A 53,446-nucleotide genomic window follows, 5' to 3' on the forward strand; every position below is an offset into this window, starting at 1 on the left:
ACATCATCAATGATGGCGAGGATACGATTGAAGGCATAGTACGGCTATTCAAAAAGTCAGCACCAGACTGGATGCTCAAAGATCTTGTCGAAGAAGTTGATGATTTTATCTCCGCATATGGTAACGGTGTCGAAGAGGAGTTCAGGAGACGATACGGGTTTGATTTTTCGCCTGAACTTTGGGAAACCACTGCTCATGAATTCCTGATGACAGTACGTCAGATCTCGTCAGAACCATGAGGTTTTCAGGAGTACATTTCCTGATGAGAAAAAATAATTGGTACACGTTTAGGTACACGGAAGAAAACTGAATTAAACAAAAAACCTTTAAAACAATAAGTTGGGATATTTATTCAGACTCCGCCAGCCCACCAAAATTCTTCAAAGATGATTACCAGAGTCATATGTAGAAGTCTTGAAAGCCCGCACGGCGCAAGCCTGGCGGGCTTTTTTGTGTCTATATCCTTCCGAGACGATCTGCCTGAACCCTGTGATAATTTGTAGAGTCAGCAGGCAAATCGAACCCTCAGGTTAACCTGAGAATGATGAAATTATCCCGTGCAGCTAAGGGCTTAATAGTTCTTTCTATCGGGGTATCAGTGTATGAAATATACACGTCAGACAATAAAGCTTCAGAAACCGGAAGGCAGGTTGCTATTAACGGAGCAGGTATTGCGGGCGGTTGGGCTGGCGGTGCTATTGCTGGTTTAATGTGTGAGCCTGGCGCCCCCGTGTGCGTGCTATTAGGCGGATTTGTCGGCGGTGCTTTAGCGGCATGGGAAATGGGCAACTGGTGGAAATAGAGATGGAAGAAGTTACGACACTATCGTTATCGGAAGTAAATAAAGCAACAGATACCGCCCAGGCCCGGTCTGAAGTGCTGCTAGACGGCAGATTAACAGGGATTACCATTCCCGGAAAAGTGCTTGAAGCTGCGATAAAAGTCGATGCGCGTCGCTATCTTTTATTCGTGACGGATGACGTCATCTTTGAAGAAATGCTGACGATCCTGCTGTTGGATCTTTCTCAAGGCCTAGTAGAAGAACTGACTATCGGGGGCGCTTATACTTCAGGTCACTTTGAAGATTTGAAGGTTTCGCCCCGCTCTGCAAGCTTCAGCTTTATTGGCGATACTACATGGACAGTAAAAGTATCGAAATCCCCCACGCTTAAACTGCCGTTTTCCGATCCTCGCGGCGTAAGCCGCCCAGCAGGATTAAGGAAATACATTGATATCTCCGCTAACCCAGCTCCGACCAGGGCTGACGGTAGCCGATAAGCCAGCCTACCTCCTTTTTACTTTATCGCCAGAACAGGCGATAACGCGGTGAGACGAAACGGCATTGGTATATCAGTCAAAGTTGAACTAATAAAAATCAAATAAAAACAATAAATTGTCTAGAAAACTCAGATTCCGCCAGCCCAAAATGCTTGAAAGATGATTACCAGAGTCATCTGTAGAAGTCCTGAAAGCCCGCACGACGCAAGCCTGGCGGGCTTTTTTATGTCTTCAATTTTTCCTGCGAAGTCGGAAGTTAACTAGCTAAAACCGAACCTTTGAGACACATGGTTAACCGCCCCGTCCAGCTGCGACACAATTTTTTAGCATCCATACAAAAACAAGGATTGCTTTCAAAAACACGTCATCATGTTCATTTGTCTTCTGATAAAGCCACTGCTATTCAGGTTGGCCAACGACATGGCAGGCCAGTAGTGCTAAAAATAAATGCCCTGCCAATGTATGAACAGGGCTTTAAATTCTATCAGGCTGATAATGGTGTCTGGTTAACAGAGCAAGTACCTTATCAGTTTATTCAGGAATAATGACTACTAATCATCAGCCAGATCTGCTTTATGGCGGACTGACTCGAGGCGAGCCATTTTCAGCCATTCATCAAAGTTATCTGTATAACCTCTGTCTTCCCAACCAGCAGATGCAAAGGCATGAACATAATATACTTTTGGATCAGTTGATGTGTCTTCGCCATCGAAACATACGATATCATCCGAATAACGCCAATTAGCAAAAGGTATAAGTTTACGCTTTGGATATAATTTTCTGATCTTCTCACACCAAAAATCAACATAATTTTGTGCACAACAAAACAACCACCATGGCTCTATATCATCCAGTTTGTCATTTGAGACATAATCAATAAAGCTATTAGGCAATGAAAAGCCTGGATATAAATAATTTTCATACATATAGGATCTATCAATCATTTATTTACCCTTTCCTGTTATTCTTAGGGAATCGTATGATCCATGTTGAGCATGGGCAACTGTTCATCCAACCGCTAGCTGGGTGACTGGTAAAAAACCCGGTTTTTTAAGTCGGGATTTTTTGAGGTTAATCTGGATTAGAAGGTGGACATTTGCGGGATTTACGTTCATCTATTTTTGCAAAAAGCCATGATCTAAAAGCTGCGGCTGTTCCTGCAATGACACTTGCTATCAAAACATATTTAATATCTAACTTTTCAATATCAACCCTATGACTAATTATTAGCTGTACAGCTATCAGCGCCAAAGAGAAAAAAAATAAGCAGCAAACAACCATATATATAATACTTACCAGCAATAGCCATATTGCAGTCTTATTTTTTCTTATCATTTTTCTTAACCTCATCCTTAACAACGTTACTTATAAACTCTCCACCTACTGCACCAATAATATCACCAACAGGAGCTGAACCTGCACCTAATATAGGGTCAAATACAGGCGTCGCAACTATACCAACCGTTGTACCAAATACCCATCCTGAACCAGTGCCTGCTAAAGAGCTTTTATCCAACCCATCATTAAATATGGATGCACCTACGGCAATCGCAGCATTCTGCCAAACATCCCGGCCCGGAGCCAACATTCCACTAATACCTGCGGAGACACTACCCTTATAATCCCAAGTTTTGTTTTCATTACCCGACTTGTTCAAATCAAACCATTGATAAGTGCCGTTAGCGATTTCCGCTATTACTCCACCACTCAATACTTTACCAACCGATGCGGCTGGACCTAAATACATGGATCCTGCGATCAATACGCCATCCTTATATCCATCTACGATAGCCTTGGTGATATTTGCACTGTCAGGTAATTCACCCGTAACCAGCTTATCAGAAGCATACTTAATCTCTTCTGGTGTTGCCGGATTCAGCACTTTGCCCGTTTCATCAGTAAGATTCGTATTATTCACTAGCGATCCTTGGGCCTGAACATTATTCCAGAAGCCGGTGCCGAACCCGTCCAGACCACTCAACGAGTTATTCTCAACCGCATTCTTCCCGGCCTGCGCCCCGGCCACCGCACCCGCCAGCGCTGCCGCCAGCGTCCCCAGCGTGCTTATCGTCTGGCGCTGCTCCTCCGTCAGGTCCTCGCGTTTCACCCCCGGATACATCTGCTGCGCGATATACTCGCCCATCGCCGCGCCAGACGCACCCGCGACCGCGCTGTTGCCCGCCGCGTAGGCCGTCACCGCGCCCACCACCGCGTGGGCCATCAGGTTCGCCTGGACGTTCACCACGTCATGGCCGTTCGCGTCCTTCGTGGTGGTCATGTCGTGAATAACTTCCGCCAGGTAAGGCGCTGCCGCCCCGCTGACCGCCTGTGCCAGGTTGCCGCCCGCCAGACCCTGCACCGCCGCCGTCGCCGCCTGAATGCCCTGCTGGATGGTGCTGCCGGTGCCTAACCCGCTCGCGTTAAACGCCTCGTTATAGAAGGTCTGATAGACCTGGCCGCTGATGTCGCCCGCCTTCGGCTCTTTGTCCGGTTGTGCCGCCCGCCATTCGGCTTCCGCCGCTTTCAGCTGGTCCGGCGTAACACTCTTCATCCGCTCGTTTGCGGCTTTTGTCGCCGCTATCTGCCCCTGGGTTCTGAAAATATCCGCCGCCTGGTTCCCTATCTCTCCTATCAGCTGCGCCTCCTGCAGCCGGTTCTATTCCCTCTCCTTATCAAAGATTGCTTTAATTAAGAAGATTTTTTGATACGTTGCCAGTATCGAAGAACTCTCTAAATATTCTGACTACAAGATCAAAGTCTTTTGTAAGCTGACTTGCTGGCCAGTAATCCCCAAGGATTAGTATTTTTTCATCTGGTTGCGTTAGATCAATAATCGACATAACCTCATCATCTTCATTCATGAACGTAACCAGATAAAAATCTTTCTCCATTCTTACCTGAATTTCTGTAATCAAGTAATCTTCGTCGTCTAATTTATCGACTGTTACACTGCCATTAGATAAACGAAGATCATCTAGTAAATTAGCAATGTCATCCCAACAATTAGATTTCTTGGAGCCCCCTTTTTGTGCTATAGACCATGAAAGAAGTAACTTATTCATCATTAGCTCCTTTTACACGGAAGCCTTTTGTCCCTGCTTGCCAATATAAAGTTCTGCCTGTAGTCTCCTCAAAGAGGGTTAACGACTTAAGCCCTGATTTTTCAGCCATAATTTTTATGTCACTCATACAATATGAACAAACCTTCTCACCGCTTACGGACATAAGCATATCTTTACCCTTAGTCATTCCCTTTTCGTATGCTTGCTGGATTACACCTACTTCAGCATGAGCAGTTCCCATATTTCCATTAGGCAGGTTTTTATCTGGTCGCTTGTCTATCCTGGCTTGTACAACATCGTTAATCAGCGTTGGTTTATTAAAATCTGCCAACTGTGAAGGTCGTGCGCTCTGATTGGTATCTGAGAACTTAACCCCATCGACATAACCTTTCGCAACTACCTTAAGATTAGCATCAACAATTTTGCTGAGTTGTTTTGCTGCTGCCGAGCCCAATACTGGCGTCACCGAAGCAACAATGATATCCATTCCCTGCTTCGTTTCGGCGTAACTCTGTGCGGTCTGGCGATCAACACCCAGCACATCCATTGCATATTGCGTCAGTGCATCCTTCACCTGCTGTTGATTCTGTGCATCAACGCTGGTGATATTCAGCAGGTTCACTATCTGCCCGTAGGCATCCGGGTACATGTCACTGACTTTGTTATTGTAGTTACCGGTTTCATATTCACTTTTGGCCGAGTAAGCCTCAAGCCTTGCTGCGGCGCATCCCGCACTGGCAGCCTTTCCGTTGCCACAGGCATCTATCACCTTCTGGTCACGGCTGATACTTTTCTCCAGCAGGTCGTTTATCTTTTGCTGTGCCTTCTCGCGCTCTGCCGGATCGTTGCTTTTAAGTTTCTGTTTCGCTACCTCAAGTTCTGTCTTTTCGTTTACATGCAGCCAGTTATTCTCAACCGCATTCTTACCGGCCTGCGCACCCGCCACCGCACCCGCCGTACTGTCCCCGGTTACCCCGCCCGCCAGCGCTGCCGCCAGCGTACCCAGCGTGCTTATCGTCTGGCGCTGATCTTCCGTCAGGTCCTCGCGTTTCACCCCCGGATACATCTGCTGCGCGATATATTCGCCCATCGCCGCGCCCGAGGCACCTGCGACCGCGCTGTTGCCCGCCGCGTAGGCCGTCACCGCGCCCACCACGGCGTGAGCCATCAGATTCGCCTGGACGTTCACCACGTCATGGCCGTTTGCGTCCTTCGTGGTGGTCATGTCGTGAATGACTTCCGCCAGGTAAGGCGCTGCCGACCAGCTGGAAGCCTGCGACTGGTAGCCGGCCGCCGGTCCCTGCAACGCCGCCGTGGCCGCCTGAATACCCTGCTGGATGGCGCTGCCGGTTCCCCACTGCTGCTGGGCCGCCTTATAGCTGTCCGTTGCCGTCAGCTTCTCGTTATATCTTTCCCACTCCTCTTTTGAGGCACCTTTGGCGGGCTCTTTGATATCGTGCGAGGCCAGCTCCGCCTTACCGGCATTCGTGGCCCGTATCTGCCCCTCCGTCCGGGCAATATCCGCCGCCTGGTTCCCAATCTCCCCTATCAGCTGCGCCTCCTGCAGCCGGTTTTGTTCTTTTTCCTTGTCGAATATCGGGGAGAGCGTCTGGTTCGCGTGCTCAACGTCCCGGCTCAGCCCGCTCACGTCCTGGGCCTGGCTGGCCTGGTCGCGGATAACTATCGCGCCCTCGCTCACCGCCGCCTTCGTGGTCGAGCTGTCGCTGCCGCTGTGGTTCGCCCCCACCAGCAGCCCGTTCGCCATGTTCCCGGCAAACTGGCCGGCAATGCTTCCGCCGGTGCTGATGCCCGCGCTCTGGTGCTCTACCTTGTAATCCGCCCGGTTCTCGATGTCGCTGAACCCGAGCGTGCCCGTCTCCAGCCGGTTTTTATCCGCCGCGGCGGTGGAGCCGATAACCGCCCCGTCCAGCCGGGTGTGCGCCCCGACGCTGACGTCAAAGCCGCCCTTGCCCACTAAGCGACTGATAATACGGACTGGGGCTAAGTGACAGGCGAAGAAACCCGCCAGATAAGGGCGGGATTTTTATATCAGGCAGGAATTTTAGCCAGTAAACTGTTTACCTTTTCTGTATCTTCGGGATGCAGTTTTAAATACCTTTCACACGCCAGACGCACATAGTGGTAGCAGGTTTCTTCACTGACAATGACACTATCGGCTTCAGAAGGTGGATAACCAACAGCAAATTCCACACCTTCAAAGTGTTCACTTTCGTCATAGCTGTTCATATCGGGAAAATTGCAATAAGCCCCATCTTTATTTAAAGCACCTCCATTAGAAAATAATTCAAGAGTCTCTATAAAATCACCATCTTCATACATTCTGTCAAAATATGACACAACAATTAAATTGAATCCGTCATCCACATCTTTCTGAGTAAATAATTCTTTTTTCACAACTCACCTCAATTAGGATGGAAATTACGTACTCTTCCAGTCGTTTTATCCACATATATTCTAAAATTAACACCATCTACACTTACATTTGTTTGACCACTCTTACTGGCCATTGCATCATTAAAGCCTTTTGCAGCAGCCTGCTGCCCAAGCTCCAATATTTTCTGATCTGTAAATATTTTAGGATCATAGATAGTTTTTGTTTCCGGTGTTGCTTTGTAATCCCCGGTAAGGTTTCCAGCCCTATTTTTAGTCGGTATAAGATATTTCACTTCTGTAATACCTTTTGTTCCTGTAGGAGTTTCACTGACAATTTTCACATTGTATTCTTTGGCCGCATCATAAAATGCATTGGCATTGTGCCCACCTGAGATACCATTTTTCTGTGTAAATCCATCAACTGTTGCCAGATGCTTTGGCTGATCGATTCTGAAATTAATTCCAGATGGATAGACAACAACTTTTTCAGCCAGCGTACTGAGTTTACTAACAGCCGCAGCACCTAATACGGGTGTCATCGATGCCGCTACCGTCTTCATCCCGTCGTATGTTTCAACATAATTCTGAGCTGTTATCTTATCAATACCAAACTGCACCATGGCGTAGTTCACCATCGCATCCTTCACCTGCTGCTGATTTTGTGCATCGACGCTGGTGATATTCAGCAGGTTCACTATCTGCCCGTAGGCATCCGGGTACATGTCACTGACTTTGTTATTGTAGTTACCGGTTTCATATTCACTTTTGGCCGAGTAAGCCTCAAGCCTTGCTGCGGCGCATCCCGCACTGGCAGCCTTTCCGTTGCCACAGGCATCTATCACCTTCTGGTCACGGCTGATACTTTTCTCCAGCAGGTCGTTTATCTTTTGCTGTGCCTTCTCGCGCTCTGCCGGATCGTTGCTTTTAAGTTTCTGTTTCGCTACCTCAAGTTCTGTCTTTTCGTTTACATGCAGCCAGTTATTCTCAACCGCATTCTTACCGGCCTGCGCACCCGCCACCGCACCCGCCGTACTGTCCCCGGTTACCCCGCCCGCCAGCGCTGCCGCCAGCGTACCCAGCGTGCTTATCGTCTGGCGCTGATCTTCCGTCAGGTCCTCGCGTTTCACCCCCGGATACATCTGCTGCGCGATATATTCGCCCATCGCCGCGCCCGAGGCACCTGCGACCGCGCTGTTGCCCGCCGCGTAGGCCGTCACCGCGCCCACCACGGCGTGAGCCATCAGATTCGCCTGGACGTTCACCACGTCATGGCCGTTTGCGTCCTTCGTGGTGGTCATGTCGTGAATGACTTCCGCCAGGTAAGGCGCTGCCGCCCCGCTGGCCGCCTGCGCCAGGTTGCCGCCCGCCAGGCCCTGCACCGCCGCCGTGGCCGCCTGAATACCCTGCTGGATGGCGCTGCCGGTTCCCCACTGCTGCTGGGCCGCCTTATAGCTGTCCGTTGCCGTCAGCTTCTCGTTATATCTTTCCCACTCCTCTTTTGAGGCACCTTTGGCGGGCTCTTTGATATCGTGCGAGGCCAGCTCCGCCTTACCGGCATTCGTGGCCCGTATCTGCCCCTCCGTCCGGGCAATATCCGCCGCCTGGTTCCCAATCTCCCCTATCAGCTGCGCCTCCTGCAGCCGGTTTTGTTCTTTTTCCTTGTCGAATATCGGGGAGAGCGTCTGGTTCGCGTGCTCAACGTCCCGGCTCAGCCCGCTCACGTCCTGGGCCTGGCTGGCCTGGTCGCGGATAACTATCGCGCCCTCGCTCACCGCCGCCTTCGTGGTCGAGCTGTCGCTGCCGCTGTGGTTCGCCCCCACCAGCAGCCCGTTCGCCATGTTCCCGGCAAACTGGCCGGCAATGCTTCCGCCGGTGCTGATGCCCGCGCTCTGGTGCTCTACCTTGTAATCCGCCCGGTTCTCGATGTCGCTGAACCCGAGCGTGCCCGTCTCCAGCCGGTTTTTATCCGCCGCGGCGGTGGAGCCGATAACCGCCCCGTCCAGCTGTGTGTGCTCCCCGACGGTGACGTCAAAGCCCCCCTTGCCCGCAAAGATGCCGGTCTGCTCCTCCACGCTCTGCCAGTTGCTGTGCATTTTGTCCCGCGAGGCGCTCAGGCTCGCCGAGCCGGTCATGGAGCCGATGTTAAAGCTGCCCCCCGCGCTGACGCTCTGCTGCTTCGAGTCGTAGCGGTCGCTGTCCTGCTCGCTCGCCAGCGTCAGGTTGCGGCCCACGTCCGCCTTCACCCTCTCCCCGCTTACCTGCGCGCCCTGAAGCGTGGTGTCGCGCCCGCTCACCATCGTCACCTGGTTCCCCGCGCTCACCTGGGTCTCCGTATGGGTGACGCCGCTGCCCTGCTCGCTGCCCTTGCTCTTGTTGACGCTGGCGGAAATATTGAAGCCCCAGCCGCCCTGGCCGACCCCGACGCCCACGCCAAGGGTGCCGCCGTGGCTCTCGTTTTTGCCCTCCAGCGACGAGGTGTTCTCCGCCGAAAGCAGGCTGAGGTCCCGGTTCGCCGACAGCAGCACGTCCCTGCCGGCCTGCAGCTGGCTGCCCTGCACCCTCAGGTCGCCGTCGGCCCCTTTCACCCCGCTGCCCCGCGCCACCACGCTCAGGTTATCTCCCGCCGTCAGGCTGCTGCCCTGGGCGGTGCGCTGCTCACTGTTCTGGGTCGAGGTGGAGGACTGGCTGCCGTAAGAGAGGCTGATGCCGATGGTGTTGCTGTTCTGTGGGCTGTTGCCCTGCGCCGCCGCCAGGCGCGCGGCCTGCACCGCCTCCACGCCGTTGAGCGCGGCTTTGGTGGCCTGCAGCGCCGCCAGCCGTCCGCTGTCGGCGGACTTCGCCTCCTGCACCGTCTGCGTCGCCGTATTCAGCGCGCTGCCCACCGTACCGGAGAGCGCCAGCGTCAGGCCGGAGGTTTTCTGCTCCACCCTGCGCGTCTGGCTGCTCTGGTTCTCCGCCGCGGTGATGCTTACCTCCCGGCCGTCCAGCGTCAGGTTTTTACCGGCGATAAGCTCGGAGCCGGTAACGTCAAGGCGGTTGCCCGCCTCCAGCGCCACGTTGCCATTAACGCTGCCGACGGTGCTGCCCTGGTTAGTCAGATCCTGCCCCGTCTCGGTGGTTTTCAGGCTCTGCGAGCCGATGCTGAAACCGATGCCGCCGGTGCCTGACAGCCCGCTTTTTTTCTCCTGCGACAGATGCTGCTCGCTGTTGCGCTCCGTGGCGCCCAGGATGCTGAGATCGTTGCCCGCCTGCAGGACGACGTCATTGGTGCCCGTAACCTGGCTCCCCTGCACGCGCAGGTCGTTGCCCGCCGCGACCGTGACGCTGTCGCCGCTCAGCGCGCTGCCCTGCGCCGTCTGCTGCGAAATCTGATCGCGCGTTTTGAGGGTGCTTTTCGACAGCCAGCCGCTGCTGCCGGTCGCCTTGTAGCGCTCATCCAGATCCTTAGTGTTCTCGCCGTTGAGAAGCGTCACGTCGTGGCCGGCGGTAAGCGCCAGCGCGTCGTCCGCTGAGAGGGTGGCGGCGCTGGCGTTCAGATCGTTGCCCGCCAGCAGGCTAACATCGCCTTTGCCCACCACTTCGCTACCGACCTGCTGCGTGTTGCCCTGTTTCAGGCTGTTGTCTGCGTCCCAGACGATATCGTCGCGGCTTGCGGTAGTGACGGTGTTAAGACTGAGGTCGCGGCCCGCATGGATCACCGTCTGGCTCTCTTCGCCGCTGTTGACCACCTGTGCCGCCGTCAGGTTGATATCGCGCCCGGCCTGCAGGATCAGCCTGCCGTCGTCGCCCTGCACGTACATGCCCGCCACGCTGTCAACGCTGGTGCGCGCAAAGCTGTTATCGCCGTTCTGGCTCTCGACGCTGCGCGTAGTGCTGACGGCGTTGATATCCCGACCGGCGTTTGCCAGTAGCGCGTCGGTGCCCTGGATCGCGCCGCCGATGTTATTAATATCAGTGCGGGCGTTGAGATCCACGCTCGCGCCTTTAATGGTGCCCGCCAGGTTAGTGATGTTGTCGGCGCTCAGCTTCACTACTTCGCGTCCGGCCAGGGTGCCGCTGTTAAACAGCCCGCCGCCCAGGTTCAGGTTGAGGTTGCGGCCCGCAATCAGCGCGCCGCTGCCGTCCACATCGCCCGGCTGCACGCGCGCGTAAACCTGCGGCACCAGTACCGTCTGGCTGGAGCCGTCCGGCAGGCTGACCTGCGCGTTGACAAGCCAGACGATATCCTCGGTCAGCAGCGCCATCTGCTCTGGCGTCAGCGCCACGCCGAGCGTCAGGTTGTACTGCTTGCCAAAGGCGATGCCGTTGTTCATCAGCGCCTTATACTGCTCTTCGTCGTTGCTGTATCCCTCCAGATAGCGCTGGCCCGTCAGGTTGATTACCTGCTCACGGATCAGGCGCTGCTCGTAGAAACCGTCGCCGAGGCGCTTCAGGACGCTATCGCTGTTCTGCGTCAGCGCGTCCTGCATATAGTCGCTGCTCAGCCACTGCTTCTCCTGGGTGAAGCGCGGATCGGTCTCTACCAGATATTTGCCGTCGGGCGACGGGTTGGTCTTAAACAGGCTGTTATCCGGCAGGCGCGTATCCGGCCCGACGATGCGCACCACGCGCGCCGCTTCTCCCTGCTGCGGCGTAACGCTGCTGGCGACCTCGAAGCGCTGGCCCGGCTTGAGCGCGGCGGTGGCAATGCCTGGCAGCGCGCCGGTATCGACCTTCTGCAGGTCAGGCGAAAGCGTGCTGCCCGCCACGGCGGCGCTGACGCTGCCGGTATGGCCGATAACCGCGTTGGTTCCCTGCGCGCTCTGCGGCGCAATCGTGACCGGGCTGCCGCTGATGTCGCCGTGATCGACCAGCTCGCTCGGCTTCAGCGCAATCGTCTCAATCACATCCGGCGGCGTATAGGCCGAGGTTTTTTTGCCCTGACTGTCACCGCCTTTATGGCGGATGCGGTAGTAGCGGGTGGACTTACCAACGTCGGTCGTGATGCGCTGGCCCGCCACCTCGACGTTATCCAGCTCGCCCGCGTTCATCGTCAGCGTATTGCCCGCTACCATCTGGCTTTTATCGTTGAACACCTTATCGGCGTTCACCGTCATATTGCCGCCCGCGATGATCTTAGCCGGATCGCTTTCGGCAATCTGGGTCTCCTGCACCGTACGGGTGTAGTCATACTGGGTGAAGCGGTCGTGGTTGCTGCCGGTTTTGCCCGGCGTGTTGAGGTTGCGCAGCGAGTCAGCGGAGTTGCGATCGACAAAGACGCCTTCTTCACCCGCTTTCCAGCGCACCGTATCACCCGACTGCTGATACTCAGTGATCGCCTCCGTGGAAACGGTCGCCAGTTCGGTGCTGAAGTGATCGTTGACGTTATTGATCTGTCCGGCGGTAAGGAGCATATCGCCCGCCGACTCAATGGTCGCGCTATGGTTGTTGATGGTATCGGCCTTGCCGGTCGCCAGCCCGTCGGCGTTCAGTTCGCCGCCCAGCGCCATATCCCCAGCGCTGTAGATCAGGCCGTGATCGCGGTTGTTCAGCGTCTGGACGCCGATATCGACCCGCTCGCGTCCGGCCAGCGTGGCGGCGGTGCCGTTTTCCGCCAGGTTATTGAAGACCCCAGCCTGCACGCCCACCGTATCGCCGTAGATACGGCCGCTGCCGATATTGGTTAAGGTGCCTGCCTTCAGCAGCGTCTGTTTGCCGTCGATCAGGCCGTAGTTGGTTAGCTGGCCGTTCAGCGTCAGCCAGTCCTGCCCGGCGTTGATTTCGCCGCTGGCGGCGTTCAGCAGATTACTGGCGCGCAGATCCAGCTTGCCGCCCGCCAGCAGCTTGCCGCTGTTGGTGACGTCGCCTGGCGTGGTGAAGTTAAAGTTGCCGTTGGCGATCATCTCGCCGCTGTTGTTCAGGCTCTGCTGGCTGACCAGAGTGATATCGCCGAGGGAAAGCAGCTGACCGTCGCCGCCGATGCGATCGGCGCGGATCGCCAGCGATCGGCCCGCTTTGACGACGCCCGCGCTGTTGGTCAGCGTCAGGCCGTCGCCCTGAAGCGATAACGCCTCTCCGGCGCTTATCTGCCCGCTGCTGTTGTCGAGCGGGCCGGTGCTGTTGATGGTCAGTTGCTTATCGGCCAGCAGCGCGCCGCGCTGGTTAGCCAGGCTGCCGCTGTTGATCTCGATATTCGCCGCTTCGATGCCCTGCTGCGCGCCCTGGGTGTCCTGATTGTTCAGCTGCAGCGCGTTAAGTACGGCGTTCGCGCCGCTGCGGATAAGCCCGGCGGCGTTATCTATCGCACCCTGCGCGCTCGACAGCAGCAGATCGCCGATGCTCTGGATCTGCCCGCCGCGGTTATCCAGATGCGTGGCATTGAGGCTGGCCGCCTGTTCGCTGACCACGCGCCCGCCATTGCGGTTATCCAGCTCGCCGCTTTGCAGCGTAAGGTCGCCCTTCGCGCCCAGCGTACCGGCCTGATTGTTGAGATCGCCGCTTTGCAGGCGCAGATCGCCCAGGCTGTAGAGCGTGCCGTTTTCGTTGTTGATGCCCTGACCGTTGCTGTCAACAAGCACGCTACCGCCCTGCAGCAGGCCTGCCCGGTTATTGAGTGCGGATTGTGTGGCGAGGCGGAGCTGGTTTTGCGCTACCAGCGTACCAGCCGCATTATTTAACCCGCCTGCATCCAGCTGCAAGGCTTTTCCGCTCAGGGCCAGACCCTGCGCGTTATCCATTTTCTCTGCGGCGATAACCATATCGCCCTGGCTGGTCAGGCCGCCTTTGTCGCCGCTGTTTTGGTTGAGCAGCGTGTCCACGCCGATATCGAGGCGATCGCCGCTCTGGATCAGGCCACCGTCGCTGTTGTTCAGCGTGCCGCCGCGCAGCGTCAGTGCCTGCTGCGCCGCCACCTGCCCGTCGCGGTTATCCAGCACGCCGAAATCCAGCTGGCCCGTCTCGCCGCTCGCCAGCGTGCCCTGGCCGTTGAGCAGCTCTCCGGCGGTCACGCGCAGCGCCTTGCCCGCGCCGATAACGCCGCTCTGGTTATCCAGCAACTGTGTCGCGCTCAGGGTCAGTCCCTGGCCCGCTTTAATCGTCCCGCTCTGGTTGTTGATAGTCTCCGCAGCGGCGGAAAGTCCCGCCTGTGGGGCCAGGGTGCCGTGTTGATTCGCCAGCTCCGCGCCCTGGAAAAGAAGCTCGCCCTGGCTGGCGATAAAGCCCTGCTGGTTGTCGGTCGCGCCTGCGTTAAGGGTAAGCGCGCCCAGACTGCTGATGCCGCCCTTGCTGCCGCTGTCGCGGTTGCTCAGCGCAAAGCCGTGGGTGTCGATGCTGGCATCGCCGCCCGACTGCAGCAGGCCCGCGTCATTGGTCAGCGCGCCGTCGCTGCTGATCTGCAGGCGCTGCTTGCCCACCAGCGTGCCGCCGCTGTTATTGAGCCCCTGGGTGGTCAGCTGCGTATCGCCGCCGCCCGCCAGCATCCCCTGGCGGTTATCCAGTTCGCCGCTGCGCAGCGTCAGCGCGCCGGAGCTGAGTATGCCGCCGCTGTCGCCGCTCAGCTGGTTGCTCAGGCGCGCGCCGTGTGTATCGAGCAGCAGATCGCCACCTGCCTGCAGCAGTCCGCCGTCGTTATTTAGCGCGCCGCTGTCGCTGCGCAGCGCGCCAGTGGCGGCGATAACGCCGTTCTGGTTATCCAGCGCGTTCTGGCCCAGCGCCAGCGTAAGGTTATTGCCGAGCAGCTTGCCGCCCTGATTCTCCAGCCCGGCGGCATTGAGGGTAAAGTCCTGCTGCGCTTCAAGGCGTCCAGCCTGATTCGCCAGCGCCTGCTGCGTCGTAATGCTGCCGCTGCCCGTCGCCGCCGTCACCTTGCCCTGGCTGTTGTCCAGCCGCTCGGCGTTTAGCGTGACGTTGCGGCTCGCCGCCACTTCGCCCTGGCGGTTATCCACCGCGCCGCTAACCTGCGCCGTCAGGCTGCCCTGCTGCGCAGCAACGAGGGTGCCGGAGCGGTTATTGAGCGCTGCCGCACTGAGATCGATATCGCCGTTGGCCGTCAGCTGGCCACCTTCATTGTCGAGCGCGCCGCGCGTATGCAAACGCATCGCGCCGCTGCCGCTCTGCACTATCTGGCCCTGGCGGTTCGACAGGCTGTCGGCGTCAGCATCGATCTGCTGAGCGGAAGTGGTACCGTTATCGAGGTTAAGCTCGCCGCCGCGCAGGCTGAGCTGGCCGTTCGAGATCAGCCTGCCGCCGCTGCCCTGCAGGCTGCGTGCGTTAACCGCCAGCGTGCCGCTGCCGGCATGGGTAATCTCGCCGGACTGATTATCCAGGGTGTCGGCGCTAAGGGTCAGGTTGCTGCTGTTGGTCGCAATACGCCCGCCGCGGTTATTCAGGTCGCCCTGCAGCGTCAGCGAGAGATCGTCGCCGCCGGTTTGCGTGATCTGGCCCTGCTGGCTGGAGAGATCGTGAGCGTGCAAATCGAGCTTATTCGCCGTCAGCGTGCCGCCGTCGTTATCCAGCCGTTTGCCGGTGCTGGCGCTGAGCTGCTGCTGCGCGGCGATAGCGCCGTTGCGCGTAACCAGATCGCTGTCGCGGGCGTCGAGGGTGATATTTTTCCCCTGCGTCCGGCTGCCGCTGAGATCCAACCCCTGCCCGCGCGCGGCCAGGTTGCCGCCCGCCAGGTTCTGCCCCTGCGCGGTCAGCTTGCCTGAGGTAGCGAGCGTCAGATCGCCTGAGTCACCGATCTTGCCGTCGCTCTGCACGCCAGCGGCGAGGATGCTCTCTTTGGTGCTGTTCAGGCTGGCTGCCTGAAGCGCGACGTTATTGCGTGCGGCAACAGAGCCACTGTTCGCTACCTCCGCCGCGCTGGAGATCGTGGCGTTGCCGCCGGAGAAGATCGCGCCGCTGTTGCTGACGCCCTCGCTGGCGGCAACCTGCAGATCGCCGCTGCTCTGTATGCTGCCGCTGTTCTCAATGCGGCCGTCGGCGCTGATCACGACGGTGCCCGCCTGCGCGCCGATGCTGCCGGCGTTGCACACGCCGACGCCCGCTTCGGTGCCGATCAAGCGAATTTTCCCGGCATACATGCCGCCAAGGCTGGAGACATCGAGCGCCATCTGCGGGCGCGAGGCGGGATCGTCGCTCTGTTTCGTTACCTGCTGATGCGCCGCGTCCACCTGGTTACGGCCGGTAGTCACCTTCAGGTCGTTAGCCCAGACGCTGGCGTTGATTTTTACCGAGCGGGCAATAATGTCGGTGTAGTCCTGGCGCGAGCTGTCCATCCCTGCGCCTTCGACCGCCACCTCTCCGCGCTCGACGTTAAAGCCGGTGAGGTTGCCGTTATTCATCTGCGCCTGGCCTGTGGTCAGCGTGGCGCGGTTGGCGTTGATAAAACCGCAGCCGTTGCAGGTGATGCCGGACGGGTTGGCGATCACCACCTCCGCTTTTTGTCCTGCCACCTCCACAAAACCGTTCAGGCGGCTGGGATCGCGCGAGTTGACCTCGTTGAGGATCACTTTGGCTTCGCCTCTGGCGAGCCAGGGGTTGCCGCTCACCATGCCGCCCAGTTCGGTCTGCACGTTTTTATGCGAGTTGTTCAGGATGGCGCCCTGCTGCCCGACATCGAACTGGCTGTAGCTGTTGCGCGAAACGCCGCCTGCGGAGGGGGTCTGGATATTGATCTGCGGCGTGCCGTTAGCGCTGTTGATAATGGTCGGCTGCTGTCCGCCAGGCGCCTGCGCGTCCGCCACGATCGCGGCGCTGGCGGGCTGTATCACACCCATCGCCAGCCAGAGGCTAAAACTCAGCGCCCCGACTTTGCCGATCAGGCGGCTCAGGGTATGGCCTACGCCGGAGGAGCGGGAACTGCCCGCGCGGCCCGAACGGGCAATATCGGCCACTACCATCAGCATGCCGCGCGCTTTGTTGAAAATGATTCGGTACAGGTTTCTGTTCATCTAATGTCCTTATCAGATTTGTGGCAGCTCCACGGCGAGCGGATGCTGCTGCTGCCAGCGTTTTGCCGCCTCATGGCTGACGCTGCCGCCATGAAAGTTAAACACGCGCTTGCCGCGCTGCTCTCCGCGATGATCCAGCGCCCGCCAGCAGGCGTGAGGAAAGAGGTCGCGGCGCACCAGACGGCTCATCGCCAGCGTATGGCCGAAGGGCGCGATCCAGTCGCAGCACCACATGCGATCGCCGCTGTTCCAGTCTTCAGGCGGAAAATGGATGGCGGGCAGCGTGAGATAGCGCGCTTCCGCCTCCCTGTTCAGCCAGGCCCAGCTAAAGAAAAACACCGGCTGGCCCGCCTCCGCCACCAGAACGTACTGCTGCTGTTTGATAATCGGCAGCAGCAGCGTCGGCAGCGCATGCAGCGGCGCGTCGCGGTGCAGCGGCGAATGCATCCACAGCCAGACGGCGGCACCCAGCACCTCCGCCTCGCTCTCTTCGCCACCGAGGATCAGCGGCGATTTAATCTCATATTGTCCTGCGCGCATGTCGGCCCTCAGTAGCTCCAGTTAAGGTTGAAGCCGAGCGTGACGTTGCTGGTGCGCAGGCCATCCGGTCTGGAGAACGGCGTGCCGATAAACAGGTCATAGCCGGTGTTGAACGCCTGCCCGCGCAGCCCCGCCACGCCGCCTGCCAGATGCTGGCCGGTTAACAGTTCGCTGCCAGCGCCGCCGACTTCGCCGTAATCCGCGCCCAGGTAGAACTCCTGCGCGGGCAGCGGCGTGCTCCAGGCGATATCGTTGCGCACATACCAGCCGCGGCTGGCGTTAAGGGTGCGCTCGCCGTCGAAGCCGCGCACCGTCCAGCGGTTGCCGATAGCGAACTGCTCCTGCGGCGTGAGCGGCGTGTTGCTCATCTGGCGCAGATACTGCAGGTTGTAACGAAAGTGCTGATCGCCAAGCGTAAACGGCAGATTGAACTGCGCATTAAGCTGCACGATTTTGCTCAGCGCCGTCGCCTCGCCGAAATACTCCTCCGGCGCAGGCTGCGCGCCAAACCAGCGCGTGCCCCGTTGATAACTGATGCCCGCGTCCAGCGTGGCCTGCTGAATATAGTGGCGATGCTGCAGACCGATACGCCAGGCAGCGGTCTGTCGCCGCTGCACCTGCACCTCGGTGTCGTTGATGTAGTTGCGGCTTTCGCGCGTCAGTACGTCGTAGGTAAAGGAGGTTTTCTGCGTGCCGCTGCGGTGCAGCACGCGGCTGAGCTGGAAATCGAGGCTTTTGCTTTTGCCGCTGTAGCGATAATCCTGATTACGCCCGGCCACCGTCTGGTGATAGTCGTAATCGCTGCCCGTCGCGGAGAACATCCAGTAGCCGAACGGCACTGAATAGTGGCCGGTGAGGTTTTTGCTGCCCTTGCCGCCCTGGCCCTGCAGGTCGTGCGTCGCCGACAGATACAAGAGATCGCTCAGCGCAAAAGGGTTGTCGAGCGAAAGCGTCACGCCGCCCAGATAGCGGCCGGTGCTGCGGGTGCCGGAGTCATCCAGCGAGACGCCGACGCGCCACATCTTTTTCTGCTGCCAGCGCACCTGGATGTCGCTCTCGCCAGGCTGTTCGCCGGGAACCACCGACATATCCGCCTGCACAGTCGGCAGGCGCTGCAGATTTTCCAGCCCCTGTTCAATATCCCGCAAATCAAGCAGGTTGCCCGCATGAGCAGGAAAGGCGCTGTAGAGCCAGAGATAGTGGCCGCTTTCCGGCGTCAGTTTCGCCTCGCGCACGTAGCCCGGCACGATCACCAGACGCAGCACGCCGCTGTTGAGATCCTGCGACGGTGCCAGCACGCGCGTGGTGACATAGCCGTGATCCACCAGCCGGTTTTGCAGCGTGCTCATCAGCAGGTTGATGCCTTTCGCCCCCAGGCAGCGCCCCTGCGCCTGGCTGGCGATGCGGTTAAGCGGCAGCCAGCGGGGCAGCGCCTGCTGCCCCTGCAGCTCGACGCGCGCGATGGTGAAACAGGGACGTTCAGCGGGAAAATTGATGCTGCCGAAGCTGGAAGACGGCGGCGAAAGACGCACATCGGGCGCTTTCGGTTCCATCTGGCGCTCCAGCGCCTGCTGGCGCTGTTGCTGGAGGCGTAGCTGGTCGTTTCCGTCAGGCAGCGCCTCTGCGGCGGTGGCCTGTGCGGTAAAAAACGCGCCGTTCAGCAGAGCAATGGAGAAAAGAATACATTTATGCTGGAAAACCATCAGACAATCCCTGTCACGTAAAGTAATCGTAAATTATGTTAACTCAGGTAAAACTGGCTGCGTATTATCCATAATTTATTGTTAGCGACAACTTTCGTTTGCTGATTTTTTAGCCTGAATGTTTAAGGGATTTTAGGGGTTTTTGTAATAAAAACGGAGCGGTGAGCGCGGATACAGGGGAGTTTGCAGAGGAAAAATTTAAGACCATTCTTAACCACAGAAACGGGCTAAAAAATGGAAAAGCGGCGAGTCGCCTCGCCGCCGATGATTTAGCGTACTATGACCGTCAGTAATATCAGCGCAATGGCGATAACAGCCACGCCGATAAACGCCCGGTCGAGCCTTACTCTTCTCATTGCCGCCCTCCTAGAACCACTGACCGAAGCGGCGGATATAGATCCGTTTCATTCCCTGAGCCACCAGGCAGTAGCCGAACAGCGTCGCCAACAGCCAGGGGAAATAGGCAAGCGGCAGCGGCGCCAGTCCCACCATCGCGCCGAGCGGCGAGAACGGGATGCCGATGCCGAGCGCCATAATGCCGAACGTGGTTAACAGTACCGGCAGCGCCGCGCGGCTCTGAATAAAGGGGATTTTCTGCGTGCGCAGCATATGCACCACCAGCGTCTGCGACAGCAACCCTTCAACAAACCAGCCGGACTGAAACAGCGACTGCGCGCCCGCATGATTCGCGCCGAAGACGTGCCACATCAGCGCAAAGGTGGTGATATCAAACAGCGACGAGGTTGGCCCCATCCACAGCATAAAGCGCCGGATATTGCTGGCGTCCCATTTGCGCGGCTTGCGCAGGAACTCCGCATCCATCTTGTCCCAGGGCAGCGCCAGCTGGGAGATGTCATACATCAGGTTCTGCAGCAGCAGCTGAATCGACAGCATCGGCAGAAACGGAATAAAGGCGCTGGCGATCAGTACGGAAAAGACGTTGCCGTAGTTTGAGCTGGCGGTCATGTTCAGGTACTTGATGATATTGCCGAAGGTTTCGCGCCCTTTCAGCACGCCCTCTTCCAGCACGCGCAGATCTTTCTCCAGCAGGATAATATCGGAGGACTCTTTGGCGATATCCGCCGCGCTGTCGACCGAAATCCCGACGTCGGCATCGCGCAGCGCCGGGGCGTCGTTAATGCCGTCGCCGAGGAAGCCTACCGTATGGCCGTTCTGCTGAAACAGACGTACCAGCCGCGCTTTCTGCGGCGGCGTCAGCCTGGCGAACAGGCTGCTCCGCTCTGCGGCCTGCGCCAGCTCGCCGTCGCTCATCGCCTCGATCTCATCGCCGGTCAGCATCGCGCTGGCGTCCAGTCCCACCTCCTGGCAGATACGCGCCGTGACCACCGGGTTGTCACCGGTCAGCACTTTGACCGCCACGCCGTTGTCGCGCAGCGCCTGAATCGCCTGGCCAGCGCTCGCTTTTGGCGGATCGAGGAAAGTCAGCATCCCTTCCAGCGTCAGCTCGCGCTCATCTGCCTGCGCCAGCGGCGGCGCGATGTCGCCTGCGCGCGTTGCCACCAGCAGCACGCGGAAGCCCTGCTGGTTATACTCTTCAGCCAGCGCCTGCAGCATTGCCCGGCGGTCGTCACAGAGCGGGACGCACTCGCCGTAAAGGCGAATCGTCGTCGACACGGCAAGCATCTCTTCGACAGCGCCTTTACAGACCAGCAGCGACTCGCCCTGCTGCAGATCTTCCAGCAGCACCGACAGTCGACGCCGCGCAAAATCAAAAGGCAGTTCATCCTGTTTGTGGTAGCGGCTGCGCTGCGTCTCGCTGACCTGCATCGCGCCTGCGCGCATCACCGCGCGATCCATCGGATTTTTGCTTCCCGTCTGGCTGTTGCTGTTCAGCCAGCCAAGCAGCAGCACGCGCGCATCCTCATCGCCAGCGCAGTTAAGCGCGTGCGACAGCTGGATCTCATCCTGCGTCAGCGTGCCGGTTTTATCGGTGCAGAGCAGATCCATCGCGCCGAGGTTCTGAATCGCGTTCAGGCGCTTAACGATAACTTTGCGCCGCGCCATCGCCATCGCCCCTTTCGCCAGATTAGAGCTGACGATCATCGGCAGCATCTCTGGCGTCAGCCCCACGGCGACGGCCAGCGCAAACAGCGTGGCGTCGGTCCAGTCTCCTTTGCTGAAGCCATTAATAAACAGCACCACCGGCACCATAATCAGCATAAAACGGATCAGCAGCATACTGACGCTGTTGACGCCGCGATCGAAAGCAGTCTGGGCGCGGCTGCCGACCAGCGACTTCGCCAGCGATCCGAACCAGGTCAGGCTGCCGGTCGCGACGACAACGGCGCACGCGCTGCCGCTGGATACGCTGGCGCCCATCAGGCAGATGTTATCCAGCTCCAGCAGGCTCTTGCCGCTCGCTGGCGCGCTGCTGTTTTTTACCGCCACGTCGGCGCTGAGGTCCACTTTCTCAACCGGCAGCGACTCGCCGGTCAGCACAGCCTGGCTGACGGAAAGATCGCGCGAGCTGATAAGGCGTACATCGGCAGGCACCAGATCCCCCGCGCTGAGCAGAACGATATCGCCGGGCACCAGCTCGCGCATGGCGACCTCCTGCGGCGCGCCGTCGCGCATCGCGGTCGCGGTCGTGCGGACCAGCGACTTCAGCGCCTGCGCGGCGCGGTTGGTGCGAAACTCCTGCCAGAAACGCAGCAGGGCGCTCAGCGTTACCATGGTGCAGATAATAGTGACGCCGGTGAGATCGCCCTTATCGCCCGCGCGCAGCGGCAGCCAGTAGTCGGTGAAAAAACTCACCAGCGCCAGCGCCAGCAGCACGTAGATAAAGGGGTTATGAAACGCCATCAGCAGCTGCAACAGCGCGGGCGGCGCTTTTTCCTGCGCCACTTCGTTTGGGCCGAACTGCGCCAGGCGGCGCTCCGCCTCCTGCTGGCTCAGGCCTGCGGTCTGGCTATGCAAGCTGGCCAGCGTCGCCTCAACGGAGCGGCTCGCTTCCTGCTCGATTAAATATTTTTTTTCGCCGTTTCGCGCAGCGCCGCGGCTATTTTTCGCCAGCGTTTGGCTTTCCAGTTTTAATTCAGACATAGTGAATTCTCCCTGCAACAGGCAAAGCAATCCCGACATGCGAAAATACGCATGCGTAAAAAGTTAAATATTAAAAAGGATGCGTAGCGTGAGGGCCGAATAAGCCGCAGGCGTAAGCGTCTCGCCGCGTATGGATAGCGACGCGGCGAAAAAGCGCAGGCGCAGGGCGCAGCCAGTCAGCTACGCGCAGCGAGGAGGAGGAAACAGAGCGTGCGAAAAAAGCAGCATAGCGATCGCCTCGTAATGAATAATGTTATTCAGGAAGCAATCGTTATTTAACAGGATTGCTGCCCGCCGGGTGGCAAGCAGCATGGAAATTCAGCTTGCCAGTATTAGTGAAAATATCGAATGACTGTCCAAGTGAATTCTCCAGTAGAAAGTTGCCGCCATTATAAGCGCGTCGCGTTAAGGGTAAAGATTAAAATAACCCTAAATAGCCTTTGTTGAGGTTCTGTTTCTCTATACTTAGTTCACACGGGTTTTCACCGCTTATAACCATAGCGCAAGCCTTATAACTTTAAGGCATAAGGTTAGCCCATAATAGACTATTCTTCCTTTAAGCCCTTCCGTACACTCGCGTTACTACTTTATAAGGCAAGGAATTACCATGAAAAAAACTGTCGCTTCCCTGTTGGCGATGTCGCTGACAGCCGCCTTTGCCGCGCATGCCGTCACGCCGAAAGATACGCTGGTTATCGCTCAGTCCATTGATGACGCCGACAGCTTCGATCCCGCTAAAGGCTTTGAGCTGACCAGCGTGCAGGCCTTTACCAATATTTATCAGCGTCTGGTTCAGTCCGATCCGCAAAATCCGACAGATCTGAAACCGACGCTCGCCGCCAGCTGGCAGCCGGGCAGCGACAACCGCAGCCTGACCTTTGAACTGCGCAAAGACGCCCGCTTCGCCAGCGGCAACCCGCTGCGCCCGGAAGATGTCATCTTCTCGCTGGGCCGCGTGGTGAAGCTTAACCTCGATCCCTCTTTTATTCTGACGCAGCTCGGCTGGACCAAAGAGAACGTTGACGGCTTTCTGAAGAAGGTCGACGACAACCACGTTCAGATTAGCTGGACCGCCAACGTCAGCCCGACCTACGTACTGAGCCTGCTGTCAGCGCCGGTCTCCTCTGTCGTGGATGAAAAAACCGTGAAGGCGAATGAGAAAAACGGTGACCTGGGCAACGGCTGGCTGGCGACCAACTCGGCGGGCAGCGGCCCCTATCAGATCCGCAAAGTGGTGCTGCACCAGGTGGTGCTGCTGACCGCTAATCCCACTTCGCCTGCGGGCGCGCCGAAGCTGAAAAACGTACTGATTAAAAACGTGCCGGAACCGGCGGCGCGCCGCCTGCTGCTAGAGCAGGGCGACGCGGATATCGCGCGTAACCTCGGCGCCGATCAGATCGCCGCGCTGCAAGGCAAAGCGGGCGTGAAAACCGAAGCGATTCCGATGGCATCGCTCTACTATATTCAGTTCAACGTGGGCGCCAACGATACCCTGAAAAACCCGGCGCTGTGGGAAGCGGCGCGCTACCTGTTCGACTACAAAGGCATCGCCAGCGAGCTGCTGAAAGGCCAGTTCGACGTGCACCAGACCTTCCTGCCGAAGGGCTTCCTCGGCGCGGTCAACGACACGCCTTACAGCTACGATCCTGAGAAGGCGAAAGCGATTCTGCAGAAAGCGGGCCTGACCAACGTCAGCTTCAATCTCTCTACCAGCAACCAGCCGCCCTATCTCGATATCGCGCAGGCGCTGCAGGGCAGCTTCGCCAAAGGCGGCGTGAAGATTAACGTGCAGCCGGGTCTGAGTTCGGAAGTCTCCACCAGCGTGAAGGCGCATAAGTATCAGGCGACGCTGAACGCCTGGGGCGCGGACTATTTCGATCCCAACACCAACGCCGCCTCTTTCGCCTATAACCCGGAAGATGGCAGCAAAACCATTGCTTACCGTTCAGACTGGCATATCCCTGAGCTGAATAAGCAGGTGCTGGCGGCGACGGCGGAAAGCAATCCGCAGAAGCGCGTGGCGCTCTATGAGGCGATGCAGAAATCGGTGCTGAAAAGCTCGCCGTACGTTATCGGCCTGCAGGCGCGCAACCTGATCGCAATGCGCGACAACCTGAAAGGCTACGTGCAGGGCATCAACCCTGACATGGTTTACTACTCGCAGGTCAGCAAATAATGGCGCAGTCAGCCTCCGATGCCGGGTTCGCCCGGCATATCTGGCCGCGCCTGTCGCGGTTCGTCACCAGCCTGCTGTCGCTGCTGGTGACGCTGCTCGGGCTGCTGGCCTTTACCTTTATGTTGTCCCACCTTTCGCCAGTGGATCCGGTACAGCAGATCGCTGGCGATCACGCCAGTGAAGCGACCTACGCGCAGGTGCGTCACGAGCTGGGGCTGGATCAGCCGGTGCTGGTGCAGTTCTGGCGCTACCTGGAGCACCTGGCCCGCGGCGACCTTGGCCTTTCCCGTCTCACTAATCAGCCGGTAGCAAACGATCTGATGCAGACCTTTCCGGCGACGATTGAGCTGGCGACCTGCGCCATGCTATTCGCCGCCCTGTTCGGCATTAGCCTGGCGCTGCTCGCCGCCTGGAAGCCGGGCAGCCTGCTCGACAATGTGGCGCGCTTTATCTCCCTGCTCGGCTATTCGGTGCCGGTATTCTGGCTCGGCCTGCTCGGGCTGCTGCTGTTTTACGCCGTACTGCACTGGTCGGCCGGGCCTGGACGACTCGATGACCTCTATGTCTATACGCTGGAGCCGAAAACCGGCTTCGTGCTGATCGACAGCTGGCTCTCCGGCGACCGCGAGATGTTCCGCAACGCTATCGCTCATCTCTGGCTGCCGGTGGTGATCCTCGGCCTGCTGGCGATGGCGGGCATTACCCGTCTGCTGCGCGCCGCGCTGCTGGAAGAGAGCAGCAAAGAGTATGTGACGCTGGCGCGCGCCAAGGGTGCCGGTCGCGGCCGCATTCTGCTGCGCCATATTTTTCCCAACGTGCTGGGCACGCTGGTGACGGTCATCGCCCTCTCCTACGCCACGCTGCTGGAAGGCTCGGTGCTGACCGAGACCGTTTTCGCCTGGCCGGGCGTCGGGCGCTATATGACCAATGCGCTCTTCTCGGCCGATGTACCGGCCATCCTCGGCTCCACGCTGCTGATCGGCGCCTGCTTTATACTGCTTAACGCCCTGGCGGACGCCTTAACCTGGTTAACCGATCCGAGAACCCGATGACGCAACAACTCTCTGAACTCGAAACCGTACGGCCGCGCCGCCGTCGCCGTCGCGTCACCTCGCTGACCATCGGCCTGACGCTGGTGGCGATCCTGGTGCTGACCGCCCTGCTCGCGCCGCTGCTGGCGCCTTTCGATCCCAATATGCAGACGATTTCGGCGCGCCTGCTGCCGCCGTCGGCGCAGCACTGGTTCGGCACCGACGGCTTCGGCCGCGATCTGCTCTCGCGCGTCATTTACGGCGCGCGGCCGACCCTGCTGCTGGTGTCGCTGATCCTGGTGCTGACCATTCCGGTCGGCCTGCTGGTCGGCATTACCGCGGGCTATCTCGGCGGCTGGACGGAGCGCGTGCTGATGCGTATTACCGATATCTTTCTCTCGCTGCCTAATCTGGTTATCGCGCTGGCGCTGGTGGCGATGCTCGGCCCAGGCCTGATGAACGGCGCGCTGGCGCTGGCGCTCACCAGCTGGCCGCCCTTCGCCCGCCAGGCGCGCGCCGAAACGCTGGCGCTGCGCCGCAGCGACTATCTGGCCGCCGCGCGTATGCAGGGCATCACCGGGCTGCGCCTGATGTTCGGCCATATTCTGCCGCTCTGCCTGCCGACCGCCGTGGTGCGCGCCGCGCTCAGCCTCGGCGGCATTATTCTTTCCGCCGCCGGCCTCGGCTTCCTCGGCATGGGCGTACAGCCGCCGACCGCCGAATGGGGCTCGATGGTCGCGGAAGGCAGCAAAGTGATTTTCGACCAGTGGTGGGTCGCCGCCGCGCCGGGCGCGGCGATTCTGTTCGGCAGCCTGGCTTTTAACCTGACAGGCGACGGCCTGCGCGACCGACTGGATACCCGCCATGCCAAATGATCTGTTACTTCACGCCGAATCGCTGAGCATCCGCAGCGACGACGCGCTGCTGGTGGACAACATCAGCTTTCGCATTGGCCGCGAGCGCGTGGCGCTGGTGGGCGAATCGGGCTCCGGCAAGTCGCTGACCGCGCGTGCGCTAATGGGACTGCTCTCGCCCGCGCTGCATCTTCACGCGCAGAAGCTTGAGGTGGCTGGCCACGACGCGCAGCGCCTGAGCGAAAAAGCCTGGAGCGCGCTGCGCGGCGATACGGTGGCGATGGTAATGCAGGACCCGAAATATGCCCTTAACCCGACGCGCACCATCGGCTGGCAGGTGGAGGAGCCGCTGCTGCTGCACCGCCGTCTGAGCCGCAGCGAGCGGAAAGAGAAAGTGTGCGAGATGCTCGACGCCGTGGGCCTGCCGCAGCCGCGCCAGCTGATGCAGCGCTATCCACATCAGCTCTCCGGCGGCATGGGCCAGCGCGTGATGCTGGCGATCGCGCTGATCGCCGATCCCGCCTTTTTAATCGCCGACGAGCCGACCTCGGCGCTCGATCACGCCATGCGCGATCAGGTGCTGGCGTTGATCCGCCGTCTGGTCGAGGCGCGCAATATGGGTCTGCTGCTGATCAGCCACGATCTGCAGCAGGTCTCTGAACACTGCGAGCGCGTGATGGTGATGTACAAGGGCCGCGTGCTCGATACCCTGCCCGCCGCCGATCTGCCGCGCGCCACCCATCCCTATACGCGCACGCTCTGGTCATGCCGTCCGAGCAAAGCGACACACGGCGAGGCGCTGCCGGTGCTGGACCGCGCCGCGCTGGAGGCGAATCATGATTAATCTTCAGCAGCTCAGCGTCTCACATAAGCAGGGCTATGAACTCCGCACCGTGGTGCATGAGGTCGATCTGCAGGTCAACGCCGGCGAGTGCTTCGGCCTGGTCGGCCCGTCCGGCTGCGGCAAATCGTCGCTGCTGTGGGTGATGGCCGGGCTGAACCCGCACTGGCAGGGAAAAATGGCGCTGGCGGGCTGCGACGTCGCGCCGGGCAAGCCCTTTACCGGCCAGCTGCGCCGCGATGTGCAGATGGTATTTCAGGATCCCTACGCCTCGCTGCATCCGCGCCATCGCCTGCGTCGCACCCTGGCGGAGCCGCTGAAGCTGCTGCGCCGCGACAATATCGACGATCGTATTAATCAGGGTTTCCGTCACGTCGGGCTGGATCCGGCGCTGGCGGAGCGCTATCCGCATCAGCTTTCGGGCGGTCAGCGCCAGCGCGTGGCGATCGTGCGTGCGCTGCTGCTGGAGCCGAAGATCCTGCTGCTGGATGAGCCGACCTCGGCGCTGGATATGTCGGTGCAGGCGGAGATCCTCAATCTGCTGAACGATCTCAAGCGCGACGACGGCCTGACGATGGTGCTGGTCAGCCACGATCCCGACGTGATTGACCACATGTGCGATCGCGCCGCACGCATGGCGCAGGGCCGCATCGTCGAGCAGATCACCGCCTGACGGATCGCGCGAGCTGGCGCGCCTTGTGCGCTATACTCGCGCGAAATCTGTCAACAAAGAGGTCACCATGACGATTAAGCTACGCCCGCTGGAGCGGGAAGATCTGCACTTCGTACACCAGCTGGATAACAACGCCAGCGTAATGCGCTACTGGTTTGAAGAGCCCTATGAGGCGTTTGTTGAACTCTCCGATCTCTATAACAAGCATATTCACGATCAGAGCGAGCGCCGCTTCGTCGTAGAGCACGACGGTCAGAAAGCGGGGCTGGTAGAGCTGGTGGAGATCAATCATGTCCACCGCCGCGCCGAGTTTCAGATCATCATCGATCCGGCGCATCAGGGCAAAGGGCTGGCGAGCCAGGCGGCGAAGCTGGCGATGGAGTACGGTTTCTCCGTACTGAATCTCTACAAGCTCTATCTGATTGTCGATCAGGAGAATGAGAAAGCGATCCACATCTACAGCAAGCTGGGATTTGAAACGGAAGGCGTGCTGAAGCACGAATTTTTTATCAACGGCGAGTATCGCAATACCATCCGCATGTGCATTTTCCAGCACCAGTTCCTGGAAAGGTTCCGCTCAGGCGGCGCGATGGTGAAGCCCACCGCGCAGTAATCGCCCTCAGCTACGCGCGCCAACCGGATTGAGGTAGGGGCGCGGATGTTCCGGCTGGAGGTTGTACATGCCGCCGTTAAAGGGATCGACCAGCAGCCAGCCGGGAAAGCCGCCCAGCGGAATATTGCCGAGCAGATACCAGAGGTTGGCTTTGCCTTCAATCGGCAGCGTAACCGGCACGTAGCCCGGACTCTCCAGCATCACCTGATAGTGCTTCTTGCCGAAATAGCGGCCGGTCGACTTCGCCAGCTCGACGGTTTGCGGCGTGTAGCCCTCTGCCACCGGGCGTCCATCCTCATCCTGTACGGTAAAGCGCGCGCCCTGCGGCAGAGAGTCGATACGCACCGCCTGGGTCGGTGAGCCGACAATCGAGGCGCAGCCGCTAAGCAGCAGCGCGGCGGCAAGGATAAGAAGTCGCTGTTTCATAAGTGGATCCGCTAAAGAGTCTGAAAGGGCAGTGTAAACCGCCCTTGCGCCGTTAATCGCCTTAGCATCGACTGTTTTCTGCGCTTTATTGCGGTTGACACCGCTGCGCAATCGCCGCGATATCCTGCGGCGTGGTGCGGCAGCAGCCGCCGATCAGCCTTGCGCCAGCGGCGCGCCACTCGGCCAGCCGGTCATGCAGCGTGCAGCCCGACGGCGCGGAATGCCAGGTTTTCGTCGTCGCATCGTACTGCTCACCAGAGTTGGGATAGACCACCAGCGGTTTGCTGGTCAGCCTCTGCAATGCCGTCAGCGCAGGCGTCACCTGCTCCAGCGCAACGCAGTTGATGCCCAACGCCACAATCTGCGGCTGCGCCTGCACGAAAGCGGCGACCTCGCGCAGCGGCGTGCCGTCGCTGATGTGCTGCGCATCGCGCAGCGTAAAGGAGAACCACGCCTGCGCGCCGGGGAATTCCGTCAGCAGCGCGGCCAGCGCCTGCGCTTCGGCAAAAGAAGGCAGCGTTTCGCACGCCAGCAGATCCGCCCCTGCCGCCAGCAGCGCCTGTACGCGCGGACGGTGGAACGCCTTCATCTCTTCGTCCGGCAGCGCGTAGTCGCCGCGATATTCCGCGCCGTTGGCAAGAAAGGCGCCGTATGGCCCGACCGATCCCGCCACCAGCAGCGTGGCCCGGCTGCCGCTGGCAGCGCGGTAGTCGTCGCGCGCGCGCCGCGCCAGCTCAACGCTGCGGGCGATAAGCTGAAGCGACTGCGCCTCATCCAGCCCGCGCGCGGCGAAGCCCTGCGGCGTCGCCTGATAGCTGGCGGTAATGGCAACGCGCGCGCCGGCGGCGAAATAGTCGCGGTGTACCTGGTAGATCAGCTCAGGATTTTCCATTAACACCTTCGCGGACCAGAGCGCGTCCGCCAGATTGCAGCCGCGCGCCTCCAGCTCGGTCGCCAGCGCGCCGTCCAGGATAAGAATGTCACTTTCAGCCAGCGCCTGCGCCACGGAATTATGCTGCATTTCTGGCCTCCTCAGCCTGCGATTTTTTATGAGTCACAGCGTAAACTCCATAGCAGAGCAGCACAAAGGGAATGCCGCACCAGAGCGCGATGCGCTGCGAGGGATCAAACGCCAGCCCGACGCACGCCAGCAGGCAAAGGGCAAAGCCCAGGATCGGCGTCAGCGGATAGAGCGGCGCGCGGTAGGTTAGCTCGCTCAGCGCCCTGCCCTGCGCCAGATGGCGGCGGCGGAACATATAGTGCGAGGCGCAGATGCTGAGCCAGACCACCACCACCGCAAAGCCGGAGATGGCCGACAGCGCGACAAATACCGTATCCGGCGCGATAACGCTGGAGAGCAGCGCCAGCACGCCGCCCAGCATACTGACGGTGATCGCCAGCTGCGGCACACCGCGCTTATTGACGCGGGCGAAGCAGCGCGGCAGCGTCTTCTCGTTCGCCAGTGACCAGAGCATACGCCCTGACGCGTAGAGCCCGGAGTTAGCCGCGGAGAGGATCGCCGTGAGGATAACGAAATTCACGATATCCGCCGCATAAGGAAGGCCGATCTTTTCAAACACCAGCACAAAGGGGCTTTTGACGATGCCCGCCTGATCCATCGGGATCAGCGCCGCCAGCACCAGCACCGTACCGACAAAGAAGATGATCAGCCGCGCTACCGTGGTGCGGATCGCCAGCGGCAGCACTTTTTGCGGGTTTTCCGTTTCGCCCGCGGCGATGCCGATAAGCTCAGTGCCGGAAAAGGCGAAGTTCACCGCCACCATGGTCATGATAATCGGCAGCACGCCGTGGGGCAGCCAGCCGTGTTGGGTAAGGTTGCTCAGACCCGGCGCGGCGCTGCCATCTTTCAGCGGGATAAAGCCGAACATCGCCGCCGCGCCCAGCACGATAAAGGCGATGATGGTGACGACTTTGACAAGCGAGAACCAGAACTCCCCTTCGGCGAAGAAGCGCGTGGAGATAATATTCAGCAGGTAGATGGCGACGCAAAACAGCAGACACCAGATCCACACCGGCACCTGCGGAAACCAGTACTGCATGCAGAAGCCTGCGGCGGTAAAGCTGGAGCCGAGCGCCACCGTCCAGGTCAGCCAGTAGAGCCAGGCGACGGTGTAGCCGGTAGCGGGGCTGAGATAGCGTGCCGCATAGACGTGGAACGCGCCGGTTTCCGGCATCGCCACCGACAGCTCCCCCAGGCAGACCATCACCAGCCACACCACCAGCGCGCCAATCAGGTAGGCGAGCAGCGTGCCCGCCGCACCGGTGGTGGAAATGATATAGCCGGTATTAAAAAACAGCCCGGTGCCGATTACGCCGCCCAGCGATAACATCACCAGATGGCGCGTTTTCATGGTGCGCTTAAAGTGTTCCCGTGACGGGTTTTCCTGCTCGCTCATCTTTTATCCGTATGGACGTCTAAACATCTATATGGCAGGGTTATACGCGTCGGCGGCAGGAAATGCAACGTGATAAAAGATAAGGATTTGATAAAAAACAGCGCTGTGCCCCGCGCTGACGGGGCTGGTCGCTATTAGCCGAAAACGCTTTGCAGGTAGCGTTCCAGGGCGATACGTGAACTGAAACCGTGGGGAATGCCGTAGTGCTCCTGCGACTCGCCCGCCAGATAGAGTGGAAACTGCGTGTAGTGATCGCAGGTTTTCATCTCTGACGCCGGTTCGGCAAACGGCTGACTCTTCTCTTTTAACGTGGGGTGGATCACCAGCGCAGTGCGTCCCATACGGGCTTCGCGGTTAACATAGACATAGCTGTCGCCACGGCGGTAGCCGTAGGCTTTTGGCGTGACTTCGTCAACTTCAAATCCCGCCTTTTCCAGAACGCGCGCTACCTCATCGGGTCGTAAATACATGCTCTTTCCTCTCCTCTTTCAAGCCTCGCAACCTTACAACAGCACGCCGCCGTGCGGCTTTCGGAATTTCCCTAAACCCCCGTCCTGCCGATGCGTTTATCCGCGTATCGTCTACACTCAGTATTACTTTCAAAATCAAAGGGAGCGAAAAAATGTTTAATCGAACCACAAAAAACGATGACATTGATGTTAACCAGGATGTAAACGAGCTCGCTGATTCGCTGGAAGCGCTGCTGAAATCCTACGGCAGCGAGGCAAAAGATGAAGTGGATTCTGCGCGCAGCCAGGCGCAGGCGCTGCTGAAGCAGACGCGCGCGAAGCTGAATGGCGGTCATAACCGCGTTTCCCAGGCAGCACGCGACGCGAGCTACCAGGTTGACGCCTACGTGCATGATAAACCCTGGCACGGCGTGGGCATCGGCGCCGCAGTAGGCCTGGTGTTAGGCGCGCTGCTGGTTGGCCGCCGTTAATCTCCATCAAAATACGTAAGCCTCGCGTAAGCGGGGCTTTTTTTCGCCTTTTTTCTGCCCCGCCATCTTTACAAATTTTTTTACGCTGCGCCGAACCGCATGTCGCCTGGCTTTAGCCACTCCTTGCCGCTTTATTGTTCAGATATCTATATATGGTGCGCTTGAATTTAAACACCACTATATCTAGTATTCTCTCTATAAACCAGACACAAGATGTGAGCGGCGACGAAGCCTGAAATGCGGGCGTCCGCTTACGTATCACAGATACCTTGTCCATGACAGAAGGGAAATACGAATCATGCGCATTATTATTTACACAAAAGATAACTGTGTCCAGTGCAGCGCCACCAAAAACGCTATGGATCGTCATGGCATCGACTATCAGCTGATCAATCTCGACGCGCAGCCTGACGCCGTTGACGGCCTGAAATCGCTCGGTTACCGCCAGGTGCCGGTGGTGATGGCGGATGGCGAGCACTGGAGCGGCTTCCGCCCGGACAAAATCGCCGGTCTGCGCCAGCTTGCGGCGGCAGGAGAGTAGCGCCATGTTTCCACTGGTCTATTTTTCCAGCCAGTCGGAAAACACCCACCGGTTTATTGCCCGTCTGGGGCTGCCGGCGCGCCGCATTCCTCTCGACCTCTCCGCGCGTCTGCAGCACCACCAGCCCTATATCCTGGTGGTGCCGAGCTATGGCGGCGGCGGCAGTCGCGGCGCGGTCCCCAGACAGGTTATTCACTTTCTTAATGATGAATCGAACCGGCGCGGCATTCGCGGCGTGATCGCAGCGGGCAACCGCAATTTCGGCGAGGCTTACTGCCTGGCCGGCGACATTATCGCGCAAAAATGCCAGGTTCCTGTGCTCTACCGCTTTGAGCTGATGGGAACGCCGGAAGACATCGCCACGGTTAAAGCGGGAGTAACCCAATTTTGGCAACAACAGACACCCTCAATGGCGTAACGCTCGACTATCATGCGCTGAACGCCATACTGAACCTCTATGATGCCGATGGCCGCATCCAGTTCAGCAAAGACCGCGAAGCGACGCGCCAGTTCTTTCTGCAGCATGTCGCCCCTAATACGCTCTCTTTCGCCAGCGCGGCGGAGCGTCTGCGCTACCTGGTCGCGGAAGGCTATTACGAAGCGGACGTGCTGAACCAGTACGACTTCGACTTCCTGTGCCGTTTCCACGACGAGGCGGCGGCCTGGGGCTTTGAATTCAAGACGTTTCTCGGCGCGTGGAAGTTCTACACCAGCTATACGCTGAAAAGCTTCGACGGCAAACGCTATCTGGAAACCTTCGAGCAGCGCGCCTGCATGGTGGCGCTGACCCTGGCGCAGGGCAGCGAGACGCTGGCGCGATCCCTGCTGGAAGAGATGCTGAGCGGCCGCTTCCAGCCTGCGACGCCCACCTTCCTCAACTGCGGAAAACAGCAGCGCGGCGAGCTGGTCTCCTGTTTCCTGCTGCGCATCGAAGACAATATGGAATCGATCGGCCGCGCGGTGAATTCAGCGCTGCAGCTCTCCAAGCGCGGCGGCGGCGTGGCCTTTCTGCTCTCCAACCTGCGGGAAAACGGCGCGCCGATTAAGCGTATCGAGAACCAGTCGTCGGGCGTTATTCCGGTGATGAAGATGCTGGAGGACGCCTTCTCCTACGCCAACCAGCTTGGCGCGCGTCAGGGTGCGGGCGCAGTCTGGCTCAATGCGCATCATCCCGATATCCTGCGCTTTCTCGATACCAAGCGGGAAAACGCCGACGAGAAGATCCGCATTAAAACGCTCTCGCTCGGCGTCGTCATCCCCGATATTACCTTTCAGCTGGCGAAGGAGAATCGCCAGATGGCGCTCTTTTCGCCCTACGACGTCGAACGAATTTACGGCCAGGCGTTTGGCGATATCAGCATCAGCGAGAAGTATGACGAGATGGTGGCGGACGACCGCATCCGTAAAAGCTGGATCCAGCCGCGCGACTTCTTCCAGACGCTGGCGGAGATCCAGTTCGAGTCCGGCTATCCCTACATCATGTATGAGGACAGCGTTAACCGCAGCAACCCGATCGCCGGTCGTATCAATATGAGCAACCTCTGCTCGGAAATTTTGCAGGTCAACAGCCCCAGCGAGTTCAATGAGGATCTGAGCTATCGCCGCGTCGGCAAAGATATCTCCTGCAACCTCGGCTCGCTGAATATCGCGCACGCCATGGACTCGCGCGACCTGGCGCGTACCGTAGAGGTCGCGGTGCGCGCGCTGACGGCGGTTTCCGATATGAGCCATATCGGCTCGGTGCCGTCGGTGGCAGAGGGCAACCAGCGTTCGCACGCCATCGGCCTGGGGCAGATGAACCTGCACGGCTATCTGGCGCGCGAGGGAATGGCCTACGGTTCGCCGGAAGCGCTCGACTTCACCAACCTCTATTTCTACTGCGTCACCTTCTATGCGCTGCGCACCTCTAACCAGCTGGCGCGCGAGCGCGGGCAGCGCTTCGACGGCTTCGAGCGCTCTACCTACGCCAGCGGCGCGTACTTCGATAAATATGTAGAGCGCGACTGGCTGCCGCGCACCGGGCGCGTGGCGCGCCTGTTTGCCGAGGCCGGAATTACGCTGCCGACGCGCGCCGACTGGCAGGCACTGCGCGAGGCGGTGATGACACACGGTTTATATAATCAGAACCTGCAGGCGATTCCGCCGACCGGCTCTATCTCCTATATCAACCATGCGACCTCAAGCATCCACCCGATCGTGTCGCGCATCGAAATCCGTAAAGAGGGAAAAACCGGACGCGTTTACTACCCTGCGCCCTTTATGACCAACGAGAATCTGGATCTCTATCAGGACGCCTATCAGATCGGGCCGGAAGCGATTATCGACACCTATGCCGAAGCGACGCAGCATGTCGATCAGGGGCTGTCGCTGACGCTCTTTTTCCGTGACGATGTGACGACGCGCGACATCAACAAAGCGCAGATTTACGCCTGGAAGAAAGGCATCAAAACGCTTTACTACATTCGACTGCGCCAGATGGCGCTACAGGGCACGGAGGTGCAGGGCTGCGTTTCCTGCGCGTTGTGATGAAAACTATGCAACTACAACAGATTCAGGCGATTAACTGGAACCGTCTTCAGGACGAGAAAGATCTTGAAGTGTGGAACCGTCTGACCAGCAACTTCTGGCTGCCGGAAAAGGTGCCGCTCTCGAACGATCTGCCCGCCTGGCAGACGCTGGACAGCCAGCAGCAGCAGCTCACTATCCGCGTCTTTACCGGACTGACGCTGCTCGACACTATTCAGAACGTTATCGGCGCGCCGGGCCTGATGCCGGATGCGCTGACGCCACATGAAGAGGCGGTGCTCTCCAATATTAGCTTTATGGAGGCGGTGCACGCGCGATCCTACAGCTCGATTTTCTCGACGCTCTGCAACACCAGCGACGTAGACGCCGCCTATCAGTGGAGCGAAGAGAACGAGGCGCTGCAGAACAAGGCGCGCATCATTCTGGCGCACTACCGCGCCGACGATCCGCTGAAGAAAAAGATCGCCAGCGTCTTCCTGGAGTCGTTCCTCTTCTACTCCGGATTCTGGCTGCCGATGTACTGGTCAAGCCGCGGCAAGCTGACTAACACCGCCGATCTGATCCGCCTTATTATTCGCGACGAAGCGGTGCATGGCTACTACATCGGCTATAAGTACCAGAAAGCGCTGGAGCAGGCGGACGACGCGCGCAAAGAGGAGCTGCAGCAGTTCGCCTACGATCTGCTGCTGGCGCTGTATGAAAACGAGGTCATCTACACCGAGGCGCTCTACGCCGATGTGGGCTGGGCGGAAGAGGTAAAAACCTTTCTGCACTATAACGCCAATAAGGCGCTGATGAATCTCGGCTATGAAGCGCTGTTCCCGGCGGAACTCACCACGGTGAACCCGGCTATTCTTGCCGCGCTTTCGCCTAACGCTGATGAAAACCACGATTTCTTCTCCGGCTCCGGCTCCTCCTATGTGATGGGCAAAGCGGTCGAAACCGAAGACGAAGACTGGGATTTTTAATCCTCTGCTGTCGGGCCCGTTGCGGCCCGATATTTTTATTTTATCGCTCTCTTTCCCGCCCGCTATTTCGCCAGAAATCACCTTTTTATTTCGCAAATATGACGCGCTGATGACGCGCTAATTACGCCATTTCGGCTCGCTCTTTTCTGGCAATTTTGCCGTTTACGGCGTCAAATCGCTATAATTCCCGATCGTCCCGGCAAAAAATTAGCAGCCCCTCATCCCTTGTGAGCACTGGAAATTCTGCCGTTTGCGCCCCTCTCCTCACCACGAATATTGCCATTCAGGGTTGTCAGATAATGTCAGTATGGTACGGTATGAGCCGCTTAAATTTAACCAGGAAAGCTGAACGTCAAAATAAATTAAACAGGATTCTATCACTGCATGGCAATTAAACTTGAAGTAAAAAACCTGTATAAAATATTCGGGGAAAACCCCGATCGCGCATTTAAATATATTGATAAAGGGGAAAGCAAAGAGACTATTCTGGCGAAAACCGGTCTGTCTCTGGGCGTCAAAAACGCCAGTCTGGCCATTGAAGAAGGCGAGATATTCGTCATCATGGGACTCTCCGGCTCCGGAAAATCGACCATGGTTCGCCTTCTCAATCGTCTGATAGAACCCACCCGCGGTCAGGTAATCATTGACGGCGTCGATATTGCAAAAATATCTGACAACGAACTGCGCGAGGTGCGCAGAAATAAAATCAGCATGGTATTCCAGTCGTTTGCGCTGATGCCGCATATGAACGTGCTAAATAATACCGCCTTCGGCATGGAATTAGCTGGCGTCCCACTGGCGGAACGTCAGGAAAAAGCGCTGGACGCGCTGCGTCAGGTCGGTCTGGAAAATTATGCGCATGCTTATCCCGACGAACTTTCCGGCGGCATGCGTCAGCGCGTTGGATTAGCTCGCGCGCTGGCGATTAATCCCGATATTTTGCTGATGGACGAGGCGTTTTCAGCGCTCGATCCGCTGATCCGTACCGAAATGCAGGATGAGCTGGTTAAGCTGCAGGCGAAACATCAGCGCACCATTATTTTTATTTCCCACGATCTCGACGAAGCGATGCGCATCGGCGACCGCATCGCCATTATGCAGGGCGGCGAAGTGGTGCAGGTCGGCACGCCGGATGAAATTCTCAATAACCCGGCTAACGACTATGTGCGCACCTTCTTCCGCGGCGTCGATATCAGCCACGTCTTTAGCGCGAAAGATATCGCCCGCCGCAGCGCTGGCGCACTGATCCGCAAGGCGCCCGGCTTTGGCCCGCGCTCCGCCATCAAACTGCTGCAGGATGAGGATCGCGAATTCGGCTATGTGCTGGAGAAGCAAAAATTTATCGGCGTGGTCTCCACCGACTCGCTGAAGGCGGCGCTGGCGGCAGGCGAAGGGCTGGAGAGCGCCCTGCTCGACGCGCCAGCCGCCGTTCCCTCAGATACCTCGCTGAACGAACTGCTCGGCCACGTCGCGCACGCGCCCTGCGCGGTGCCGGTGGTGGGCGAAGAGAATCAGTACGTCGGTATCATTTCCAAAGGCATGTTGTTACGCGCTTTAGATCGTGAGGGAGCTTCGTCATGAGTGAACAAAACAGTCAACCCTGGGATAGCGCAAGTGCCGCGCCTCACGCCGCCGATGCCGCGCAGGCGAGCAGCGATCCCTGGTCAGGCGCGGGTGATGCCGCAACGCAGAGCGCCGCGCCCGCCGGCAACGGCGCCGACGCCTGGGGAACGCCCGACGGCAGCGCCGCGCATAGCGCCGCCAGCAGCGGCAGCGACTGGCTGAGCAGCGCGCCTGCGCCGCAGCCGGAACATTTTAATCTGCTCGATCCCTTCCATAAAACCTGGATCCCGCTCGATCGCTGGGTGACCGAAGGCATCGACTGGGTGGTCAATCACTTCCGTCCGGTGTTTCAGGGCATTCGCGTGCCGGTGGACTATATCCTGAGCGCCTTTCAGCATCTGCTGCAGAGCCTGCCCGCGCCGATAGCGATTCTGGTGTTCGCTCTGATCGCCTGGCAGATCGCCAGCCCGGCGATGGGCGTCGCTACGCTGATCTCGCTGGTGCTGATCGGTGCTATCGGCGCCTGGTCACAGGCGATGGTGACGCTGGCGCTGGTGCTTACCGCGCTGCTGTTCTGTATCGTTATTGGGCTGCCGCTGGGCATCTGGCTGGCGCGCAGCGAACGCGCGGGTCGCATCATACGACCGCTGCTGGACGCCATGCAGACGACGCCGGCCTTTGTCTACCTGGTGCCGATCGTCATGCTGTTCGGCATCGGCAACGTGCCTGGCGTGGTGGTCACCATTATTTTCGCCCTGCCGCCGATGGTGCGCCTGACCATTCTCGGCATCAAGCAGGTGCCCGCCGATCTGATCGAAGCCAGCGAGTCCTTTGGCGCCAGCCCGCGCCAGATGCTGTTTAAGGTGCAGCTGCCGCTGGCGATGCCGACCATTATGGCAGGCGTAAACCAGACGCTGATGCTGGCGCTGTCGATGGTGGTGATCGCCTCGATGATCGCCGTCGGTGGGCTGGGTCAGATGGTGCTGCGCGGCATCGGCCGTCTTGATATGGGACTGGCCACCGTGGGCGGCGTCGGTATCGTTATCCTCGCCATTATTCTCGATCGTCTGACCCAGTCAGTGGGTCGCGACGGCCGCAGCCGCGGCAGCCGCCACTGGAGCCATAGCGGGCCGGTTGGCCTGCTGACGCGCCCTTTCCGTAAATCCTGATTTTCGGGCGGTCCTTCGCGACCGCCCGCCTCGCAACGTCGATAATAAGGAATAACTATGCGCAAGACCGCACCTCTCCTCGCCGCCGTGCTGACCACGCTCGCCCTCTCCCAGGCTTCCGCTGCCGATCTGCCCGGCACAGGCATTACCGTTAAGCCTGCGCAAAGCACCATTGCTGAAGAGGGCTTTCAGACCCTGCTGGTAAGCCGCGCGCTGGAAAAACTGGGCTATAGCGTCGAGAAGCCGAGCGAAATCGACTACAACGTGGCCTACACCTCTATGGCCTCTGGCGACATTACCTTTATCGCCACCAACTGGCAGCCGCTGCACGACGATATGTATAACGCCGCCGGCGGCGACAAAAAGTTCTACCGCGCAGGCACCTATGTCTCTGGCGCAGCGCAGGGCTACCTGATTGACAAGAAAACCGCCGAGCAGTACCACATCACCAATATCGCCCAGCTGAAAGATCCGAAAATCGCTAAGCTGTTCGACAGCAACGGCGACGGCAAAGCGGATATGACCGGCTGCACGCCGGGCTGGGGCTGCGAAGCGGTTATCAATCATCAGAACACCGCGTTTGGCCTGAGCGATACCGTCACCGCCAATATGGGCAACTACTCGGCGATGATCGCTGATACCCTGGCGCGCTTTAAGCAGGGCAAACCGATTCTTTACTATACCTGGACGCCATACTGGCTGAGCGACGTGCTGAAGCCGGGCCGCGATGTGGTGTGGCTACAGGTGCCGTTCTCGTCGCTGCCTGGGGCGCAGAGCAAGGTCGATACCAAACTGGCTAACGGCGCGAATTACGGTTTCCCGGTTAACACCATGCATATCGTAGCGAACAAAGCCTGGGCTGAAAAAAACCCGGCGGCGGCAAAACTGTTCGCCGAGATGAAGCTGCCGATTACCGATATCAATGCGGAAAACGCGGCGATGCATGCAGGCCAGGCGTCTGAAGCGGATATTAACCGCCACGTCGATGGCTGGATAAAAGCCCACCAGCAGCAGTTCGACCAGTGGATTAAAGATGCCCTCGCGGCCGCAAAATAAGTAAATACTCACTTCAGGGGCGGAACTCTCTGCCCCTTCGCTTTCTGCTGTACCGACTGGTACGTCCTGTCAATTTACACATTAATGAAATAGTTTTTTGGGTTACTATTAACCTATTATGATTATTACTACCTGCCTAATATATAAATGAATACTCATCGCCATACGCTGACGCCTGCGCTGGTCGTGCTGATGTCCATCGCCACCGGGCTCTCCGTAGCAAGCAACTACTACGTGCAGCCGTTGCTCAATACCGTCGCCAGCAATTTCGGCCTCTCCGTCAGCATGGCGGGGTTTATCGTCACCACGGCGCAGCTCGGCTACGCCTGCGGCCTTCTGCTGCTGGTGCCGCTTGGTGATATGCTTGAGCGCCGCGCGCTGATCGTCGGTATGAGCCTGCTGGCCGCAGGCGGCATGGTGATCACCGCTACCTCCTCCTCTTTTTCCCTGCTGCTGCTGGGCACCGTACTGACCGGGCTGTTTTCAGTTGTGGCGCAGATCCTGGTGCCGCTCGCCGCGACGCTGGCGCCGCCGGAGAAGCGTGGCAAGATTGTCGGTACGGTGATGAGCGGGCTGCTGCTCGGCATTCTGCTGGCGCGTACCGTTGCGGGCGCGCTGGCGCAGCTGGGCGGCTGGCGTACCGTTTACTGGACCGCCAGCCTGTTGATGGCGCTGATGGCGCTGGCGCTGTGGCGTTTTCTGCCGCAGGTGAAACCTGCGGTGTCGCTTAACTACCCGCAGCTGCTGAAGTCGATTTTCCAGCTCTATAAGGCGAATCGCGTTATCCGCACCCGCGCCCTGACCGGCTGTCTCTCTTTCGCCAACTTTAGCGTGCTCTGGACTTCAATGGCGTTTCTGCTCGCCTCTCCGCCTTACAGCTACTCTGAAGGCGAAATCGGCCTGCTGGGTCTGGTCGGCGCGGCGGGCGCGCTGGCTGCGCGTCAGGCCGGGTCGCTGGCGGATAAAGGCAAAGCCAGGCTCACCACCACGCTCGGCCTGCTGATTATGCTCGCCTCCTGGGGAATGACGGCGCTGGGCGCGCACTCGCTGGCGGCGCTGATTGTCGGCATTCTGCTGCTCGACCTGGCGGTGCAGGGCGTGCATATCACTAACCAGAGCGTGATCTACAGCCAGATGCCTGAGGCGCGTAATCGCCTCACGTCGGGTTATATGACCAGCTATTTTATCGGCGGCGCTTTTGGCTCCCTTCTTTCCGCCAACGCTTTTCATGCTGCTGGCTGGTACGGCGTTTGTGCCGCAGGCGTGATCATGACGCTGCTCAACCTGCTGATTTGGTGGCGCGGCTATCGCTTCGAAACCCAGTTAAGTAAGTAAATAAAATGCCAAAGATGTGATTGAGTCTGGTCACGAATGGTTAGTTTTGTTATGGTTAGCATCAAATCTATTCACAGAAGTTATTTTTTCTTGCGAAATTATTTAGCAAACAAAAAGTTTCTTCCCGTATTGATATCGACGCCTGCCGCAGCCAGCGGCGGTGAGCGAGGGTTTCGTGCCCAAGGTCAGGGAGTGGCCTGGAAACACCTGATGACGACAGTGTGACCTTCTGAACAATTGCGCGGAGTAAAAATGACTACGCTTAATCTGTCACCATCGTTACTATATTAGTTGAAACTAGTGAGGTTTTTTTATAATGGAAAGTTCGTTTACTCCCATTGAACAGATGCTTAACATCCGCGCAAATCGTCACAAAGATTTCCCGCTGCACGAAATCATTCTGACGCGTCTGTGCATGCACATGCAGGGAAAGCTGCTGGAAAATCGCAATAAGATGTTAAAGGCGCAGGGAATTAACGAAACCTTATTCATGGCGCTGATCACGCTGGACGCGCAGGAAAACCAGAGCATTCAGCCGTCCGAGCTGAGCGCCGCGCTGGGTTCTTCGCGTACCAATGCGACGCGCATCGCAGATGAGCTGGAGAAACGCGGCTGGATTGAGCGTCGCGAGAGCGATAACGATCGTCGCTGCCTCCATCTGCATCTGACTGAAAAAGGTAATGAGTTTCTGCGTCAGCTGCTGCCGCCTCAGCATCAGAGCCTGCAGTATCTCTGGTCTTCCCTGTCGACTGATGAAAAATCGCAGCTGGAAGGCATTACGCGTAAGTTACTCAATCGTCTCGATAAAATGGACGAAGATCAGGTCATCGCTTCCCTCTCTCGCTAATAGCAAGAACTGCGACACAATCACCTGTCGAAACCGTTATTTTAATCCCCTTTTATCCGGCCAGCGCCTTGTCGCTGGCTTTTTTCGACTCGGGCTCCGTGAAAAGGGACGATCGCGCCCCGACATATGAAACAGTTGGAGATTGACATGAGTGCAACGGCGGAGGCGCAAAGCCCGCAACAGCCAGCCAATAAAAAGAAGACGCGTAAAAAAGTGCTGCTTCTGCTGGCGCTGCTTTTTGTGCTGGCTGGTATCGCATGGGGCGTTTACTGGTTCCTGGTGCTGCGGCACTTTCAGGAAACGGACGATGCTTACGTAGCCGGAAACCAGGTACAGGTGATGGCGCAGGTGTCGGGCAGCGTCAATAAGGTCTGGTTTGACGATACCGATTACGTCAAGAAAGGCGACGTGCTGGTTTCGCTGGATAAAACTGACGCCGAACAGGCGTTTGAAAAAGCGCAGACCGCGCTGGCCACCAGCGTGCGTCAGACGCATCAGCTGATGATCAACGCTAAGCAGTATCAGGCGAGTATTGCGCTGCAGCAAACCGCGCTGGCGCAGGCGGAAGCCGATCTGAAACGTCGCGAGCCGCTGGGTGCCTCTAACCTGATCGGCCGCGAAGAGCTGCAGCACTCGCGCGATGCGGTTGCCACCGCTAAAGCGCAGCTTGATGTGGCGGTGCAGCAGTACAACGCGAATCAGGCGATGATCCTCAACACTTCGCTGGAGGATCAGCCTGCGGTGAAACAGGCCGCCGCTGAACTGCGCGACGCCTGGCTGGCGCTGCAGCGTACCGATATTCGCAGCCCGATGGACGGTTATGTCTCGCGCCGCAGCGTGCAGGTCGGTTCGCAAATCGATACCAGCACAGCGCTGATGGCCGTGGTTCCCGCCACCAACCTGTGGATCGACGCCAACTTTAAAGAGACGCAGCTGGCAGGCGTACGCATTGGACAGGACGCGACGGTCGTGGCTGATATCTACGGCGACGACGTGACCTATCACGGCAAAGTGGTCGGCCTGGATATGGGCACCGGCAGCGCTTTTTCGCTGCTGCCTGCGCAGAACGCCACCGGCAACTGGATCAAAGTGGTGCAGCGTCTGCCGGTGCGTATCGAGCTTAACCAGGATGATATCGTGAAGCATCCGCTGCGCATTGGTCTCTCGACGCTGGTGAAAGTCGATACCACGAATAAAGATGGCAGCATGCTCGCCACCAGCGTTCGCCAGCAGGCTGCCTACAGCACTAATGCGCTGGCGATCGACCTGGCGCCGGTGAATCAGCTGATCACAGATATTGTCCGCGCCAACGCCGGATGATGACGCGGAGGCTGTCATGGCACAAAAACCGCTAGAAGGCGCGCCGCTGGTCCTGATGACCATTGCGCTGTCGTTGGCGACCTTTATGCAGGTGCTGGATTCGACCATCGCTAACGTGGCGATCCCCACTATTGCAGGCAATCTGGGCGCGTCCAACTCACAGGGCACCTGGGTCATTACCTCGTTTGGGGTGGCGAACGCCATCTCCATTCCCATTACGGGCTGGCTGGCGAAGCGCGTCGGCGAGGTAAAACTCTTTACCTGGGCGACGATTTTGTTCGCCCTTGCCTCCTGGGCGTGCGGTATGTCGGAAAGCCTGGAGATGCTGATTTTCTTCCGCATCCTGCAGGGCGTGGTAGCCGGTCCGCTGATCCCACTGTCGCAGAGTCTGCTGCTGAGCAACTATCCGCCCGCCAAACGCAGCATCGCCCTCTCGTTGTGGGCGATGACGGTGATTGTCGCGCCGATCTGCGGCCCAATTCTTGGCGGCTGGATCAGCGATAACTACCACTGGGGCTGGATCTTCTTTATCAACGTGCCGATCGGCGCCGTGGTGGTGATGCTGACGTTGCAGACCCTGCGCGGCCGCGAGACACGCACCGAAGTACGTCCTATCGACGTGGTGGGCCTGGTGCTGCTGGTCGTGGGTATCGGCTGTCTGCAGGTAATGCTGGACCGCGGTAAAGAGCTTGACTGGTTTAACTCCACCGAGATTATCGTGCTGACAGTCGTCGCCGTGATATCTCTGGCGGTGCTGCTGGTGTGGGAGCTGACCGACGACCACCCTATTGTCGATCTGGCGCTGTTTAAGTCGCGCAACTTCACTATCGGCTGCCTCTCAATCAGCCTGGCCTATATGCTCTACTTCGGCTCGATTGTATTGCTGCCGCAGCTGTTGCAGGAGGTATATGGCTACACCGCCACTTGGGCCGGTCTGGCGTCCGCGCCGGTAGGCATTATTCCGGTGATCCTGTCGCCGATTATCGGCCGCTTCGCCCACAAGCTGGATATGCGCAAGCTGGTGACCTTCAGCTTTATTATGTATGCCGTCTGCTTCTACTGGCGCGCCTATACCTTCGAACCCTCGATGGACTTCGGTGCATCGGCCTGGCCGCAGTTTATCCAGGGATTCGCCGTCGCCTGCTTCTTTATGCCGCTCACCACCATTACCCTTTCCGGGCTGTCGCCGGATCGGCTGGCGGCTGCGTCGAGCCTGTCGAACTTCGTGCGTACCCTGGCGGGCTCGATTGGCACCTCGATTACCACCACCATGTGGACCGACCGGGAATCGATGCATCACAGCACCTTCAGCGAGTCGGTTACGCCCTATAACCCCAATGCGCAGCAGATGTATCACCAGCTGGAAGGGATGGGCATGTCACATCAGCAGGCATCAGCCTATATCGCGCAGCAGATCACCAACCAGGGATTGATTATCTCTGCCAATGAGATCTTCTGGGCGTCGGCGGGAGTGTTTCTGGTTCTGCTGGTGCTGATCTGGTTCGCCCGACCGCCCTTTGGGTCAGGCAGCGGCGGCGGCGGCGCGCACTAGCGTCTGTTTCGCCATCCCTGACAGACCCCTGTCCGCTTCGGCATTTTCCCTAAACAAAAACGGGCCTTTCGGCCCGTTTTTTTATGCGTTCTGTCGCCACCATTCGGCAAGCAAAATGCCGGTCGCCACCGAGACGTTAAGGCTCTCGACGTTGCCGGTCCCGCCGATCGACAGGCTGATATCGCCCTGCTGGAACGCGCTGTCAGACAGGCCTTCGCTCTCCTGACCCAGCACCAGCACCATCTTCGCCGGCAGCTCAGCTTTCGCCAGCGGCGTCCCCTCATGGCTTGAGGTCGTTACGATGGTGTAACCCGCTTTACGGAACGCTTCCAGACCGCCAGCAAAGCTTTCGCCGCTGATCGCCTGTACGTGTTCGGCGCCGCCTTCAGCGGTACGCACCGCCGCGCCGGACTCCAGCAGCGAAGCGTCATTCACCAGCAGGCCTTTAACGCCGAAGTGCGCGCAGCTGCGCATAATGCCGCCCAGGTTATGCGGGTTGCTGACATCTTCCAGCGCCAGTACGCAATCTTTCTCACCGGCCTGGCTCAGCCACTCGCTGACCGCCATGCCCATGCGTTTTTTAATAATGAAGCAGACGCCGCCGTGATGCTCGGTGCCGGACGCTTTCGCCAGCTCAGCATCCTCTACGACGTGATAGGCTTTGCGGTTCGCCGCCAGCCAGCGCAGCGCTTCGCGGAAACGCGGCGTCACGCTCTGCACAAACCAGGCGCGCACGATCGCTTCCGGACGGCTCTGAAACAGCGCCTGGCAGGCGTTTTCACCATACACGCGCGTCTCTTCCTGACGCTGACGACGGATCACTTCCGGATCGATAGCGACCTTGCCGCCCTGCTCCGGCTGCTTCTCTTCAACGGACGCGCGCTCGCTCGGCGGACGCGACACGGTACGCCACGGCGAGAATGACTCGTCGTTACGCGGTTTGCGGCCAGCCTCATCGCTGCGAGGCCTGCGGCTGCCTTCATCGCTGCGGGGTTTGCGGCTGGCGCCCTCTTCGCTACGGCGGCCAGAGGAACGACGCGAATCTTCCTGACGGGCTGGGCGGCCACCACCTTTACCGGTACGCGGGTTCGGCGCGCGTGAGCCATTCTCGCCCTCATCTCGCACGTACATCACTTTTACCTTGCCACTTTTGCCTTTAAATTCGTCGTTCATCTGTTCCTCCTGCATTGAGAGCGCGAAGATTACCTGATGTATTGGCGCTTAGCTATCAACTATTGAACCTATTGGACAATCCAGTTTGAGGGCTGTTCGCAACCTTCTCATAATGGACAATATTTACAAAACTGACACCTGCAAACCCCTTGAGGTCTATATGAATACGGTATGCGCTTCCTGTCAGGCAACCAATCGCGTTCCCCTGGATCGCGTTGCCGATGGAGCTAAATGCGGCCGCTGCGGCAGCGAACTCTTTAATGGCGAAGTGGCTAACGCGACCGCCGAAACGCTGGATAAATATTTACAGGACGATCTGCCGGTCGTGGTGGATTTCTGGGCGCCCTGGTGCGGCCCCTGCGTCAACTTCGCGCCGGTCTTTAAAGAGGTGGCGCAGGAGCGCAGCGGCCAGGTGCGTTTCGTTAAGGTCAATACCGAAGCGGAACCTTCACTGAGCACGCGTTTCCGCATTCGCAGCATTCCCACCATTATGATCTTTAAAAAAGGCGAGCTGGTGGACATGCTGAACGGCGCGATGCCGAAAGCGCCTTTCAACGAATGGCTTGATGAGTCGCTATAAACCCTGAGCTGGCAAACGGAAGATCTGGCCCAAAAGCCAGGCTTCCCGCGGCCACGATCAAAAACGCGGAAGTCTCTCCGCATTAGCCTCTTATCAGCCCACACAGGCCAGCCGCGCTGGCCTTTTTCTTTTCCCGCGCGCTTCGATTACACTAGCGTTTTACTTTGCTCACTAAGCCATGACTGATAACGCCGTTCTCCGCCTGCGTGCGCAACGCCTTGCCCGCGCCACTCGCCCTTTTCTCGCCCGTGGCAACCGCGTGGTGCGCTGTCAGCGCTGTCTGCTGCCGCAAAAAAATTGCCTGTGCGCCACTATCCAGCCGCAGAGCGCGCGTAGCCGCTTTTGCCTGGTGATGTTCGATACCGAGCCGATGAAGCCCAGCAATACCGGGCGACTGATCGCCGATATTTTGCCGCAGACCGAAGCGTTTGGCTGGTCGCGTACCGAACCCGATCCCGCGCTGCTGAGCGCGGTTGCGCATCCCGACTATCAGCCGATGGTGGTGTTTCCCGCCTCTTACGCCGATCCCGGCCGCGAAGTGCTGACCGCGCCGCCGCTCAGCGGCAAGCCGCCGCTCTTTATTATGCTCGACGGCACCTGGACCGAGGCGCGCAAAATGTTTCGTAAAAGTCCCTGGCTCGATGCGCTGCCGGTCATGTCGCTAAACGTTACCGCGCCCTCGCGCTATACGCTGCGCGAAGCACATGGCGAAGGCCAGCACTGCACCGCCGAAGTCGCCGCCGCGCTGCTGGAGCAGGCAGGCGATGGGGCCGCGGCGCACGCTCTGCTTCACCATTTTGAACGGTTTCGTCATGCCTATCTGGCAGGTAAACCGCACCATCCCGCGTATCAAAGCGCCATCGCTGAGAGTCTTTAGCGCTTACGTGCGGCGATCCGCTGCCGGATTGCCGCCTCCCCTCCGCGCGAGCAAAATTTTGTCGCGGTTCTCAGCCTGCGATCGTCGAACCGGCAAATCCGGGAAAAAACGATTACAATCACGCCAGTCGACTTCAGGAGGGCGGGATGAGCCAACGCGGGCTGGAAGCGCTGTTACGACCTAAATCTATTGCGGTGATTGGCGCCTCGGACAGGCCGGGACGCGCCGGGCACTTTATGATGCGCAATCTGCTGGCAGGCGGCTTCAGCGGCCCGGTGCTGCCGGTCACGCCAAAGTACAGAGCCGTCAGCGGCGTGCTCGCCTGGCCTACCATCGACAGCCTGCCTTTCGCGCCTGACCTGGCGGTGATCTGCACCCATGCGAAGCGCAATCTCGAACTGCTGCAGCAGCTGGGCGAAAAAGGGTGCAAAGCCTGCATTATTCTCTCCGCACCCGCCAGCCAGCTGGAGGCGCTAAAAAGCTGCGCCGCGCAGTGGCAGATCCGCCTGCTCGGCCCCAACAGTCTCGGGCTGCTCGCGCCCTGGCAAGGACTTAACGCCAGCTTTTCGCCGGTGCCGATTGAGAAAGGCCGCATCGCCTTTATCTCGCAGTCGGCGGCGGTCTCCAATACCATTCTCGACTGGGCGCAGCAGCGCAATCTGGGCTTCTCCTGGTTTATTGCGCTGGGTGACAGCCTGGATACCGACGTTGACGATCTGCTCGATTTTCTGGCGCGCGACGGCAAAACCAGCGCCATTCTGCTCTACCTTGAGCACCTGAGCGACGCGCGACGCTTTGTGTCGGCCTCGCGCAGTGCCTCGCGCAATAAACCTATTCTGGTAATCAAAAGCGGCCGCAGTCATCAGGCTCAGGCCCTGCTCGGCACCCATAGCGGGCTGGACGCCGCCTGGGATGCGGCGATTCAGCGCGCAGGCCTGCTGCGCGTGCAGGATACCCATGAGCTTTTCACCGCCGTGGAGTCGCTCAGCCATATGCGTCCGCTGCGCGGCGACAGGCTAATGATTATTAGCAACGGCGCCGCCCCTGCCGCACTGGCATTAGATGAACTCTATGCGCGCAACGGCAAGCTTGCCGCCCTGGGCGACGAAACGCTTTCGGCGCTGGCCGCACTGCTGCCGGAAGGGGTCGGGCGCGGCAATCCGCTCGACCTGAAAGATGACGCCACGCCGCAGCGCTATGTTGACTGCATTAATGTGCTGCTGAACAGCCATGAACTGGATGCGTTGATGATCATCCATGCGCCCAGCGCGGTAGCGCCCGCAACCGAATCGGCGCAGCAAATCATTGACGCCATCGCCGCTCATCCGCGCGGCAAGCAGGTGACGCTCCTGACCAACTGGTGCGGCGAATTCTCATCGCTGGCGGCGCGGCGCGCCTTTACCCAGGCGGGCATCCCCACATGGCGCACGCCGGAAGGCACAGTAACCGCCTTTATGCACCAGGTAGAGTATCGCCGTAACCAGAAACAGCTGCGCGAAACGCCGGCGCTGCCCGCCAGCCTGACCCAGGACAGCGCTCAGGCGCATCAGCTGCTGTCGCAGGCGCTGGCGAAAGGCGTTACTACGCTTGATACCCATGAGGTGCAGCCGATCCTGCAGGCGTACGGTATGGCAACGCTGCCGACATGGATCGCCCACGACAGCGGGGAAGCGGCCGCTATCGCCGAGCGTATCGGCTATCCTGTGGCGCTCAAGCTGCGCTCGCCCGATATCGCCCATAAATCTGAAGTTCAGGGCGTTATGCTCTATCTGCGCAACGCCGCAGAAGTCGAGCAGGCGGCCGAAGCCATTATCGACCGGGTTAAACAGACGCTGCCTCAGGCACGCATCGAAGGTTTGCTGGTTCAGAGCATGGCTAATCGCGCCGGCGCTCAGGAGCTGCGCGTAGTGGTGCAACAGGATGCGCTGTTCGGGCCGGTTATTTTGCTGGGCGAAGGCGGTGTTGAATGGCAGGCGGACAAACAGGCGGCGGTCGCGCTGCCACCGCTTAATATGACGCTGGCGCGCTATCTGGTCATTCAGGCGATCAAAAGCGGCAAGATCCGCAGTCGCGGCGGTCTGGGAACGCTGGATATTCCGGCGCTCAGTCAGCTGCTGGTGCAGGTTTCTAACCTGGTGGTGGACTGCCCGGAGATCCAGCGGCTCGATATTCATCCGCTGCTGGCGGCGGGCAGCGAATTTACCCTGCTTGATGTTACTCTGGATCTGGCGCCTTTTAGCGGCGACAGCGAAGCGCGGCTGGCGATTCGCCCCTATCCGCAGCAGCTTGAAGAGCGGGTCATGCTGAAAGATGGGCAGAGCTGCCTGTTCCGCCCTATCCTGCCGGAGGACGAACCGCTGCTGCGCGCCTTTATCGCACAGGTCACTAAAGAAGACCTCTATTACCGCTACTTCAGCGAAATTAACGAATTTACCCATGACGATCTCGCCAATATGACGCAGATCGATTATGACCGCGAGATGGCTTTCGTCGCGGTGCGCCAGCAGCAGGAGATGAGCGAGATTATTGGCGTCACGCGCGCGATCTCCGATGCCGACAATATCGACGCCGAATTTTCCGTACTGGTGCGATCCGACTTAAAAGGGCTGGGCATGGGACGACGACTGCTGGAAAAAATGATCCGCTATACGCGCGATCACGGGCTGCAGCAGCTCAACGGTATCACCATGCCGCACAACCGCGGCATGATTACCTTGGCGCGCAAGCTGGGTTTCGGCGTGGATGTTCAGCTTGATGAGGGTATCGTCAGCCTGAATTTACCCTTACACAGGGACATCGGCTAACCTTGTAGAGAAAGGTAAAAAATGGCCGACTACATAAGGTTGGTGTTATTATTTACCGTTATGACCCTGATTTGATGGCAAAAGGCCATGCAATGAACCGAGAAGAAGCGCACTGCGATGCTGACTAAATTTAAACGCAATAAGCATCAACAACACCTCGCACAGTTGCCGAAACTGTCACAGTCCGCTGCGGATGTGTCAACGCTCTACTCGCCTGCTGATTTCCGTCGCACGCTGCTGGAAAAAATCGCGGCGGCGCAGCATCGCATCTGCATTGTCGCCCTCTATATGGAGAACGACGACGCCGGACGTGCCGTTATGGATGCGCTCTATGCGGCGAAACGCGCGCGTCCAGAGCTGGATGTCAGCATTCTGGTTGACTGGCATCGCGCTCAGCGCGGCCGCATCGGTGCGGCGCGCGGCGTAACGAATGCAGACTGGTATTGCGAAATGGCGACGCAGCATGCGGATATCGCTATTCCGGTTTACGGCATTCCGGTCAATACGCGCGAAGCGCTGGGCGTACTGCACCTTAAAGGCTTTATTATCGACGATACGCTGCTCTACAGCGGCGCCAGTATTAACGACGTTTATCTGCACCAGCACGATAAGTACCGTTACGATCGCTATCAGCTGATTCGTAATCCGCAGCTGGCCGACACCATGTATGAGTGGATCAACGTCAATCTCAAGCAGTCGGAAGCGGTCAATCGTCTCGACCAGCAGGAACGCCCCTCCAGCCCGGAAATCAAAAATGAAACGCGCCAGTTCCGCCAGGATCTGCGCGGATTCAATTATCAGTTCGCTGGCGATGGCCATAACGAAGAGCTGACCGTTACGCCGCTGGTCGGCCTGGGCAAACGCAGCCTGCTGAACAAAACTATCTTCCACCTGATGCCCTGCACCGAGCGGAAGCTGACTATCTGCACGCCTTATTTCAACCTGCCGGCGATTCTGGTGCGCAGCATTATCCATTTGCTGCGCGAGGGCAAAGAGGTAGAGATCATCGTCGGCGATAAGACCGCCAACGATTTCTATATTCCGCCCGAGCAGCCGTTCAAAATCATCGGCGCACTGCCCTATCTTTATGAAATTAACCTGCGCCGCTTCCTCAGCCGCCTGCAGTATTATGTGGATAACGGCCAGCTGGCGGTACGGCTGTGGAAGGATGGCGAGAACAGCTATCACCTGAAAGGCATATGGGTAGATGACGAGTGGACGCTGATTACCGGCAATAACCTTAATCCGCGCGCCTGGCGCCTCGATCTGGAAAACGCAGTGCTTATCCACGATCCGCTGCAGCAGCTGGCCGAGCAGCGTGAAAAAGAGCTGTCGCTGATTCGTACCCACACTCACGTGGTGAAGCACTTCCGCGAGCTGGAAAGCATCTCCGACTATCCGGCTAAGGTGCGCAAGCTGATCCGCCGCCTGCGCCGTATTCGTATCGACCGTCTTATTAGCCGCATTCTCTGATGCGTTGCCTGGCGCGCCGCTGCGTGCCAGGCAAAAAGCCTTCAACAGCCGCTTTTCGGGCGGGAACGGTGAAGGCTTCGCCAGAAAGAGCTACAGCCTGATGCCTTTGCCGCGTTTATGTAGCAACAGCGACACCACAAACGCCAGCGCGCCCATCGCCGACACATACCAGAAGAATGTTGTTTCGATGCCCTGCTGTTTCATCAGCAGCGCGACATATTCCGCCGACCCGCCGAAAATAGCATTCGCCACGGCATAGGATAAGCCGACGCCAAGCGCACGCACCTCCGGCGGGAACATCTCCGCCTTAAGGATGCCGCTGATCGCGGTATAGAAACTGGTAATCAGCAGCGCCAGCATGATCAGGCAGAAAGCGATGGCAGGACTCTGCACGCTTTGCAGCGCAGTCAGGATCGGAACGGTACATATGGCCGCGCCCGCGCCGAAGATCAGCATTGATCCCCGACGACCGATTTTATCTGAGAGCGCGCCGATAAGGGGCTGTATCAGCATAAACACCAGCAGCGCGCCGGTCATCAGTCCGCTGGCGCTTTTCGCATCCATGCCCGCCGTGTTCACCAGATACTTCTGCATATAGGTAGTAAAGGTATAGAAGCTCAGCGAGCCGCCTGCGGTAAAACCAAGCACCATCAGAAAGGCGCGCGGATGGTTGCGCAGCAGGCCGGTAATACTGCCAGCGTCTTTATGCCGACGGCTCTGTTTATCAGAGGTTTCATGCAGTGAACGCCGCAGCCATAGAGCCACCACGGCAAGGAGAGCACCGAGGAAAAAAGGAATGCGCCAGCCCCAGCTGCGCAGATCCTCTTCGCTGAGAATAAACTGCAGTACGACGACCGTCAGCACCGCCAGTAGCTGGCCACCGATCAGCGTGACATACTGAAAAGAGGCGTAGAACCCTTTGCGTCCCTCCAGCGCCACTTCGCTCATGTAGGTCGCGCTGGTGCCATACTCCCCGCCGACCGACAGCCCCTGAAACATGCGCGCCAGCAGCAGGATCGCCGGAGCGGCAATGCCAATGCTGCTATAGCCGGGCAGACAGGCGATGACCAGCGAGCCAAAACACATCATGCATACCGAAATAAGCATCGACTTCTTACGTCCGTGACGATCGCCGATATATCCAAACAGCCAGCCGCCAATGGGACGCATTAAAAAGCCTGCGGCGAACACCCCGGCAGTTTGCAGCAGCTGCGTCGTGGTATCACCTTTGGGGAAGAAGATATGTGCGAAATAGAGTGAGAAAAAGGAGTAGACATAAAAGTCGAACCACTCCACCAGGTTGCCTGATGATGCGCCGACGATTGCCCAGACGCGTTTTTTGCTGATCCCCTGCTCTTCTGCTGCATGCTGGGATGCGCGCGTATTAATTTCTGCCATGCGTAACCTCATGTTCCTTGCTGATAAACAGCGTCAAAACAGTGAGTAAACCACTTCATCAATGACAACGAAATGTTATCGCCGATATGCTGTGGTAAATGTGATGCGGAAGAGGTTTGGTTGTAACGCGTGTAGAGAGGATCAGGATTTTTTCTGACGTATAACGCAAAAAACCCTGACCGTGAGGTCAGGGTTATCGCGTTTGGATGCCTGGCAGTTCCCTACTCTCGCATGGGGAGACCCCACACTACCATCGGCGCTACGGCGTTTCACTTCTGAGTTCGGCATGGGGTCAGGTGGGACCGCCGCGCTAAGGCCGCCAGG

41 protein-coding genes, 1 rRNA gene and 2 pseudogenes (1 of these 44 running past the window's edge) are annotated in these 53,446 nt (G+C 58.6%); 26 read left to right on the top strand and 18 right to left on the bottom strand.

Annotation, left to right across the window (positions count from 1 at the left end):
• From MHZ89_RS10690 to MHZ89_RS10705, 4 genes and pseudogenes are all read left to right on the top strand, one after another.
• Positions 1-239: the 3' portion of a contact-dependent growth inhibition system immunity protein gene (locus tag MHZ89_RS10690; RefSeq protein WP_311782969.1), read on the top strand. Its footprint begins 58 nt before the window's first position; only the last 239 of its 297 coding nucleotides appear in the window; its start codon lies off the left edge, out of view; its stop codon occupies positions 237-239.
• Positions 240-541: 302 nt separating this feature from the next.
• Positions 542-802, top strand: coding sequence for a hypothetical protein (locus MHZ89_RS10695; protein ID WP_311782970.1), 261 nt, complete (start codon positions 542-544; stop codon positions 800-802).
• Between the two features lie 2 nt (positions 803-804).
• On the top strand, positions 805-1,278 hold the full coding sequence (locus MHZ89_RS10700; protein ID WP_311782971.1) for a hypothetical protein: 474 nt from the start codon (positions 805-807) through the stop codon (positions 1,276-1,278).
• Positions 1,279-1,598: 320 nt separating this feature from the next.
• Positions 1,599-1,823, top strand: a pseudogene (locus MHZ89_RS10705) (RNA 2'-phosphotransferase); the annotation flags it as partial.
• A gap of 6 nt (positions 1,824-1,829) precedes the next feature.
• Here the strand turns inward: MHZ89_RS10705 and MHZ89_RS10710 are convergent.
• The 11 genes and pseudogenes from MHZ89_RS10710 to mgtA form a co-directional block, all read right to left on the bottom strand.
• Positions 1,830-2,222 (bottom strand): SMI1/KNR4 family protein, encoded by a 393-nt coding sequence (locus tag MHZ89_RS10710; protein ID WP_311782972.1) that lies wholly within the window; start codon positions 2,220-2,222, stop codon positions 1,830-1,832.
• A 127-nt stretch (positions 2,223-2,349) separates the two neighbouring features.
• Positions 2,350-2,613 (bottom strand): hypothetical protein, encoded by a 264-nt coding sequence (locus MHZ89_RS10715; RefSeq protein ID WP_311782973.1) that lies wholly within the window; start codon positions 2,611-2,613, stop codon positions 2,350-2,352.
• Entirely contained in the window at positions 2,597-3,829 is a 1,233-nt protein-coding gene (locus MHZ89_RS10720; protein WP_311782974.1) for a VENN motif pre-toxin domain-containing protein, read from the bottom strand. The genes MHZ89_RS10715 and MHZ89_RS10720 overlap by 17 nt, the downstream gene beginning before the upstream one ends.
• 133 nt (positions 3,830-3,962) lie before the next feature.
• Positions 3,963-4,340 (bottom strand): DUF6911 family protein, encoded by a 378-nt coding sequence (locus MHZ89_RS10725; protein ID WP_311782975.1) that lies wholly within the window; start codon positions 4,338-4,340, stop codon positions 3,963-3,965.
• Between the two features lie 427 nt (positions 4,341-4,767).
• Positions 4,768-6,312: pseudogene (locus MHZ89_RS10730) on the bottom strand (VENN motif pre-toxin domain-containing protein); the annotation flags it as partial.
• Between the two features lie 77 nt (positions 6,313-6,389).
• A complete protein-coding gene (gene cdiI / locus MHZ89_RS10735; RefSeq protein WP_311782977.1) occupies positions 6,390-6,755 on the bottom strand; it encodes a ribonuclease toxin immunity protein CdiI in 366 nt (121 codons plus the stop codon).
• A gap of 8 nt (positions 6,756-6,763) precedes the next feature.
• Positions 6,764-16,663: a hemagglutinin repeat-containing protein gene (locus MHZ89_RS10740; protein ID WP_311782978.1), complete on the bottom strand. Its 9,900-nt coding sequence runs from the start codon at positions 16,661-16,663 to the stop codon at positions 6,764-6,766.
• A gap of 12 nt (positions 16,664-16,675) precedes the next feature.
• Positions 16,676-17,203: a toxin-activating lysine-acyltransferase gene (locus MHZ89_RS10745; protein WP_311782979.1), complete on the bottom strand. Its 528-nt coding sequence runs from the start codon at positions 17,201-17,203 to the stop codon at positions 16,676-16,678.
• 8 nt (positions 17,204-17,211) lie between these two features.
• Positions 17,212-18,906, bottom strand: a complete 1,695-nt coding sequence (locus MHZ89_RS10750; RefSeq protein ID WP_311782980.1) for a ShlB/FhaC/HecB family hemolysin secretion/activation protein — start codon at positions 18,904-18,906, stop codon at positions 17,212-17,214.
• A gap of 269 nt (positions 18,907-19,175) precedes the next feature.
• Positions 19,176-19,262, bottom strand: a complete 87-nt coding sequence (gene mgtU, locus MHZ89_RS22690) for a magnesium transporter protection protein MgtU (protein WP_371315545.1) — start codon at positions 19,260-19,262, stop codon at positions 19,176-19,178.
• Positions 19,263-19,272: 10 nt separating this feature from the next.
• Positions 19,273-21,969: a magnesium-translocating P-type ATPase gene (gene mgtA, locus MHZ89_RS10755; protein WP_311782981.1), complete on the bottom strand. Its 2,697-nt coding sequence runs from the start codon at positions 21,967-21,969 to the stop codon at positions 19,273-19,275.
• Positions 21,970-22,576: 607 nt separating this feature from the next.
• Here mgtA and MHZ89_RS10760 point away from each other — a divergent pair.
• The 6 genes from MHZ89_RS10760 (at position 22,577) to speG (ending at position 28,157) form a co-directional block, all read left to right on the top strand.
• Positions 22,577-24,145 carry an ABC transporter substrate-binding protein gene (locus tag MHZ89_RS10760; RefSeq protein ID WP_311782982.1) on the top strand — a complete coding sequence of 523 codons (1,569 nt, stop codon included), beginning with the start codon at positions 22,577-22,579 and terminating at the stop codon, positions 24,143-24,145.
• Positions 24,145-25,197, top strand: coding sequence for an ABC transporter permease (locus MHZ89_RS10765; RefSeq protein WP_120457434.1), 1,053 nt, complete (start codon positions 24,145-24,147; stop codon positions 25,195-25,197). The genes MHZ89_RS10760 and MHZ89_RS10765 overlap by 1 nt, the downstream gene beginning before the upstream one ends.
• Positions 25,194-26,051, top strand: coding sequence for an ABC transporter permease (locus MHZ89_RS10770; RefSeq protein WP_120457433.1), 858 nt, complete (start codon positions 25,194-25,196; stop codon positions 26,049-26,051). Before MHZ89_RS10765 ends, MHZ89_RS10770 begins: the two co-directional genes overlap by 4 nt.
• Positions 26,041-26,874: an ABC transporter ATP-binding protein gene (locus tag MHZ89_RS10775; protein WP_311782983.1), complete on the top strand. Its 834-nt coding sequence runs from the start codon at positions 26,041-26,043 to the stop codon at positions 26,872-26,874. The genes MHZ89_RS10770 and MHZ89_RS10775 overlap by 11 nt, the downstream gene beginning before the upstream one ends.
• The gene (locus MHZ89_RS10780; protein ID WP_120457429.1) at positions 26,867-27,544 is read left to right on the top strand and encodes an ABC transporter ATP-binding protein; all 678 of its coding nucleotides are present in this window, start codon (positions 26,867-26,869) and stop codon (positions 27,542-27,544) included. Before MHZ89_RS10775 ends, MHZ89_RS10780 begins: the two co-directional genes overlap by 8 nt.
• A 67-nt stretch (positions 27,545-27,611) precedes the next feature.
• Entirely contained in the window at positions 27,612-28,157 is a 546-nt protein-coding gene (gene speG / locus MHZ89_RS10785; RefSeq protein WP_311783025.1) for a spermidine N1-acetyltransferase, read from the top strand.
• Between the two features lie 6 nt (positions 28,158-28,163).
• Here the strand turns inward: speG and MHZ89_RS10790 are convergent, their stop codons facing one another.
• The 4 genes from MHZ89_RS10790 to MHZ89_RS10805 all read right to left on the bottom strand — a co-directional run bounded on the left by MHZ89_RS10790 (position 28,164) and on the right by MHZ89_RS10805 (position 31,470).
• A complete protein-coding gene (locus tag MHZ89_RS10790; RefSeq protein WP_311782984.1) occupies positions 28,164-28,583 on the bottom strand; it encodes a hypothetical protein in 420 nt (139 codons plus the stop codon).
• Between the two features lie 85 nt (positions 28,584-28,668).
• On the bottom strand, positions 28,669-29,604 hold the full coding sequence (mmuM, locus tag MHZ89_RS10795; protein ID WP_311782985.1) for a homocysteine S-methyltransferase: 936 nt from the start codon (positions 29,602-29,604) through the stop codon (positions 28,669-28,671).
• A complete protein-coding gene (gene mmuP, locus MHZ89_RS10800; RefSeq protein ID WP_311782986.1) occupies positions 29,594-31,000 on the bottom strand; it encodes an S-methylmethionine permease in 1,407 nt (468 codons plus the stop codon). Before mmuP ends, mmuM begins: the two co-directional genes overlap by 11 nt.
• A gap of 134 nt (positions 31,001-31,134) precedes the next feature.
• A complete protein-coding gene (locus MHZ89_RS10805; protein WP_311782987.1) occupies positions 31,135-31,470 on the bottom strand; it encodes a DUF2002 family protein in 336 nt (111 codons plus the stop codon).
• 152 nt (positions 31,471-31,622) lie between these two features.
• Here MHZ89_RS10805 and MHZ89_RS10810 point away from each other — a divergent pair, with 152 nt between their 5' ends.
• From MHZ89_RS10810 to emrB, 12 genes are all read left to right on the top strand, one after another.
• Positions 31,623-31,940: a DUF883 family protein gene (locus MHZ89_RS10810; protein WP_311782988.1), complete on the top strand. Its 318-nt coding sequence runs from the start codon at positions 31,623-31,625 to the stop codon at positions 31,938-31,940.
• A 298-nt stretch (positions 31,941-32,238) separates the two neighbouring features.
• Complete coding sequence (locus tag MHZ89_RS10815; RefSeq protein ID WP_120457420.1) at positions 32,239-32,481, top strand: redoxin NrdH; 243 nt, start codon at positions 32,239-32,241, stop codon at positions 32,479-32,481.
• A 4-nt stretch (positions 32,482-32,485) separates the two neighbouring features.
• The gene (gene nrdI, locus MHZ89_RS10820) at positions 32,486-32,899 is read left to right on the top strand and encodes a class Ib ribonucleoside-diphosphate reductase assembly flavoprotein NrdI (protein ID WP_120457418.1); all 414 of its coding nucleotides are present in this window, start codon (positions 32,486-32,488) and stop codon (positions 32,897-32,899) included.
• A complete protein-coding gene (nrdE, locus tag MHZ89_RS10825) occupies positions 32,869-35,007 on the top strand; it encodes a class 1b ribonucleoside-diphosphate reductase subunit alpha (RefSeq protein ID WP_311782989.1) in 2,139 nt (712 codons plus the stop codon). The genes nrdI and nrdE overlap by 31 nt, the downstream gene beginning before the upstream one ends.
• A gap of 8 nt (positions 35,008-35,015) precedes the next feature.
• Positions 35,016-35,975 (top strand): class 1b ribonucleoside-diphosphate reductase subunit beta, encoded by a 960-nt coding sequence (gene nrdF, locus MHZ89_RS10830; protein WP_126690593.1) that lies wholly within the window; start codon positions 35,016-35,018, stop codon positions 35,973-35,975.
• Between the two features lie 384 nt (positions 35,976-36,359).
• The gene (gene proV, locus MHZ89_RS10835; protein ID WP_311782990.1) at positions 36,360-37,556 is read left to right on the top strand and encodes a glycine betaine/L-proline ABC transporter ATP-binding protein ProV; all 1,197 of its coding nucleotides are present in this window, start codon (positions 36,360-36,362) and stop codon (positions 37,554-37,556) included.
• Entirely contained in the window at positions 37,553-38,707 is a 1,155-nt protein-coding gene (gene proW, locus MHZ89_RS10840) for a glycine betaine/L-proline ABC transporter permease ProW (RefSeq protein WP_311782991.1), read from the top strand. The genes proV and proW overlap by 4 nt, the downstream gene beginning before the upstream one ends.
• Positions 38,708-38,764: 57 nt before the next feature.
• Complete coding sequence (gene proX, locus MHZ89_RS10845; protein ID WP_120457410.1) at positions 38,765-39,763, top strand: glycine betaine/L-proline ABC transporter substrate-binding protein ProX; 999 nt, start codon at positions 38,765-38,767, stop codon at positions 39,761-39,763.
• A gap of 147 nt (positions 39,764-39,910) precedes the next feature.
• Positions 39,911-41,098: an MFS transporter gene (locus MHZ89_RS10850; protein ID WP_311782992.1), complete on the top strand. Its 1,188-nt coding sequence runs from the start codon at positions 39,911-39,913 to the stop codon at positions 41,096-41,098.
• A 316-nt stretch (positions 41,099-41,414) separates the two neighbouring features.
• Positions 41,415-41,945, top strand: coding sequence for a transcriptional repressor MprA (gene mprA, locus MHZ89_RS10855; RefSeq protein WP_081142432.1), 531 nt, complete (start codon positions 41,415-41,417; stop codon positions 41,943-41,945).
• A gap of 147 nt (positions 41,946-42,092) precedes the next feature.
• A complete protein-coding gene (emrA, locus tag MHZ89_RS10860; RefSeq protein WP_120457649.1) occupies positions 42,093-43,265 on the top strand; it encodes a multidrug efflux MFS transporter periplasmic adaptor subunit EmrA in 1,173 nt (390 codons plus the stop codon).
• 16 nt (positions 43,266-43,281) lie between these two features.
• Positions 43,282-44,817 carry a multidrug efflux MFS transporter permease subunit EmrB gene (emrB, locus tag MHZ89_RS10865; RefSeq protein ID WP_126690599.1) on the top strand — a complete coding sequence of 512 codons (1,536 nt, stop codon included), beginning with the start codon at positions 43,282-43,284 and terminating at the stop codon, positions 44,815-44,817.
• An 81-nt stretch (positions 44,818-44,898) separates the two neighbouring features.
• Here emrB and MHZ89_RS10870 read toward each other — a convergent pair whose 3' ends face one another.
• The gene (locus MHZ89_RS10870; protein WP_311782993.1) at positions 44,899-45,990 is read right to left on the bottom strand and encodes a tRNA/rRNA methyltransferase; all 1,092 of its coding nucleotides are present in this window, start codon (positions 45,988-45,990) and stop codon (positions 44,899-44,901) included.
• A 160-nt stretch (positions 45,991-46,150) separates the two neighbouring features.
• Between MHZ89_RS10870 and trxC the strand changes: the two genes are divergently transcribed.
• The 4 genes from trxC (at position 46,151) to pssA (ending at position 51,724) form a co-directional block, all read left to right on the top strand.
• Positions 46,151-46,570: a thioredoxin TrxC gene (gene trxC, locus MHZ89_RS10875; protein ID WP_311782994.1), complete on the top strand. Its 420-nt coding sequence runs from the start codon at positions 46,151-46,153 to the stop codon at positions 46,568-46,570.
• Between the two features lie 178 nt (positions 46,571-46,748).
• Positions 46,749-47,447, top strand: coding sequence for a tRNA-uridine aminocarboxypropyltransferase (locus MHZ89_RS10880; protein ID WP_311782995.1), 699 nt, complete (start codon positions 46,749-46,751; stop codon positions 47,445-47,447).
• Between the two features lie 146 nt (positions 47,448-47,593).
• Positions 47,594-50,251, top strand: a complete 2,658-nt coding sequence (locus MHZ89_RS10885; protein WP_311782996.1) for a bifunctional acetate--CoA ligase family protein/GNAT family N-acetyltransferase — start codon at positions 47,594-47,596, stop codon at positions 50,249-50,251.
• 117 nt (positions 50,252-50,368) lie between these two features.
• Complete coding sequence (gene pssA, locus MHZ89_RS10890; RefSeq protein ID WP_311782997.1) at positions 50,369-51,724, top strand: CDP-diacylglycerol--serine O-phosphatidyltransferase; 1,356 nt, start codon at positions 50,369-50,371, stop codon at positions 51,722-51,724.
• Between the two features lie 90 nt (positions 51,725-51,814).
• On the opposite strand, the gene MHZ89_RS10895 is transcribed toward pssA, so the two are convergent.
• Both MHZ89_RS10895 and rrf read right to left on the bottom strand, forming a co-directional pair.
• Positions 51,815-53,122 (bottom strand): MFS family transporter, encoded by a 1,308-nt coding sequence (locus tag MHZ89_RS10895; RefSeq protein ID WP_311782998.1) that lies wholly within the window; start codon positions 53,120-53,122, stop codon positions 51,815-51,817.
• Positions 53,123-53,330: 208 nt separating this feature from the next.
• Positions 53,331-53,446: ribosomal RNA gene (rrf, locus tag MHZ89_RS10900) — 5S ribosomal RNA — on the bottom strand.

The organism is Pantoea sp. ACRSB (assembly GCF_022346905.1).
GTDB lineage: Bacteria > Pseudomonadota > Gammaproteobacteria > Enterobacterales > Enterobacteriaceae > Pantoea > Pantoea piersonii.

Excerpts from the sequence above, each read along its gene's own strand:
- MHZ89_RS10695 (WP_311782970.1), top strand. The coding sequence starts at position 542 with ATGATGAAATTATCCCGTGCAGCTAAGGGCTTAATAGTTCTTTCTATC.
- MHZ89_RS10700 (WP_311782971.1), top strand. The coding sequence starts at position 805 with ATGGAAGAAGTTACGACACTATCGTTATCGGAAGTAAATAAAGCAACA.
- MHZ89_RS10710 (WP_311782972.1), bottom strand. The coding sequence starts at position 2,222 with ATGATTGATAGATCCTATATGTATGAAAATTATTTATATCCAGGCTTT.
- MHZ89_RS10715 (WP_311782973.1), bottom strand. The coding sequence starts at position 2,613 with ATGATAAGAAAAAATAAGACTGCAATATGGCTATTGCTGGTAAGTATT.
- MHZ89_RS10720 (WP_311782974.1), bottom strand. The coding sequence starts at position 3,829 with ATGAAGAGTGTTACGCCGGACCAGCTGAAAGCGGCGGAAGCCGAATGG.
- MHZ89_RS10725 (WP_311782975.1), bottom strand. The coding sequence starts at position 4,340 with ATGAATAAGTTACTTCTTTCATGGTCTATAGCACAAAAAGGGGGCTCC.
- MHZ89_RS10740 (WP_311782978.1), bottom strand. The coding sequence starts at position 16,663 with ATGAACAGAAACCTGTACCGAATCATTTTCAACAAAGCGCGCGGCATG.
- MHZ89_RS10745 (WP_311782979.1), bottom strand. The coding sequence starts at position 17,203 with ATGCGCGCAGGACAATATGAGATTAAATCGCCGCTGATCCTCGGTGGC.
- MHZ89_RS10750 (WP_311782980.1), bottom strand. The coding sequence starts at position 18,906 with ATGGTTTTCCAGCATAAATGTATTCTTTTCTCCATTGCTCTGCTGAAC.
- mgtU (WP_371315545.1), bottom strand. The coding sequence starts at position 19,262 with ATGAGAAGAGTAAGGCTCGACCGGGCGTTTATCGGCGTGGCTGTTATC.
- mgtA (WP_311782981.1), bottom strand. The coding sequence starts at position 21,969 with ATGTCTGAATTAAAACTGGAAAGCCAAACGCTGGCGAAAAATAGCCGC.
- MHZ89_RS10760 (WP_311782982.1), top strand. The coding sequence starts at position 22,577 with ATGAAAAAAACTGTCGCTTCCCTGTTGGCGATGTCGCTGACAGCCGCC.
- MHZ89_RS10765 (WP_120457434.1), top strand. The coding sequence starts at position 24,145 with ATGGCGCAGTCAGCCTCCGATGCCGGGTTCGCCCGGCATATCTGGCCG.
- MHZ89_RS10770 (WP_120457433.1), top strand. The coding sequence starts at position 25,194 with ATGACGCAACAACTCTCTGAACTCGAAACCGTACGGCCGCGCCGCCGT.
- MHZ89_RS10775 (WP_311782983.1), top strand. The coding sequence starts at position 26,041 with ATGCCAAATGATCTGTTACTTCACGCCGAATCGCTGAGCATCCGCAGC.
- MHZ89_RS10780 (WP_120457429.1), top strand. The coding sequence starts at position 26,867 with ATGATTAATCTTCAGCAGCTCAGCGTCTCACATAAGCAGGGCTATGAA.
- speG (WP_311783025.1), top strand. The coding sequence starts at position 27,612 with ATGACGATTAAGCTACGCCCGCTGGAGCGGGAAGATCTGCACTTCGTA.
- MHZ89_RS10790 (WP_311782984.1), bottom strand. The coding sequence starts at position 28,583 with ATGAAACAGCGACTTCTTATCCTTGCCGCCGCGCTGCTGCTTAGCGGC.
- mmuM (WP_311782985.1), bottom strand. The coding sequence starts at position 29,604 with ATGCAGCATAATTCCGTGGCGCAGGCGCTGGCTGAAAGTGACATTCTT.
- mmuP (WP_311782986.1), bottom strand. The coding sequence starts at position 31,000 with ATGAGCGAGCAGGAAAACCCGTCACGGGAACACTTTAAGCGCACCATG.
- MHZ89_RS10805 (WP_311782987.1), bottom strand. The coding sequence starts at position 31,470 with ATGTATTTACGACCCGATGAGGTAGCGCGCGTTCTGGAAAAGGCGGGA.
- MHZ89_RS10810 (WP_311782988.1), top strand. The coding sequence starts at position 31,623 with ATGTTTAATCGAACCACAAAAAACGATGACATTGATGTTAACCAGGAT.
- MHZ89_RS10815 (WP_120457420.1), top strand. The coding sequence starts at position 32,239 with ATGCGCATTATTATTTACACAAAAGATAACTGTGTCCAGTGCAGCGCC.
- nrdI (WP_120457418.1), top strand. The coding sequence starts at position 32,486 with ATGTTTCCACTGGTCTATTTTTCCAGCCAGTCGGAAAACACCCACCGG.
- nrdF (WP_126690593.1), top strand. The coding sequence starts at position 35,016 with ATGCAACTACAACAGATTCAGGCGATTAACTGGAACCGTCTTCAGGAC.
- proV (WP_311782990.1), top strand. The coding sequence starts at position 36,360 with ATGGCAATTAAACTTGAAGTAAAAAACCTGTATAAAATATTCGGGGAA.
- proW (WP_311782991.1), top strand. The coding sequence starts at position 37,553 with ATGAGTGAACAAAACAGTCAACCCTGGGATAGCGCAAGTGCCGCGCCT.
- proX (WP_120457410.1), top strand. The coding sequence starts at position 38,765 with ATGCGCAAGACCGCACCTCTCCTCGCCGCCGTGCTGACCACGCTCGCC.
- MHZ89_RS10850 (WP_311782992.1), top strand. The coding sequence starts at position 39,911 with ATGAATACTCATCGCCATACGCTGACGCCTGCGCTGGTCGTGCTGATG.
- mprA (WP_081142432.1), top strand. The coding sequence starts at position 41,415 with ATGGAAAGTTCGTTTACTCCCATTGAACAGATGCTTAACATCCGCGCA.
- emrA (WP_120457649.1), top strand. The coding sequence starts at position 42,093 with ATGAGTGCAACGGCGGAGGCGCAAAGCCCGCAACAGCCAGCCAATAAA.
- emrB (WP_126690599.1), top strand. The coding sequence starts at position 43,282 with ATGGCACAAAAACCGCTAGAAGGCGCGCCGCTGGTCCTGATGACCATT.
- MHZ89_RS10870 (WP_311782993.1), bottom strand. The coding sequence starts at position 45,990 with ATGAACGACGAATTTAAAGGCAAAAGTGGCAAGGTAAAAGTGATGTAC.
- trxC (WP_311782994.1), top strand. The coding sequence starts at position 46,151 with ATGAATACGGTATGCGCTTCCTGTCAGGCAACCAATCGCGTTCCCCTG.
- MHZ89_RS10880 (WP_311782995.1), top strand. The coding sequence starts at position 46,749 with ATGACTGATAACGCCGTTCTCCGCCTGCGTGCGCAACGCCTTGCCCGC.
- MHZ89_RS10885 (WP_311782996.1), top strand. The coding sequence starts at position 47,594 with ATGAGCCAACGCGGGCTGGAAGCGCTGTTACGACCTAAATCTATTGCG.
- pssA (WP_311782997.1), top strand. The coding sequence starts at position 50,369 with ATGCTGACTAAATTTAAACGCAATAAGCATCAACAACACCTCGCACAG.
- MHZ89_RS10895 (WP_311782998.1), bottom strand. The coding sequence starts at position 53,122 with ATGGCAGAAATTAATACGCGCGCATCCCAGCATGCAGCAGAAGAGCAG.